The 47,508-nt window shown below is 73.3% G+C and carries 43 protein-coding genes, 2 tRNA genes, 1 other RNA gene and 1 pseudogene; 19 read left to right on the forward strand and 28 right to left on the reverse strand.

Annotated elements, in window-relative coordinates:
* Positions 1 to 137 precede the first annotated feature (137 nt).
* Positions 138 to 881, forward strand: a complete 744-nt coding sequence (locus ACYVID_RS16400; protein ID WP_460738873.1) for a hypothetical protein — start codon at positions 138 to 140, stop codon at positions 879 to 881.
* 76 nt (positions 882 to 957) lie between these two features.
* On the opposite strand, the gene ACYVID_RS16405 is transcribed toward ACYVID_RS16400, so the two are convergent.
* The 7 genes from ACYVID_RS16405 to ACYVID_RS16435 form a co-directional block, all read right to left on the reverse strand.
* Entirely contained in the window at positions 958 to 1,677 is a 720-nt protein-coding gene (locus ACYVID_RS16405) for a sirohydrochlorin chelatase (protein ID WP_460738875.1), read from the reverse strand.
* Complete coding sequence (locus ACYVID_RS16410) at positions 1,674 to 2,798, reverse strand: uroporphyrinogen-III synthase (RefSeq protein ID WP_460738877.1); 1,125 nt, start codon at positions 2,796 to 2,798, stop codon at positions 1,674 to 1,676. The genes ACYVID_RS16405 and ACYVID_RS16410 overlap by 4 nt, the downstream gene beginning before the upstream one ends.
* A gap of 22 nt (positions 2,799 to 2,820) precedes the next feature.
* Positions 2,821 to 3,150 (reverse strand): nitrite reductase small subunit NirD, encoded by a 330-nt coding sequence (gene nirD / locus ACYVID_RS16415; protein ID WP_460738879.1) that lies wholly within the window; start codon positions 3,148 to 3,150, stop codon positions 2,821 to 2,823.
* Between the two features lie 23 nt (positions 3,151 to 3,173).
* Positions 3,174 to 5,741: a nitrite reductase large subunit NirB gene (gene nirB / locus ACYVID_RS16420; protein ID WP_460738881.1), complete on the reverse strand. Its 2,568-nt coding sequence runs from the start codon at positions 5,739 to 5,741 to the stop codon at positions 3,174 to 3,176.
* 267 nt (positions 5,742 to 6,008) lie between these two features.
* Positions 6,009 to 7,445: an FAD-dependent oxidoreductase gene (locus ACYVID_RS16425; protein ID WP_460738883.1), complete on the reverse strand. Its 1,437-nt coding sequence runs from the start codon at positions 7,443 to 7,445 to the stop codon at positions 6,009 to 6,011.
* Positions 7,442 to 9,529, reverse strand: a complete 2,088-nt coding sequence (locus ACYVID_RS16430) for a molybdopterin oxidoreductase family protein (protein ID WP_460738885.1) — start codon at positions 9,527 to 9,529, stop codon at positions 7,442 to 7,444. Before ACYVID_RS16430 ends, ACYVID_RS16425 begins: the two co-directional genes overlap by 4 nt.
* Entirely contained in the window at positions 9,526 to 11,088 is a 1,563-nt protein-coding gene (locus ACYVID_RS16435; RefSeq protein ID WP_460738887.1) for an MFS transporter, read from the reverse strand. The genes ACYVID_RS16430 and ACYVID_RS16435 overlap by 4 nt, the downstream gene beginning before the upstream one ends.
* 347 nt (positions 11,089 to 11,435) lie before the next feature.
* On the opposite strand from ACYVID_RS16435, the gene ACYVID_RS16440 reads away from it, so the two are divergent.
* The 4 genes from ACYVID_RS16440 (at position 11,436) to nhaA (ending at position 17,213) form a co-directional block, all read left to right on the forward strand.
* Positions 11,436 to 11,810, forward strand: coding sequence for a DUF485 domain-containing protein (locus ACYVID_RS16440; protein ID WP_460738888.1), 375 nt, complete (start codon positions 11,436 to 11,438; stop codon positions 11,808 to 11,810).
* Between the two features lies 1 nt (position 11,811).
* Positions 11,812 to 13,404 carry a solute symporter family protein gene (locus ACYVID_RS16445; RefSeq protein ID WP_460738890.1) on the forward strand — a complete coding sequence of 531 codons (1,593 nt, stop codon included), beginning with the start codon at positions 11,812 to 11,814 and terminating at the stop codon, positions 13,402 to 13,404.
* A 175-nt stretch (positions 13,405 to 13,579) separates the two neighbouring features.
* Positions 13,580 to 15,571, forward strand: a complete 1,992-nt coding sequence (gene acs, locus ACYVID_RS16450) for an acetate--CoA ligase (RefSeq protein ID WP_460738892.1) — start codon at positions 13,580 to 13,582, stop codon at positions 15,569 to 15,571.
* Between the two features lie 373 nt (positions 15,572 to 15,944).
* A complete protein-coding gene (gene nhaA / locus ACYVID_RS16455) occupies positions 15,945 to 17,213 on the forward strand; it encodes a Na+/H+ antiporter NhaA (RefSeq protein ID WP_460738947.1) in 1,269 nt (422 codons plus the stop codon).
* Positions 17,214 to 17,382: 169 nt separating this feature from the next.
* Here nhaA and ACYVID_RS16460 read toward each other — a convergent pair whose 3' ends face one another.
* The 5 genes from ACYVID_RS16460 to nth form a co-directional block, all read right to left on the reverse strand.
* Entirely contained in the window at positions 17,383 to 17,787 is a 405-nt protein-coding gene (locus ACYVID_RS16460) for a phage holin family protein (protein WP_460738894.1), read from the reverse strand.
* 264 nt (positions 17,788 to 18,051) lie between these two features.
* A complete protein-coding gene (locus tag ACYVID_RS16465; RefSeq protein ID WP_460738896.1) occupies positions 18,052 to 19,224 on the reverse strand; it encodes a MarP family serine protease in 1,173 nt (390 codons plus the stop codon).
* Complete coding sequence (locus tag ACYVID_RS16470; protein ID WP_460738898.1) at positions 19,224 to 19,931, reverse strand: NUDIX hydrolase; 708 nt, start codon at positions 19,929 to 19,931, stop codon at positions 19,224 to 19,226. The genes ACYVID_RS16465 and ACYVID_RS16470 overlap by 1 nt, the downstream gene beginning before the upstream one ends.
* On the reverse strand, positions 19,928 to 20,539 hold the full coding sequence (locus ACYVID_RS16475; RefSeq protein WP_460738900.1) for a TlpA disulfide reductase family protein: 612 nt from the start codon (positions 20,537 to 20,539) through the stop codon (positions 19,928 to 19,930). Before ACYVID_RS16475 ends, ACYVID_RS16470 begins: the two co-directional genes overlap by 4 nt.
* Positions 20,536 to 21,240: an endonuclease III gene (gene nth, locus ACYVID_RS16480; protein ID WP_460738902.1), complete on the reverse strand. Its 705-nt coding sequence runs from the start codon at positions 21,238 to 21,240 to the stop codon at positions 20,536 to 20,538. The genes ACYVID_RS16475 and nth overlap by 4 nt, the downstream gene beginning before the upstream one ends.
* Before the next feature lie 230 nt (positions 21,241 to 21,470).
* Here nth and ACYVID_RS16485 point away from each other — a divergent pair, with 230 nt between their 5' ends.
* The 7 genes from ACYVID_RS16485 (at position 21,471) to ACYVID_RS16515 (ending at position 26,699) form a co-directional block, all read left to right on the forward strand.
* Positions 21,471 to 22,148, forward strand: coding sequence for a Crp/Fnr family transcriptional regulator (locus ACYVID_RS16485; protein ID WP_300645476.1), 678 nt, complete (start codon positions 21,471 to 21,473; stop codon positions 22,146 to 22,148).
* A 17-nt stretch (positions 22,149 to 22,165) separates the two neighbouring features.
* Positions 22,166 to 22,483: an SAV_915 family protein gene (locus ACYVID_RS16490; RefSeq protein WP_460738904.1), complete on the forward strand. Its 318-nt coding sequence runs from the start codon at positions 22,166 to 22,168 to the stop codon at positions 22,481 to 22,483.
* Positions 22,480 to 22,800: a hypothetical protein gene (locus ACYVID_RS16495; protein ID WP_460738906.1), complete on the forward strand. Its 321-nt coding sequence runs from the start codon at positions 22,480 to 22,482 to the stop codon at positions 22,798 to 22,800. The genes ACYVID_RS16490 and ACYVID_RS16495 overlap by 4 nt, the downstream gene beginning before the upstream one ends.
* Positions 22,797 to 24,008, forward strand: coding sequence for a hypothetical protein (locus tag ACYVID_RS16500; protein WP_460738908.1), 1,212 nt, complete (start codon positions 22,797 to 22,799; stop codon positions 24,006 to 24,008). The genes ACYVID_RS16495 and ACYVID_RS16500 overlap by 4 nt, the downstream gene beginning before the upstream one ends.
* A 112-nt stretch (positions 24,009 to 24,120) precedes the next feature.
* Positions 24,121 to 24,768: a hypothetical protein gene (locus ACYVID_RS16505; protein ID WP_460738910.1), complete on the forward strand. Its 648-nt coding sequence runs from the start codon at positions 24,121 to 24,123 to the stop codon at positions 24,766 to 24,768.
* A 48-nt stretch (positions 24,769 to 24,816) separates the two neighbouring features.
* A complete protein-coding gene (locus ACYVID_RS16510) occupies positions 24,817 to 25,314 on the forward strand; it encodes a SigE family RNA polymerase sigma factor (protein WP_460738912.1) in 498 nt (165 codons plus the stop codon).
* Positions 25,311 to 26,699 (forward strand): hypothetical protein, encoded by a 1,389-nt coding sequence (locus tag ACYVID_RS16515; protein WP_460738914.1) that lies wholly within the window; start codon positions 25,311 to 25,313, stop codon positions 26,697 to 26,699. The genes ACYVID_RS16510 and ACYVID_RS16515 overlap by 4 nt, the downstream gene beginning before the upstream one ends.
* Before the next feature lie 92 nt (positions 26,700 to 26,791).
* On the opposite strand, the gene ACYVID_RS16520 is transcribed toward ACYVID_RS16515, so the two are convergent.
* The 5 genes from ACYVID_RS16520 to ACYVID_RS16540 form a co-directional block, all read right to left on the reverse strand.
* Positions 26,792 to 27,604 carry an MBL fold metallo-hydrolase gene (locus ACYVID_RS16520; protein ID WP_460738916.1) on the reverse strand — a complete coding sequence of 271 codons (813 nt, stop codon included), beginning with the start codon at positions 27,602 to 27,604 and terminating at the stop codon, positions 26,792 to 26,794.
* Between the two features lie 7 nt (positions 27,605 to 27,611).
* Positions 27,612 to 28,481: an NUDIX hydrolase gene (locus tag ACYVID_RS16525; protein ID WP_460738918.1), complete on the reverse strand. Its 870-nt coding sequence runs from the start codon at positions 28,479 to 28,481 to the stop codon at positions 27,612 to 27,614.
* The gene (locus tag ACYVID_RS16530; RefSeq protein WP_460738949.1) at positions 28,478 to 28,948 is read right to left on the reverse strand and encodes a RidA family protein; all 471 of its coding nucleotides are present in this window, start codon (positions 28,946 to 28,948) and stop codon (positions 28,478 to 28,480) included. Before ACYVID_RS16530 ends, ACYVID_RS16525 begins: the two co-directional genes overlap by 4 nt.
* A gap of 8 nt (positions 28,949 to 28,956) precedes the next feature.
* A complete protein-coding gene (locus tag ACYVID_RS16535) occupies positions 28,957 to 29,145 on the reverse strand; it encodes a DUF4177 domain-containing protein (RefSeq protein WP_460738920.1) in 189 nt (62 codons plus the stop codon).
* Between the two features lie 88 nt (positions 29,146 to 29,233).
* A complete protein-coding gene (locus tag ACYVID_RS16540; RefSeq protein ID WP_460738922.1) occupies positions 29,234 to 30,925 on the reverse strand; it encodes a BCCT family transporter in 1,692 nt (563 codons plus the stop codon).
* Positions 30,926 to 31,033: 108 nt separating this feature from the next.
* On the opposite strand from ACYVID_RS16540, the gene ACYVID_RS16545 reads away from it, so the two are divergent.
* Both ACYVID_RS16545 and ACYVID_RS16550 read left to right on the forward strand, forming a co-directional pair.
* Positions 31,034 to 32,038, forward strand: coding sequence for an ArsA-related P-loop ATPase (locus ACYVID_RS16545; RefSeq protein WP_460738924.1), 1,005 nt, complete (start codon positions 31,034 to 31,036; stop codon positions 32,036 to 32,038).
* Positions 32,035 to 33,288 (forward strand): ArsA family ATPase, encoded by a 1,254-nt coding sequence (locus tag ACYVID_RS16550; RefSeq protein WP_460738926.1) that lies wholly within the window; start codon positions 32,035 to 32,037, stop codon positions 33,286 to 33,288. Before ACYVID_RS16545 ends, ACYVID_RS16550 begins: the two co-directional genes overlap by 4 nt.
* Before the next feature lie 94 nt (positions 33,289 to 33,382).
* On the opposite strand, the gene ACYVID_RS16555 is transcribed toward ACYVID_RS16550, so the two are convergent.
* Positions 33,383 to 33,688, reverse strand: coding sequence for a WhiB family transcriptional regulator (locus ACYVID_RS16555; RefSeq protein WP_460738951.1), 306 nt, complete (start codon positions 33,686 to 33,688; stop codon positions 33,383 to 33,385).
* A 194-nt stretch (positions 33,689 to 33,882) separates the two neighbouring features.
* On the opposite strand from ACYVID_RS16555, the gene ACYVID_RS16560 reads away from it, so the two are divergent.
* The gene (locus ACYVID_RS16560) at positions 33,883 to 36,261 is read left to right on the forward strand and encodes a penicillin-binding protein (protein WP_460738928.1); all 2,379 of its coding nucleotides are present in this window, start codon (positions 33,883 to 33,885) and stop codon (positions 36,259 to 36,261) included.
* Between the two features lie 120 nt (positions 36,262 to 36,381).
* On the opposite strand, the gene ACYVID_RS16565 is transcribed toward ACYVID_RS16560, so the two are convergent.
* The gene (locus ACYVID_RS16565) at positions 36,382 to 36,849 is read right to left on the reverse strand and encodes a GatB/YqeY domain-containing protein (RefSeq protein WP_460738930.1); all 468 of its coding nucleotides are present in this window, start codon (positions 36,847 to 36,849) and stop codon (positions 36,382 to 36,384) included.
* Positions 36,850 to 36,866: 17 nt separating this feature from the next.
* Here ACYVID_RS16565 and ACYVID_RS16570 point away from each other — a divergent pair, with 17 nt between their 5' ends.
* The 3 genes from ACYVID_RS16570 (at position 36,867) to ACYVID_RS16580 (ending at position 39,063) form a co-directional block, all read left to right on the forward strand.
* Positions 36,867 to 37,820: a metallophosphoesterase gene (locus ACYVID_RS16570; RefSeq protein WP_460738932.1), complete on the forward strand. Its 954-nt coding sequence runs from the start codon at positions 36,867 to 36,869 to the stop codon at positions 37,818 to 37,820.
* A gap of 62 nt (positions 37,821 to 37,882) precedes the next feature.
* Positions 37,883 to 37,956: transfer RNA gene (locus ACYVID_RS16575), tRNA-Pro, on the forward strand.
* A 126-nt stretch (positions 37,957 to 38,082) separates the two neighbouring features.
* A complete protein-coding gene (locus ACYVID_RS16580; protein ID WP_460738934.1) occupies positions 38,083 to 39,063 on the forward strand; it encodes a hypothetical protein in 981 nt (326 codons plus the stop codon).
* 83 nt (positions 39,064 to 39,146) lie between these two features.
* On the opposite strand, the gene ACYVID_RS16585 is transcribed toward ACYVID_RS16580, so the two are convergent.
* The 7 genes from ACYVID_RS16585 to ffs all read right to left on the reverse strand — a co-directional run bounded on the left by ACYVID_RS16585 (position 39,147) and on the right by ffs (position 45,788).
* On the reverse strand, positions 39,147 to 40,211 hold the full coding sequence (locus ACYVID_RS16585; RefSeq protein ID WP_460738935.1) for an aspartate-semialdehyde dehydrogenase: 1,065 nt from the start codon (positions 40,209 to 40,211) through the stop codon (positions 39,147 to 39,149).
* Positions 40,208 to 41,482 carry an aspartate kinase gene (locus ACYVID_RS16590; RefSeq protein ID WP_300645501.1) on the reverse strand — a complete coding sequence of 425 codons (1,275 nt, stop codon included), beginning with the start codon at positions 41,480 to 41,482 and terminating at the stop codon, positions 40,208 to 40,210. Before ACYVID_RS16590 ends, ACYVID_RS16585 begins: the two co-directional genes overlap by 4 nt.
* A 138-nt stretch (positions 41,483 to 41,620) precedes the next feature.
* Positions 41,621 to 42,238 carry a DUF5063 domain-containing protein gene (locus ACYVID_RS16595; protein WP_460738937.1) on the reverse strand — a complete coding sequence of 206 codons (618 nt, stop codon included), beginning with the start codon at positions 42,236 to 42,238 and terminating at the stop codon, positions 41,621 to 41,623.
* A complete protein-coding gene (recR, locus tag ACYVID_RS16600) occupies positions 42,235 to 42,831 on the reverse strand; it encodes a recombination mediator RecR (RefSeq protein ID WP_460738939.1) in 597 nt (198 codons plus the stop codon). Before recR ends, ACYVID_RS16595 begins: the two co-directional genes overlap by 4 nt.
* Before the next feature lie 9 nt (positions 42,832 to 42,840).
* Complete coding sequence (locus ACYVID_RS16605) at positions 42,841 to 43,275, reverse strand: YbaB/EbfC family nucleoid-associated protein (protein WP_460738941.1); 435 nt, start codon at positions 43,273 to 43,275, stop codon at positions 42,841 to 42,843.
* Positions 43,276 to 43,344: 69 nt separating this feature from the next.
* The gene (locus ACYVID_RS16610) at positions 43,345 to 45,582 is read right to left on the reverse strand and encodes a DNA polymerase III subunit gamma and tau (RefSeq protein ID WP_460738943.1); all 2,238 of its coding nucleotides are present in this window, start codon (positions 45,580 to 45,582) and stop codon (positions 43,345 to 43,347) included.
* 115 nt (positions 45,583 to 45,697) lie between these two features.
* Positions 45,698 to 45,788: signal recognition particle sRNA small type (gene ffs, locus ACYVID_RS16615), an RNA gene on the reverse strand.
* Between the two features lie 167 nt (positions 45,789 to 45,955).
* Here ffs and ACYVID_RS16620 point away from each other — a divergent pair.
* Positions 45,956 to 46,044, forward strand: a tRNA-Ser gene (locus ACYVID_RS16620).
* A gap of 115 nt (positions 46,045 to 46,159) precedes the next feature.
* Here ACYVID_RS16620 and ACYVID_RS16625 read toward each other — a convergent pair.
* Both ACYVID_RS16625 and ACYVID_RS16630 read right to left on the reverse strand, forming a co-directional pair.
* The gene (locus ACYVID_RS16625) at positions 46,160 to 47,362 is read right to left on the reverse strand and encodes a S8 family serine peptidase (protein ID WP_460738945.1); all 1,203 of its coding nucleotides are present in this window, start codon (positions 47,360 to 47,362) and stop codon (positions 46,160 to 46,162) included.
* 14 nt (positions 47,363 to 47,376) lie between these two features.
* Positions 47,377 to 47,508, reverse strand: a pseudogene (locus tag ACYVID_RS16630) (IS481 family transposase); the annotation flags it as partial.

A 47,508-nucleotide genomic window follows, 5' to 3' on the forward strand; every position in this document is an offset into this window, starting at 1 on the left:
CAACGGACGGCTCGAGCACCTACGCGGATCAGCGCTCGGGTTCCGCAACCTGACCAACTACATCGCCAGGAGCCTGCTTGAGACCGGCGGCTTCAGACCCCTACTACACCCCGGTCTGTGAAGAGCCCCTTTCTCTCGTGCTCGGACCCCTCGGAACCGCCCTGACCGCCGCCGTCGTCTCCCTGCTGGGGGCCGGCCTGCTGGTCCCGGCCTCGGCGGCCACCACCGAGGAGCCGGACACCACGCCCCCGCAGGTGCGGCTCGACCCGTGCCCGGAGGTCCCGCTCGGCGAGGCCTGCTCCCAGCGGGACGCGGTCTGGGTGGCCGAGTCCCGCGTGGACCCCGTGGAGGGGCTGGCCGTCGCCGGCGTCCGGTCCGGAGACGTCGTCCTGAGCGAGCGCGTGTATGACGACGGGACGGGATTCAGCCCCTACGGTCTGTGGGGGCAGCCGTACAACGACGTGGTCAGCGACTACGACTACGTCACCGAGACCTGGCTGGACGGACCGGGTCTGCACGAGCTCACGTTCTACGCCCGCGACCTCGCCGGCAACGAGGCATCGGTGACCCGCACCGTCATCGGGCCCGACGTGCCCCGCCGCCCCTGGAGGTTCTCGGTCGAGCACAGCGGCCCCAGGACCACTGTCGGCTGGTATGCCCACGGTCGAGGCTCCGGCATCACCGACTTCGTGCTCCGGTTCAAGGGCGAGGAGCCCTTCCGGATCGACGGCGGCGGCATCGTGGCCAACCCGGGGCTGGGCTACCGGCAGATCTCCCTCGCGCTGGACCGCGGCCGCCACGTGCTGCGCGTCCGCGCGGTGAACCTCGTGGGCGAGAGCACCCTCGGAAAGGTCGTCTTCCGCGTCCCGCGAACCCGCTGACCCGGCGCCCTCACTCCCGGGACGTCATGCGGACAGGACGTCCACCGGTGCGCGGCGCATGACGTCCCCCCGCACCTCAGGCGGTCGCGGCCACCCCGGCGACCAGCGAGCGGTAGCGGTCGGCGACCAGGTCGATCACCAGCGGGTGCGGGCCGATGACGTCGGCGTACGGGTGGCCGAGCTCGTCGCACAGCTCGAAGAGCCGGCGGGAGAAGAGCCCCGGCGAGAGCAGGTACGGCGACACCGCGTCGCCCGGGCGCAGGACCGCCTCCGGGCGCGGACCGAGGCCGGTGAGCGTGGCGGTGCGGATCGGGGTGCCCCACTGGTCGGCGAGGAGGTGGGAGGCGGCGCGCAGGTCGCGCCAGGCCTTGGGGTCGGTGGAGCCGGTGGCGACGAGGACCAGCGGGGTGCCGGGCTCGATCCCGGCGGCCTCCAGCCGGGCGACCTGAGCGGCGGCGAGCAGCGGGTCGGGTCCCAGCGGGCGGCCGAGCACGACCGGCGCGTGGGCCGGGGCCCCCGCGCACGCGGCCGGCAGGTCGGTGCGCACGTGGTACCCGGTCGACAGCAGCAGCGGCACCACCGCGGCCGGTCGGTCCAGCCCGCGCACGACGTCCTCGAGGAGCGGCTCGCTCAGCTCGACGTACGCCGCCGTCGACTCGACCCCGAGGGCGATGCCGGCCCCGTGGGTGATCTGTCGGGCGATCTCGTTGCCGCCGGCACGGCGGGTGCCGTGCGCGACCGTGACGAGCGCGGCGGCGCTGCCCGCGGGCTGCCCGGGGTGTCTGGCGAGGCTCACGACTCCCACGATGCCACCGCCAGCCGATAGCCCCGCTTGACGACCGTCTGGACGGACCGGGTGCCGAGCGCCGCGCGCAGCCGCGCGACCGCCATCTCGACGGCGTGCTCGGAGGAGGCCGTGCCCGAGGGCAGCATCGCCAGCAGGGCCGGCCGCGGGATGACGTGCCCGGGAGCGGCGACCAGTGCCTGCAGCACCGACAGCGGTGCCGGCGACAGCTTGACCTCCACCCCGTCGAGGAGCACCTGGTCGCCGTGCAGGAGCAGCTGGTGCCCACCCACGAGGTCGACGCTCAGACCCGAGCGCCGCGAGGGCAGCTCGGTCTCCATCAGCCTGACCATCGCCCCGAGCCGGGAGCGGTCGGGCGGGTAGATCGTGGGCACGCCCCACATCTCGAAGGCGGCCGCCGTCACGGGCCCGACGCACACCGCGACGACGTCGGCCTGGAACGCCGAGACCAGGTCGTCGCGCCGGCCGACCGCGGCCGCGCAGTCCATCATCGTGGCGACCGCCGGCGCGGAGGTGAAGGTGACGGCATCGACCAGGCCGTCGGCGACGCGCTCGACCATCGCGAACATCGGCGCGGGGTCCTCGGCGGAGATCACCCGGTAGACGGTGACGTTCTCGACCTCGGCCCCCTGCCGGCGCAGCGCGTGGGCCACCATCGACAACGACTGGCCGTGCTCCTGCACCACGATCCGGCGCCCGGTGAGGTCACGGCCCCGCAGGTGGTCGAGGACGTCCTCGAAGAGCTCGGACTCCGGCGCCCACAGCTCGCGCAGCCCCGCCCGCCGCAGCGCACCGACCGACTTCGGTCCGCGGGCCAGGATCTCGGCGCCGGACAGGGCCTGCACCAGCGCGTCACGCAGCCCCCAGCCCTCGGCGGCCTCCAACCACGCCCGCATCCCGATGCCGGTCGTGGCGAGGAACATGTCCGGCGGTGCGGCGACGACCCGTTCGGTGGCCGCGTGCAGGGCCTCCTCGTCGACCCGGTGGGGGTCCAGCGTCAGCGCGGGGGCGTGCTCGACGACCGCGCCGCGCCGCTCGAGCAGGGCGATCTGCTCCTCCGCCTTGCGGGCGGCGGTCACCGCGACCCGGAAGCCGGCGAGCGTCGCGGTCACGGGGGTCTCCTCCTGCAAGGCGTCAGGTCCTGCGGGGGCCGACCTGCACCACGCCGTCGACGAGGCGCACGGCGTACGTCGGCACCCGCACCGCCTCGTCGTCGAGGCACACGCCGTCGCTGAGCCGGTAGGGCTGCTTGTGCAGCGGCGATGCGACAAAGGGTACGCCGCCGCGGGTCCCCACGATGCCGCGCGCCAGGACCGAGACGCCGGTGGCGGGGTCGAGGTTGGAGAGGGCGTGCACCTGGTCGAGGTGGTCGCGGAAGACCGCCACCGCCTCCCCGTGCACCCACGCGGCCACGCCGGACTCCCGCGCGATCGCCTCCAGCGGGCACACCGCCACCCAGGTCACTTGGTCCTGCTCCACCGCGGCGGTCACCGGCCCGCCACCGGGGCCGGGGCGTTCGGGGCGCCGACGGGGATGCTCGCGCCCAGGGGCACGGGTGCGGCCGGCACGATCTGCTCGCGCTCGACCTCGAAGGAGATGTGCGGGTCCGGCAGGTCCGGGGCGTTGACGAAGGAGACGAACCGGGCCAGCTTGTCGGGGTCCTCCAGCGTGGCGGCCCACTCGTCGACGTACGTCGCCACGTGCCGCGCCATCGCGGCCTCGAGCTCCGAGCCAAGCCCGAGCACGTCGTCGACGACGACCTCGCGCAGCCGGTCCAGGCCGCCCTCGAGCGAGTCCACCCAGGGGGCGGTGCGCTGCAGCCGGTCCGCGGTGCGGATGTAGTACATGAGGTAGCGGTCGAGGTAGCGCACGAGCGTCTCGTCGTCGAGGTCGCCGGCGAGCAGCCGCGCGTGCACGGGGGTCGCGCCGCCGTTGCCGCCGACGTAGAGGTTCCAGCCCTTCTCGGTGGCGATGATCCCGAAGTCCTTCGAGCGGGCCTCCGCGCACTCCCGGGCACAGCCGGAGACGCCGCCCTTGAGCTTGTGGGGGGACCTGAGCCCGCGGTAGCGCAGCTCCAGGGCGATCGCCATCCCGACCGAGTCCTGCACGCCGTACCGGCACCAGGTCGAGCCCACGCACGACTTCACCGTGCGCAGGGACTTGCCGTAGGCGTGGCCGGACTCGAAGCCGGCGTCGACCAGCCGCTTCCAGATCTCGGGCAGCTGCTCCATCCGGGCACCGAACAGGTCGATCCGCTGGCCGCCGGTGATCTTGGTGTAGAGGCCGAAGTCGCGCGCGACCTCACCGATGACGATGAGCTTCTCCGGGGTGATCTCGCCGCCGGGGATGCGCGGGACGACGGAGTAGGTGCCGTTGCGCTGGATGTTGGCGAGGTAGGCGTCGTTGGTGTCCTGCAGCGTGCGGTTCTCCGGCGCGAGCACGTGCCCGTTGAGCTGGCTGGCCAGGATCGAGGCGACCGCCGGCTTGCAGACGTCGCACCCGCGGCCGGTGCCGTGGGCCTCGACGATCTCGTCGAAGGTGCGGTGCCCGTGGATCGCGACGACCTCGAAGAGCTCGCTGCGCGAGAGGCCGAAGTGCTCGCACAGCGCGCGGCTGACCTCCTTGCCCGCCTTCGCGAAGTGGTCCTCGACGATCGCCTTGATCGTGCCGACGCAGGAGCCGCACGTGGTGCCGGCGCCGGTGCACTTCTTGACCGCCGCGACGTCCTCGCAGTCGTGCTCGTCCAGCGCGCTCGTGATGTCGCCCTTGCTGACGTTGTTGCACGAGCAGACCTGCGCCTCGTCGGGCAGCGCCGCGACGCCGGTCGCCCCACCGCCGCGCCCCGCGGGCAGGATCAGCTCCTCGGGGTTGTCGGGCAGCGCGATGCCGCTGCTCACCATCGGGCGCAGGATGCCGTACGCCGAGGCGTCGCCGACCAGGATCCCGCCGAGCAGCCGGGTGCCGTCGTCGCTGACGACCAGCTTCTTGTAGACCCCCGCGACGGCGTCGGAGTAGACGAGCTCGAGGGCACCGTCGGTCGTGGCGAAGGCGTCGCCGAAGGACGCGACGTCGACGCCGAGGAGCTTGAGCTTGGTCGACATGTCGGCGCCCGTGAAGGTGCCTGCGCCGTCGAGCAGCGCGTCGACGACCACCTCGGCCATGTCGTAGCCCGGCGCCACGAGGCCGTACATCCGACCGCCCGGCGCCGCGCACTCGCCGATGGCGTGGATGCGCTCGTCGCTGGTGCGGCACTGCTCGTCCACGAGCACGCCGCCGCGCTCCGCGACCGCCAGCCCCGCCTCGCGGGCCAGGGCGTCGCGGGGCCGGATGCCCGCCGAGAAGACCACGACCTGGGCGTCGACGCGCTCCCCGTCCTTGAAGGCCAGCCCGTCCACGCGGTCGGTGCCGGTGATCACCTCGGTCGCGACCCCGGTGTGCACGGTGACGCCCAGCTTCTCGATGTGCCGCACCAGCGTCGCGCCCGCGGCCTCGTCGAGCTGCACCGGCATCAGCCGGGGCGCCATCTCCACGACGTGGGTCTCCAGCCCCAGCTGCACCAGGGCGTTGGCGGCCTCGAGCCCGAGCAGGCCGCCGCCGATGACGACGCCCGAGGTCGCCGTCGCCGCCGCGTCGCGGATCGCCTCCAGGTCCTCGATCGTGCGGTAGGTGAAGCAGCCGTCGAGCTCGCGGCCCGGCACCGGCGGCACGAACGGTGCGGCGCCCGTGGCGAGCACCAGCCGGTCGTAGGCCAGGACCTCGCCCCCGGCCAGGGTGAGCGTCCGCGCCTCCGGCCGGATCGCCTGCACGGCGGTCCCGGTGCGCAAGGAGACCCGCGGGTCGTCGTACTCCCCCGACGGGAGGAGGGAGAGGGCGTCCGCGCCGGAGCCGAACCAGGAGGTGAGCGCGACCCGGTCGTACGCCGGCCGCGGCTCCTCCCCCAGCACGATCACGTCGTGGGTCTCGGTGAGGCCGCGCTCGATCGCGGCCTGGACGAATCGGTGGCCGACCATGCCGTGGCCGACCACGACGAGGCGCTGGCGGTGCGTGGGACTCATGGCTCCAGCCTCGGCGGCCCCGGTTGCCCGGTCGTCACGCCTCGTGACGACCTGTGTTGCAGCTGCCTCACGACCTCACGAGGCCGCGAGGCCGCAGCCGACCCGACGGAGGAGGGGCGGCGTCGCGGCCGAAGGTCGAGCGAGCCCGCGCCTGAGGGACGAAGGCGCGACAGGCGTGTCGAGACCGCGTGAGCTGCCTGTGGTCGGCGACCACGAGCAGGTGCCGCGGTCTCGACGACGGCTCGCTGGCGCTCGCCTGCTCGACCATCAGGGGACGACGGCTCGCTGAAGCTCGCCTGCTCGACCGACCAGTGACGCGCAGACCGACGCGCACCCGCCGCAGCCGGTGGTGGCCCGGGTGGTCTCGCGGGCCTCGGCGAGCGAGGCACAGGCGCGCACCGCGCCGGCGGTGACGCCGGCGCAGGCACAGACCTCCGCGTCGTCGGGCAGCACGGGCGGGGCGGCGACCGGGTCCGGCAGCAGCAGGTCGCCGGGCTCGGTGGGGCCGAGGACGGTGCCGCGGTCGTAGTGCTGGGTGATGAGCCCGACCCGACCGAGGTCACCCACGAGCGCGGCCGCGACGACCACGCCGTCGCGGACGACCAGCCGCGCGTGGCGGCCGGCGAGCGGGTTGGCGACCTCGACGACCTCCCCGGGCTCGTGCACCGGGTCGCCCAGCACCGCCACGTCCAGGTCGGTCGCCCGCAGCCGCGCCACCGACCGCGAGCCCTCGTGGGCGACGTCGGCCCCGCACAGCCGGGCCGCCAGCAGCTGCGCCTGCTCCCAGGCGGGCGGCACGAAGCCGGTCGTCACGCCGCGGTGCTCGGCGCAGTCGCCGATCGCGTGGACCCGCGGGTCGGTCGGCGACGTGAGGTGGTCGTCGACGACCACCCCGCGGCGTACCTCCAGGCCCGCGGCGCGGGCCAGCGCGGTGCTCGGGCGCCCGCCGGCGGTGAGGACGACCAGGTCGGTGTCGAGGACCGGCCCGGTGTCGAGGCGTACGCCGACGGACCCGCCGTGGTCGTGCAGCCGGACCGCCCGGGCGCCGGTGTAGACCGTCGTTCCGAGCCGGGCCAGGCTGCGCCGCAGCACCGCACCCGCGGGCGGCGGCACCTGCCGGTGCAGCAGGTGCTCCCCGCCCTCGACGACCTCCACGTCGAGCCCGGCCCGCACCGACAGGGCCCGCGCGACCTGCAGGCCGAGCAGCCCGCCACCGACCACCACCGCGCGACGCGCGCCGGGGACCGCCTCGAGCAGTCCGTCGCAGTCGGCCAGGCTGCGGAAGGCGTGCACCCGCGGGTGCAGCGAGCCGTCCGCGCGCACCAGACCGCGGATCGGCGGCAGCGTGGGGATCGCTCCGGTCGCCAGGACCAGCCGGTCGAAGGGCACCAGGGTCCCGTCGACGAGCATCACGTCGCCGTGGTCGCGGTCCACCGCGAGCACCCGCGCGCCGGTGCGCAGGGTGATCCCGTGCTCGGCGTACCACTGCGGCGAGCGGAGGGTCAGCGCGTCGGCCGCGTGGGTGCCCTCGAGCACGGCCGAGAGCAGGATCCGGTTGTACGCCGGCACCGGCTCGTCGCCGAGTACGGTCACCTCACCGGCGTACCCGCCCGCCACCAGGCCCTCGACCAGCCGGGTCGCGGCCATGCCGTTCCCGACGACGACCAGGCGCTCGCGGGCGTCGAGACCACTCTCCCCGCTCACCCCGCCTCCACCCGGGCCGCGCACACCTTGAACTCCGGCATCCGGCTGGCCGGGTCGAGGGCGTCGTTGACCAACCGGTTGACCCCGAGCCAGTGGAACGGCACGAAGACGGTGTCGGGCCGGATCGTGGTCACCACCCGGGCAGGCACGCGCAGCGTCCCGCGCCGGGTGGCGACCCGCACCGCCATGCCGTCCGCGACCCCGATCCGCGCGGCCAGCAGGGGGTGGAGCTCGGCGAAGGCGCCGTCGTCGGGGAGGTCGCGCACCCGGCGGGTCTGGGCGCCGGACTGGTACTGCGCGAGCACCCGACCGGTCGTGAGGTGCAGCGGGTAGTCCCCGCAGGGCGCCTCGGCCGGGCCGCGGTGCTCGACCGCGTGGAAGCGGGCCCGCCCGTCGGGGGTCGGGAAGGAGTCGGCGAAGAGCCGCGGGGTGCCCGGGTGGTCGGCCGCCGGGCAGGGCCAGAAGACCCCGTGCTCGGCACGGATCCGGTCGTAGGTGATGCCGGCGTAGTCGGCCCTCCCACCCGCCGACGCCCGGCCGAGCTCGTCGAACACCTCCTCCGGGTCCGCGCTGAACGGCACCGGTGAGCCCAGCCGCTCGGCGAGACCGGCGATGACCTCCAGGTCCGAGCGCACGCCGTCCGGGGCCGGCCGGTGCGCCTGCCGCAGCACGACCCGGCCCTCGAGGTTGGTCATCGTGCCGGTCTCCTCCGCCCACTGGGTCACCGGCAGCACGACGTCGGCCAGCGCGGCGGTCTCGCTCATCACCAGGTCGCAGACGACCAGCAGGTCCAGCGACTCCAGCCGCTCCTGCACGCGGGTGGCGTGGGGCGCGGAGACCACGATGTTCGACCCGTGCACGAGCAGCGCGCGCGGTCCGTCCTCCGTGCCCAGCGCCTCGAGCAGCTCGTACGCCGACCGGCCCCGTCCCGGCAGCGAGTCGGGTTCCACGCCCCAGACCGCGGCGACGTGGGCGCGTGCGGCCGGGTCGTCGATGAGCCGGTAGCCGGGGAGCTGGTCGGCCTTCTGGCCGTGCTCGCGCCCGCCCTGGCCGTTGCCCTGGCCGGTGAGGCAGCCGTAGCCGGCGTGCGGCTTCCCCGGCATGCCGAGGGCGAGCGCGACGTCGATCCAAGCCAGCACCGTGTCGGATCCCTGGGCGTGCTGCTCGGCACCGCGGGCCGTCAGCACGACGACCCGCTCGCCCCCGGCCAGGAGCGCCGCCAGGGCACGGACCTCGTCAGCGGCGACGCCGGTGACCCGCTCGACCCGCTCGGGCCACCACGCCGCGACCGCCTCGCGCACGGCCTCCCACCCGACGGTCCGGGTGGCGACGTACTCCTCGTCGACGTGGCCGCCGGCGACCAGCAGGTGCAGCACACCCAGCGCCAGGGCGAGGTCGCCGCCGGGGACCGGCTGCACCAGCAGGTCGGCGCGGTCCGCGGTGGGGGTGCGCCGCGGGTCGACGACCACGACGCGGCCGCCGTTCTCGCGGCAGCGGTCGAGGTGGCGGGCAGCCGGGGGCATGGTCTCGGCGAGGTTGGAGCCGACCAGCACCACGACGTCGGCGTGCTCGACGTCGGCCAGGGGGAAGGGCAGGCCGCGGTCGATCCCGAAGGCCCGGGTCGAGGCCGAGGCGGCCGAGCTCATGCACCAGCGGCCGTTGTAGTCGATCTGGCTGGTGCCGAGCGCGACCCGCGCGAGCTTGCCGAGACTGTAGGCCTTCTCGTTGGTCAGCCCGCCCCCGCCGAAGACCGCGACGCCGTCGGGCCCGTACGCGGCCTGGACGGCACGCAGCCGCTCCGCGACCAGGTCGAGGACCTGGTCCCAGGAAACGGCCGACCAGGCCCCGGTGGCGCGGTCGCGCACCAGCGGGGTGGTCAGCCGCTCCCGGTGGCCGAGCAGGCCGGTCGCGGTCCAGCCCTTGCGGCACAGCCCGCCCTCGTTGACCGGGAAGTCAACCCACGGCTGCACGGTCGTCGTGCGCCGCCCCTCCAGCCGCATCCCGCACTGCAGCGAGCAGTAGGGGCAGTGGGTGTCGGTGGTGGCGGGGGTGGGCGAGGGCCGGCCGGTGGTCGCCGCGGTCATGCGCCGGCCGCTGCCAGCCTGGACCCGCGTCGGAGGTAGACCGCCCAGGTCAGCGCCCCACAGGCGACGTAGTAGCCGATGAACAGGGCGAACGCGGTGCGCACCGAGGACAGCGGGTCCTCCACCCACGGGGCGCCGAACATCATCGGGATGAGGAAGCCGCCCAGGGCACCCACGGCGCCGATGATGCCGACGGCCGCCGAGGACTCCTTGGTCGCCCGCAGCACGGCCTCGCGCCACGCGGGGGCGGTCGGGTCGGGCGCCCCACCGTCGGCGAGCCGCTCGGTGGCCTCGAAACGCCAGATGGTGGGGATCATCCGGTAGGTCGAACCGTTGCCGATGCCGGTCGCGGCGAAGACGAGCAGGAAGCAGCCGAGGAACACCGGGAACCACTCGCGGTTGGCGGCCGCGGCAGCAGCGGGGTCGCTGGCGGCGGCGATCGGGGTCAGCTGGTTGAGCGTCCACAGCACGCCGGCGGTGGAGAGGACCAGGCCGACGAAGGCGCCGACCGTGACCCGCGCACCGCCGAGGCGGTCCGAGAGCCACCCGCCGAAGGGCCGCGTGATGGAGCCGACCAGCGCGCCGAGGAAGGCGAAGAAGGCGAAGTTGATGCCGCCCACGACGGCGCCGCTCGTGGCGTCGACGAGGGAGAAGTGCATCTTGATCAGCAGCGGCATGGCCGCGGAGTAGCCGATGAAGGACCCGAAGGTGCCGATGTAGAGCAGGCTCATCACCCACGTCTGGCGGCGCCGCACGACGGCAGCGGTCTCGCGGGTGGAGCCCGAGGCCGTGCCGAGGTTGTCCATGAACAGGTAGGCGGCCGCGGCCGCCACGAGCGCAAGCCCGACGTAGACCCAGCCGGCGCGCTCGAGGTGGATGCCGCCCTCGGAGGCCTGCACCAGGCCGAAGATGCCGGCGGCGCCGACCATGACCGGCAAGAAGAGCTGGATCACGGCCACGCCGATGTTGCCGCCGGCGGCGTTCAGCCCGAGTGCCGCGCCCTTCTTGTCGGCCGGGTAGAAGGCGTTGATGTTGGCCATCGAGGAGGCGAAGTTGCCGCCTCCCAGGCCGGCGGTCGCGGCGATCACCACCATCACCCAGTACGGCGTCGAGGTGTCCTGCACCGCCACCACGAAGAGCAGCGTCGGCACGAGGAGCAGCAGCGCGCTCACGACCGTCCAGTTGCGGCCACCGAAGACCGGCACCGCGAAGGTGTAGGGCACCCGGATGAGCGCGCCGACCAGATTGGGGGCGGCGACCAGGAAGAACAGCTGCTGCGGGCTGTAGCCGAACTGCGAGCCCAGCATCGCCGCCGAGACCGACCAGATCAGCCAGACCGAGAAGCCCAGGTGCTCGGCGAAGATCGACCAGACCAGGTTGCGGCGGGCCACCCTCCGGCCCCCGCCCTCCCAGAACGCCGGGTCCTCGGGGGTCCACTCGTCGATCCACCGGCCGGTACGCCGGCGCCGGGGCGTCCCGGCCGGCACCGCCGTTCCGGGGGCGCTCGCGACGGCGGAGTCGGCAGTGGTGTCCGAGGCCGTGCTTGTGGTCGGTGTCATGGTGCGGCTCCTGCGGGTGTCGGTGCGTCCGGGTGACCTCAGGGCGCCCGAGCGGCGCCGTGGTCACCACCCTGGGCGGCACAGGTTCCGCCGCCGTGGCCCCTGCGCAACGACGCCGTCAACTCCACCTCACGACCTCACGCCGGCCTCGGGCTCACGCCCACGCCACCCCCGGGCCGCGCTCGTGCGGCCGGGCGCACCGCTCGTCGTACGAGGACGACCGTTCGGCGCGCGCGGGCGCCACTGGGCGACGAGCGGCTCCCGGGGCATCCACAACCGGCATGCCCGCTCCCTAGCGTGATCGCGGTCACACGTCCGTGCGACCCGCGCGACACCAGGAGGTTGCAGTGCCTACCACACACGAGCCGGCCGGGAGCCACGGCCACGACCAGGCCGCCCGCCACGACCCGGTCTACGACCACCTGCACGCCAGCGACGAGTTCGCCGCCCTGCGCAAGGCCTACCGCGGCTTCGTGCTGCCGGCCACCGTGGCGTTCCTGAGCTGGTATTTGCTCTACGTGCTCATGTCGAACTACGCCACCGACTTCATGGCGATCAAGGTCGTGGGCAACATCAACGTCGCGCTGGTCTTCGGCCTGCTCCAGTTCGCGACGACCTTCCTCATCGCGTGGCTCTACAGCCGCTACTCGAACAAGCACCTCGACCCGAGCGCCCGCGCCCTGGACGAGCGCTACCGCGCCGAGCAGGCGGAGGTGCGCTGAGATGAGCAGCCAGGTCCTCACCACGATCCTGTTCCTCGCCGTCGTCGCCCTGACCGTCGGCATCACCTTCTGGGCCAGCCGTCAGTCCTCCGGCACCAACGACTTCTACGCCGGGGGCCGGTCGTTCTCCGGCTTCCAGAACGGGCTCGCGATCGGCGGCGACTACATGTCGGCCGCGTCCTTCCTCGGCATCTCCGGCGCGATCGCGCTCTACGGGTACGACGGGTTCCTCTACTCCATCGGCTTCCTGGTCGCCTGGCTGGTCGCCCTGCTGCTGGTGGCGGAGATGCTGCGCAACTCCGGCCGCTACACGATGGCCGACCAGCTGGCCTTCCGGATGCGCCAGCGCCCGGTCCGCACCGCGGCCGCGACCTCGACCGTCGTCGTGTCGATCTTCTACCTGCTGGCCCAGATGGTCGGTGCGGGTGCGCTCGTGGCCCTGCTGCTCGGCGTCGACAGCCAGACCACCAAGAACCTCACGATCTTCGCCGTCGGCGCGCTGATGATCTTCTACGTCACCGTCGGCGGGATGAAGGGCACCACCTGGGTCCAGATCGTCAAGGCGGTCCTGCTGATGACCGGCTCGGCGCTCATCGTCGTGCTGGTGCTGGCGAAGTTCGACTTCAACATCTCCGACATGCTCGGCGCGGCCGCCTCCAACTCCGGTGCCGGCCAGGCGTTCCTCGAGCCGGGCCTGCGGTACGGCGCGACGGCGACGTCCAAGATCGACTTCATCTCCCTCGGCCTGGCCCTGGTGCTCGGCACCGCCGGCCTGCCGCACATCCTGATCCGCTTCTACACCGTCCCGACCTCGCGCGACGCCCGGAAGTCGGTGCTGTGGGCGATCGGCCTGATCGGGGTCTTCTACCTCTTCACGCTGGTGCTCGGCTTCGGCGCCGCGGCCCTGCTCGACACCTCCACCCTCGACTCGGCCGGCAACCTGGCCTCGCCGAAGCTGGCCGAGGCCGTCGGCGGCGGTGCCGGCTCGACCGGCGGCGCCATCCTGCTGGCCCTCATCGCGGCGGTCGCCTTCGCCACGATCCTCGCGGTGGTCGCCGGGCTGGTGCTCACCTCGTCCGCCTCGGTCGCGCACGACATCTACAACAGCGTGATCAAGAAGGGCACCGCGAGCGAGCAGGACGAGATCCGCGTGACCCGGTACGCCGCCGCCGGCATCGGCCTGGTCGCGATCGTCCTGGCCATCCCGGCCCAGAACCTCAACATCGCCTTCCTGGTGGCGCTGGCCTTCGCCGTCGCGGCCTCGGCCAACCTGCCGGCGATCGTCTACAACATGTTCTGGCGCGGCTTCAACACCCGCGGTGCCGTGTGGAGCATCTACGGCGGTCTGATCAGCGCCGTCGGCCTGGTGTTCTTCTCCCCGGTGGTCTCCGGCTCGGAGACGGCGCTGTTCACCAGCGGCGACTGGTCCTGGTTCCCGCTCAGCAACCCCGGCATCGTCTCCATCCCGCTGGGCTTCTTCCTGGGCTGGCTGGGCAGCGTCACCAGCAAGGAGCCGGCCGCCGCCGACCGCTACACCGAGCTCGAGGTCCGCGCGCTCACCGGCGCCGGCGCCGAGGAGGCCGTCATCCACTGACGGTCACGTGTCGACCGGGGTCGTCGGGGTGCTCCCCCGACGGCCCCGGTGTCGCGCACAGACTGCTTCGCAACCGGCTTGCAACCAGCCCACCCGCACCGTGGGTGACCTCCCCTTCCCGCCCGGCCTAGTGTGAGCCGGGCCACCCCTTCGATCCCGCGCAGGAGATGACGACGTGAGCAACACCGATGAGACCCTGGCCAACCTGCTCCAGGAGGACCGCCGCTTCGAGCCGCCCGCCGAGCTGGCGGCGCACGCCAACCTCACCGCCGAGGCCTACGACCGCGCCGCCGCGGACCGCGAGGGCTTCTGGGCCGAGCAGGCGCAGCGGATCACCTGGGCCGAGCCGTTCACGCAGGTCCTCGACTGGAGCAACCCGCCCTTCGCGAAGTGGTACGTCGGGGGGAAGCTGAACGCGGCGTACAACTGCGTCGACCGGCACGTCGAGGCCGGGCGCGGCGACAAGGTCGCGATCCACTTCGTCGGCGAGCCCGTCGGTGACACGCGCTCGATCACCTACGCCGAGCTGCAGGACCTGGTCTCCCAGGCCGCCAACGCCCTCACCGACCTCGGTGTCGAGGCCGGTGACCGGGTCGCGATCTACATGCCGATGATCCCCGAGGCCGTCGTCACGATGCTGGCCTGCGCGCGCATCGGCGCCCCGCACACGGTCGTCTTCGGCGGCTTCTCCTCCGACGCGCTCGCCTCGCGCCTGGAGGACTGCCAGGCCAAGGTCGTCGTCACCGCCGACGGCGGCTACCGCCGCGGTGCCGCCTCGGCCCTCAAGCCGGCCGTCGACGAGGCCCGCGCCAAGGCCGAGACGCTGGGCCACACCGTGGAGAAGGTCCTCGTCGTGCGCCGCACCGGCCAGGACCTCGGCGACAACGGGTGGGACGACGCGGTGGACGTGTGGTGGCACGACGCCGTGGACAGCGCCTCGACCCAGCACACCCCGGAGGCCTTCGACGCCGAGCACCCGCTCTACGTCATGTACACCTCCGGCACGACCGGCAAGCCCAAGGGCATCCTGCACACCACGGGCGGCTACCTCGTGGGCTGCTCCTACACGCACTGGGCGGTCTTCGACCTCAAGGACGACGACGTCTACTGGTGCACCGCCGACATCGGCTGGGTGACCGGCCACTCCTACATCGTCTACGGCCCGCTGGCCAACGGCGTGACGCAGGTGCTCTACGAGGGCACCCCCGACTCCCCCGAGCGCGGCCGCTGGTGGGACATCATCGAGCAGCACGGGGTGACGATCTTCTACACCGCCCCCACCGCGATCCGCTCGTTCATGAAGCAGGGTCGCGAGATCCCCGACGCGCGCGACCTGTCCTCGCTGCGGCTCCTCGGCTCCGTCGGTGAGCCGATCAACCCCGAGGCCTACGTCTGGTACCGCCACGTCATCGGCGGCGACCGCACCCCGGTCGTCGACACCTGGTGGCAGACCGAGACCGGCTCGATCATGATCAGCCCCCTGCCCGGCGTCACCGCGGGCAAGCCGGGCTCGGCGATGATCCCGATCCCCGGCGTCGCGGCCGACGTCGTGGACGAGGAGGGCACGCCCGTCCCGAACGGCTCCGGCGGCTACCTGGTGCTCACCGAGCCGTGGCCCTCGATGCTGCGCACCATCTGGGGCGACGACGAGCGGTTCAAGGACACCTACTGGTCCCGCTTCGCCAAGCAGGGCTACTACTTCGCCGGCGACGGCGCCAAGAAGGACTCCGACGGCGACCTGTGGGTGCTGGGCCGGGTCGACGACGTGATGAACGTGTCGGGCCACCGCCTGTCCACCACCGAGATCGAGTCGGCCCTGGTCTCCCACCCGAAGGTCGCCGAGGCCGCGGTCGTGGGCGCCAAGGACGAGGACACCGGCCAGGCGGTCTGTGCGTTCGTCATCCTCCGCGAGGAGGCCGGCGACGGGGGCGACGACATCGTCGCCGAGCTGCGCAATCACGTCCGCAAGGAGATCGGCCCGATCGCGACCCCGCGGCAGATCATGGTCGTCCCCGAGCTGCCCAAGACCCGCTCGGGCAAGATCATGCGCCGCCTGCTGCGCGACGTCGCGGAGAACCGCGAGGTCGGGGACGTCACCACGCTGGCCGACTCCTCGGTGATGGACCTCATCTCCTCCGGCCTCTCGGGCGGCAAGGGCGACGAGTGAGCCCCGCCCGGCCGCCCAGTGGTGGCCGGGCAGCCGCCTGCGGGCCGGACCAGGAGCGACGCGGCGTACCGGTGAGCACCACCGGTACGCCGCGTCCCACCGCAGGGGGTGAACACCCGGACCGGTAGCGTGGTCTCTCGGTGCGCCGGGAAGTCTGGTCGGCAGGAATGCCAGCGACCCCTGCGAGGAGCAGCCCGTGTCCGAGCCCGACGACCGTCCCCGGGACACCCCCCTGTCCGGCTCCGAGCCGCCCGCCGACCCCACCCCGGTCGAGCCCAAGCCCTCGGACCCGCCGACCTCGAGCCGGGACACGACCCGCGGCGGTGCCACCCCCGCCGACCGCAGCCCCCGGCTCTTCAGCCGCGGCAGCTTCCTGGAGAGCAGTCGGGTCTCGGAGGTGCTGCGCGGCGAGACGACCGGCGGCCTGCTGCTCATCGTGGGCGCCGCGATCGCGATCATCTGGGCCAACACCGCCTACGCCGGCGCCTACGAGGCGATCCGCGACTTCAAGCCGATCTCCGAGCCGGTCGACCTCGGCGCGTTCTCCCTCCACCTCGACCTGACCATCGGCACGTGGGCGGCCGACGGCCTGCTGGCGATCTTCTTCTTCGTGGTGGGCCTGGAGCTCAAGCGCGAGTTCGTCGCCGGTGACCTGCGCGACCCGCGGCGCGCGGCGCTGCCGATGGCTGCGGCGGTGGGCGGCATGATCGCGCCGGCGCTCATCTACGTCGCCTGGAACCTCGGTCCCGACGGCGCGCTGGAGGGTTGGGCCATCCCGACCGCCACCGACATCGCCTTCGCCGTGGCGATCCTCGCCGTCATCAGCACCCACCTGCCCTCGGGCCTGCGGACCTTCCTGCTGACCCTGGCCGTGGTCGACGACCTGCTGGCCATCACGATCATCGCGCTCTTCTACACCGCCGACCTCGACGTCGCCTTCCTGCTGCTCGGCCTGGTGCCCATCGCCGTCTTCGCGCTGCTGGTGCAGAAGCGCATCCGTTCCGGCTGGCTGCTCCTGCCGCTGGCACTCCTGGCATGGGTGCTGATCCACGAGTCCGGCGTGCACGCGACCGTCGCCGGCGTCCTGCTCGGCTTCACGGTGCCGGTGCTGCGGCGCGACGGCGCCGACGGCCCCGGCCTCGCCGAGCACCTGGAGCACCTGGTGCGCCCGATCAGCGCCGGCTTCGCCGTACCCGTCTTCGCCTTCTTCGCCGCCGGGGTGACCGTCGGCGGCCTCTCCGGGCTCGCCGAGTCCATCACCGACCCGGTCGCGCTGGGCGTCGTCACCGGCCTGGTCGTCGGCAAGACCGTCGGCATCACCGGCGCGACCTGGCTGCTGTCGAAGTTCACCCGTGCCGAGCTCGACGACGAGCTCTCGTGGGTCGACGTCATCGGCCTGTCGATGCTCGCGGGCATCGGCTTCACGGTCTCCCTGCTCATCGGCGAGCTGGCCTTCGGCACCGGCTCCGAGCGTGACGAGCACGTGAAGGTCGGCGTCCTCGTGGGCTCGCTGACCTCGGTCGCGCTGGCGAGCATCGTGCTCAAGGCGCGGGACCGGGTCTACCAGCGGCTCAACGAGCTCGAGACCGTCGACGAGGACCTCGACGGCATCCCCGACGTGTTCCAGGGCGACCGCCGCTAGGTGTTCTGTCCACGCAGGTTGGGCACAAGGTCGGCCGGTGCCGGGCCGACCCGTGGGAGATCCAGCGGCGCCCCGCTGAACCTCACGCCCCGACGCTGAACCTGCACCGGTACCCCGTCAGCCCCAGCGGCGCCCCGCTGAACCTCACCGCGCCGAGGCACCCCTCGGGTCAGGCCTGGCCCTTCAGCGCCCGGGGGATCTCCTTGCCCTGCTTGATCGCGCGCTCGGGCGCCTTGACCTTCTTCACGCTGCGGACGCCGGCGAAGACCATCCCGCCCGCAAGCAGCAGGTAGAGGCCGAAGACGATGAGGAACGCCCAGTGCAGGTCCAGGCCCGAGCCGTTCCAGTGGATGAAGTAGGCCAGCGCGACCGACAGCATGATGATGGCCAGCACCGCGATGAAGGCGGCGGCCGCGAAGAGCCCGACACCCACACCACCGAACTTCGCGCTGATCTTGAGCTCGGACTTCGCGAGCTCGATCTCCTTGCTGATGAGCGTGGAGATGTCACGGCTGGCGTCGGCCACCAGACGCCCGATGGTCGGGTCGGTCTCCTTGACCTCTTCGATGGCCACTGCAACTCCTGGGACTCGGCTCGGGCTGACTGCCCGACCCTAGCGAACACCGGCCCCCTCCCACCCGGCCCTCCCGGGTGACCCGCGCCGGGTGGGTTCCCCGCCGCCGGCCCGAGGGTGCGCGGGGGCGTGGCCGGACGGGGACGCCCGCCGAGGAGCGTGGTTGGGTCTGGCGGCCTCCTCGTGAGGCACGAGCGAGGAGGCCGGTAGCGACGAGGCGGGCGTCCCCGGGAGGCCGCGACCCCGCGCGCCCACCCGCGGACCCTAGGACGCGCAGGCCCCCGTGGAGACCGGCTCCGTGCCCGCCCGACCCTGCTCGGCCGCGGTCTGCACCTGGTCGCGCGTCAGGGCGTAGCCGGTCTCGGCGTCGGTGACCGAGGCCGCGAACACCACGCCGACGACGTCGCCGCGCGGGTTGACGATCGGGCCGCCGGAGTTCCCGGGACGGACGAGGCCACGCAGCGAGAAGACCTCGCGGATCACCGTGCCGGTGCCGTAGATGTTGGGCGAGCGCAGCCGCTGCTCGGCGCGGATGCGGCCGGCGCGCACGTCGTACGGGCCGTCCTCGGGGTAGCCGACGATGACGATCGCGTCCTCGGGGGCGGCGTCGGCGAACTCCAGGACCGGCGCGGTGCCGGTGTCGACCTCGACCACCGCGACGTCGACGTCGGGGTTGTAGTAGACGACCTCGCCCTGCACGGTCTCCTCGCCGACCTGCACCTGCGGGGCGTCGACACCGGCCACCACGTGGGCGTTGGTCATGACCCGGTCGGGCGCGTAGACGAAGCCGCTGCCCTCGATGCCGGAGCCGCAGCGGTTGGTGCCGCGGATCTTCAGCACGCTGGGCCGGACCGCCTCCACGGCCGGACGGCGCAGCACCCGCTCGTTGCCGGGGGCCACCTGGACGATCCGCTCGGGGGCGAACGGCTCGAGGTAGCGGGGGAAGAAGCCGGTGCCGACGACGCCGTTGAAGGCCTGCAGGAGGCTGTCCGCGGAGGTCGGGAGTGCCTGGTCGACCTGGGCGAGCACGGTGGAGGAGCGCACCAGCGGGGTGATGCCGGCGATCCGGGAGCCGGAGACCGCCACGCCCAGGGCCCAGGCGACCAGCAGGACCGCCGCGGCGCTCAGCGCGGCACCACCGACCGCGTCGAGGGCGCGCACGGGCTGCCAGGTGATGCGCGCGCGCAGCCTGGCCCCGACGTACTGGAAGAGGGCCTGGCCCAGCGAGGCCGCGACGATCACGATGAACAGCGCGCCCAGCGAGACCAGCAGGGAGGGGTCGGCGTCGCCGAGCGCGATCGGTGCCAGCCAGATGCCGAGCAGTCCGCCGAGCAGCAGGCCGGCGGTGGCGGCGGCACCGGTGATGAAGCCCTGCCAGTAGCCCGACAGCGCGTAGGCCAGCACCAGCAGCAGGAGCAGCCAGTCGAGCAGGTTCATCAGAGGTCCTCCTCGATGTCGAGCATCTTGGCGGCCTCGGAGACCCGGTGGTCGGCGGAGAGCATGTAGTCGGGCAGGTCCTGGATGCGGGTCTCGTCCCACGGCCGGGTCCAGCCGAGGTAGTCGAAGAGGCGGGCGATGATGCCGCCGGTGAAGCCCCAGAGGATGACGTCCTTGTCCGGGCCGATGAGGAAGCCGGGGCTCTGGTAGCCCTTCGGGTGCCGCACGGTCACGCGGTGCTCGGGGTCGAGCAGCTCGGCGATCGGCGCGTGGTGGATGGCGTGCACCTCCGCCCGCGACGCGATGTGCACCCCCGACCGTTCGGCCCACCAGCCCAGGACCGGGGTGACGGCGAAGTTCGAGGGCGGCAGCCACAGCTCCGGCAGCCGGCCGAAGATCGTCACCTCGGCCGGGTCGAGCCCGACCTCCTCCTCGGCCTCGCGCAGCGCCGCCTCCTCGACGCTCTCGCCCGGGTCCAGCGAGCCGCCCGGGAAGGAGACCTGGCCGGGGTGGCTGCGCATGTCGTGGGCGCGCTCGGTGAGCAGCAGCTCGCCGCCGTGCTCCCCCTCACCGAAGAGCATGAGGACCGCGCCAGGGCGGGCCGAACCGTCCTCGGGCGGGGTGAACCGCGTCAGGTCGAGGGCGTCGATCGCCTCGGCGCCCTCCTTGACCGGCAGCAGCCAGTCAGGGAGTCGTACGTCGCTCACAGGCTCACTCCCAGGTGCGTCTCGACCAGGTCCTCGAGCTCCTCGACCGACTCCAGCTCGACGGGCAGCACGCGCGCGATCGTGCCGTCCTCGGCCACCAGGACCGTGGAGGGCAGCGCGGTCACGCGGAGCGGGTCCGCCTGCACGACGCCCTCGGGGTCGGCGACCGACGGGTAGGTGACGCCGCGCTCGGCGAGCTGCTCCATCGCCAGGCCGGTGTTGGGGTCCTGGAAGTCGATCCCGAGGACCGGCACGGTCTCGCCGTGCTCCTCGTGGAAGGCCTGCAGCACCGGCATCTCGCGGCGGCACGGGCCGCACCAGGACGCCCACACGTTGACCACCATCGGCCCGCGCAGGCTCGACAGGTCGATGTCCGGGCCGCCGCCGAAGCACGGCAGCACAACCTCGGGCAGGCCACCCTCGACGGGATCGCCCGTCCCGGGCACGCAGTCCTCGATGCCGGCCGCCTCCTTGGCCTCGCGCAGCTCGGCGGTGTCGACGTCGATGGCGGGCGGATTGGGCACGAACGACGCCTCGCCGTCGGAGCAGCCCGCGAGCACGAGGGCCGCGCCCGCGACGGCGAGCGCCCGGGCCACCCGGCGCCTCACGCGCGCCCCTCGGTGCGCACGAGCTTCGCCGCGGCCACGGGGTCCGTCGGCCCCGCGCCGTACGCCGGGCAGAGGCGGGCGACCGGGCAGGCACCACACGCGGGCTTCTGCGCGTGGCATCGTCGCCGGCCGTGCCAGATGAGCCGGTGGCTGAGCATCGTCCAGTCCTTGCGGGGGAACAGCGCCCCCACCGCGTGCTCGACCTTGACCGGGTCGGTCTCCTCGGTCCAGCCGAACCGACGCGCGAGCCGGCCGAAGTGGGTGTCGACGGTGATGCCCGGGACGTCGAAGGCGTTGCCGAGCACGACGTTGGCGGTCTTGCGGCCCACGCCTGGCAGCTTCACGAGCTCGGCCAGCCTCGGCGGCACCTGGCCCTCGTGGTGCTCGACGAGGTGGGCGGAGAGCTTGAGCAGCGACTCGGTCTTGGCCCGGAAGAAGCCGAGCGGGCCGACGATCCCCTCGAGGGTCTCGCGGTCCGCGGCGGCCATGGCCCGGGCGTCGGGGTAGGCCGCGAAGAGGGTGGGACGCACGGCGTTGACGCGCTTGTCTGTCGTCTGGGCGCTCAGCACGGTGACGACGAGCAGCTGGAACGGGTCGTCGAAGTCGAGCTCGCAGTGCGCGTCGGGGTAGGTCTCGGCCAGCACGCGGTGGATGCGACGGGCCCGCCGGGTCAGGGCGAGGGGGGACTCCGGCGCGGGCACAGCGCAACCCTACGAGACGGGTGCGACAGCCGGCTCGTGCGCCGTGACCGACCGCTGCTCACCGCGCTCCGGACCCCGGAACCCCTACGCGAGCAGGAACTTTGCCGGAAGGACCGCCACGCGGGTGGCGCCCCCGATGGTGCTTGTGATGAATTGCACTCGATAGGATCGTCACACGCAGACGTGCGTCGCGGGCCGCCCTGGTCCTCGCCGCTCCCCAAGGAGGTCCCGTGGACAACGACGTGCTCCGCCAGGCACCGCTCTTCAGCGCGCTCGACGACGAGGCGGCCTCGGCGCTGCGCGGCTCGATGAGCGAGAACCGGCTGCGCCGCGGCGACGTGCTCTTCCACGAGGGCGACTCCGGCGACAAGCTCTACGTCGTCCTCGACGGCAAGGTGAAGCTCGGCCGCACCTCCTCCGACGGTCGCGAGAACCTCCTGGCGATCCTCGGCCCCGGGCAGATGTTCGGCGAGCTCTCGCTCTTCGACCCGGGCCCGCGCTCGGCCACGGTCACCGCGGTCACCGATTGCTCCTTCGCCTCGCTGTCCCACGAGGACCTCCTGCGCTGGCTCGAGGGCCGCCCGGTCGTCGCCCGCGGCCTGCTCGCCCAGCTCGCCGGCCGGCTGCGCAAGGCCAACGACGTCGTGGCCGATCTGGTCTTCTCCGACGTCCCCGGCCGCGTCGCCAAGGCCTTGCTCGACCTGGCCGACCGCTTCGGCCGCACCGCCGACGACGGCGTCCACGTGCACCACGACCTCACGCAGGAGGAGCTCGCCCAGCTGGTCGGCGCCTCCCGCGAGACCGTCAACAAGGCGCTCGCCGACTTCGCCTCGCGCGGCTGGCTGCGCCTGGAGCCCCGCTCGGTCGTGATCATGGACGTCGAGCGGCTCAGCCGCCGCGCCCGCTGAGCCGGAGGACGCACCCGGTGGACTCGGACACCACTGCTCGTCGCATCCCGCGCGACTACCCGCCGTTCCTCTACATCCCCTGTCTCGCGCACGTGCGCGAGGCCGCGGGAGCCGAGGCGGTTTACCGCACGACGAAGGACGGCCGCACCGCCCTGCTCGTCTACTCAGCGCTCGACAGGCTGCACGCTTGCTGCGGCGAGGACCAGCCGTGGTTCGGACTGCCGACCCATGAGCTCCAACGTCTCTACGACGTCCGACCGTTCGACGTCGTCTACACCGATGTCTACGTCCCCGAGGAGCGGCGCGAGCCCGGTCCTCAGAGGCAGCCGCGGTGATCGCCGCCGAGGGTGGGGGCGGCACGGCCCCGTCGAGCCTGGTCGTCGATCCCGCCACGCTGACGCGGGTCGCGACCGGCCTGGGCACCGGCGCGGGCGAGCTCGACGCCTGCGGGAGCACGCGCCCCACCGCGAGTGGCACCGGACAGGCCGAGCCGCTGCTGCTGATGATCCTGGCAGCCGCGAGCGAGGCCGGGGCGAGGCTCTCCTACGAGTCCCGGGTCCTGGCCGCAGCGGTCGAGGACTGCAACGTCGCGGTGCAGGACACCGACGCCGTCGCCGCGGCCTCCTTCCTCGTCCAGGGGCTCAGGTCGTGAGCGATCTCGACACCGAGATCGAGGGCAGCAGCGCGGCGATCCGCTCCGTTGCCACCTGGCTCCGCTCCGACCTCGGCACCGGCTTCTCCGACCTCGGCGACACCGTGGCCGCCCAGCGCTCGGCTGCGCGGGGAGACTGGGAGGGCGAGGCCGCCACGGCGTTCGCTTCCCGTGCGGCCACTCTCGCCACCGCAGCCGATGAGGGCGCGCAGATCAGCGCTGCCGTCGCAGTCGACCTCGAGGCGCTTGCCACCGCGATGGAGAAAGCACAGGAGGAGATGGCCACTGTCCGCTCCCTCGCCATGAGCGCCGAACTGACAGTCGACGGCTTCTTCGTCCGACATCCGGGCCCGGGGCCGTCCGGGTCGAGACCCGGACCCGACGCCACACCTGCCCAAGCGGACGCTTGGGATGAGAGCGTGCGCCAGCACGAGCAGCGGGTGCGAACCTGGAACCGCTGTGTCGAGGACGCGAATGGCACGTGGAACAGGTGGCAGGCCGCGCTCGACGCGGCTGGCGCGGCTTGGGCACGTCATGACACGAGGTACGTCAACATCGCGGCCGCGCTCCTGTCAGCTGGCGTCCAGCTCGAGCTCATCCGACGTACGACGCCCATCCTCGTCGCCGAGGTCGACTCCATGCTCACGCGGGCGGCCGAGCTGCGCGTGCACGCCGATGCCCTCTACACCCCTGACGGCCGAGTACTCGACCGGAACCACTTCTACGACCTGCTCGACGAAGCGGACCGTCTCGACGACGCCCACCCCGCCGCCCGTGCGGGACTCCCCAACTGGGAGCTGCCGCGCGGACTCACTCGGGGGCTGTGGGTGCTCGACGTCGCGGCAGCCGGGTTCGGCATCTACTCGGACTGGGACGAGGAGGGGCCGACGCAGGCCATCGTCTCCAACGCCGTCCCCGCGACGGCCTCGATCGCCTCGGGTGTGCTAGCCGGCGCAGCAGCAGGCGCGGCTATCGGCACCCTCGTTCCGTTACCGGGAGTCGGGACGGCCGCTGGGGTCGTCGTCGGTGCTGGTGTAGGGCTCGTGGTCGGCTCGTTCACGTCCGGAGCCGTCGACAGCCTTTTCGAGTCCGGCGCCGACAGTCTGGGCGACTGGGGAGGCGCCGTCTCCGACGGGTTGGGCGAGCTCGGCGACACTGTCGGCAGCGTCGGAGATGGGGTAGGCGAGGTCTTTGACGCGATCTTCTGAAGGCCTTTCCACCCCTCGAACGGCGGGCGTTCTCTTCACGGCCGCGATCACGGGGGTGATCTGCGCAGGAGCCCTCTGGGCTGCCGCCACCGGGCAGCAGGACCGGACAGGCATGCTCGTCCTGGCGCTCTTCACCGGGTCGGTGTCACTCATGATGCTGGCCAGCCTCCGGGGCTACATGGACCCCTGGTCGGTCGCTGAGCTCGACGGCCACCCGGCCTGGCGACTGCGACTAGGGCCCACGCGCTTCCTCACGGTCGCTGTCGCCCTCGTCCTGGTCGCGACAGCCCTGGGTATCGGGCTCGGCGCCCTGAGCATCGCGGAGCAGTCCGCCGTCGGCGGCGTCATCGTGGGCGCCCTGGCGCTGGGCTTCCTGCTGCTCGCCGAGGAGATGGGGCGGGTCGCCGCGCGGGCACCGGCCCTGCTCATCGGGATCGACCGGCTGCGTCACGAAGGCGCCGGCATCGAGGTCGAGCTGGCCTGGGACGACGTGTCCTTCATCGACTACGTCCACCGGCGCTCCCGCTGGGCCAGTGTGCGCATCGGCGCCGCTCGCGACGCCACCACCCACCGCGCCCGCAAGAGGTTCTCCCTGCTCCCGCTCGACCACGTGCCCGAGGAGCCGGGGATCGAGGTCCGTCTCACGCTGCTCCAGGACCCCGCCGCCATCATGCGGCTGCTCCGGGACCTGCACATCGGCGACCGACCCACCCGCGAGGCGCTCATCCCCCGCGGCACTCCTGACCTCCCGATCAGGTGACCCCATTCCGACCCCCGTCTGCGTCTGACGGGGCGTGAGGGTGGGGCGGTGAGCAACGACCGGGCGGGCTTCGAGGCGTTCGTGGGCGCCCGCACGCCCGCGCTGACGCGCACGGCGTACCTCCTCACCGCGGACGCTCACCTCGCCGAGGACCTCGTGCAGTCCGCGCTGCTCAAGGCCGCCGAGCACTGGGGCCGCATCCACACCTCGGCGGAGGCCTACGTCCGCCGCACGATGTACCACCGCCAGGTCTCCTGGTGGCGACGTCGTGGCGACGTGCGCGAGCACAGCATCGAGGGGTACGACGCGGCGCACCGTGCCCCCGACCCCGACGTCGCCCTCAGCGTCCGCGAGGCGCTGGCGCTGCTGACCACGCGCCAGCGCACCGTGCTGGTGCTGCGCTTCTTCGAGGACCTCACCGAGCAGCAGGTCGCCGACGAGCTCGGCATCAGCCGCGGCTCGGTGAAGTCCACCACCCGTCAGGCGCTGGAGCGCCTGCGTCGTACGTCGCCGCACCTGGCCGAGCTCGTGGAGGACCCAGCATGAGCCCCGAGAACTCCCTGCGTGACCTGCTCGAGCGCGAGGCCGCTGCCGCCCCGCACGTCGTCGTCGCACCGGACACCTGGCGGCGCGGCCGTCGCCGCCGCGGGCTCAAGGCCGGTGCCGCGGTGGCCGCCACGGCGGCCGTCGTCGTCGGGATCTCCGTCGGTCCGGGTCTCCTCTCCGACCCGAACGTCCAGCTGCGGCCGGCCGGCCCGACCAGCGACCTGGGCCTCCCCGACCATCTCCATGCGCCTCCAGAGCGGATGTCGGACGTCGACACCGAGTTCGGTGGCTGGGTCCGCGACGAGGTGCTGCGCGGCGCCGAGCTGGCCGTCGGCCCTGCTGCGGCGGCCTGGGTGACCCCCGGCGGGTTGCCCGTCGTCGTCGACGCGGAGACCGGAGAGCACCACCTCCTGGACCTACCGGACGTGGTGTCGGCCGACCTGGAGGCGCGGTCGTTCGCCGGTGCCGACTGGCTGCCGCTGGCGCTCTCGCCCGACGGCGCCCGGCTCGCCTACGGCACGGCACGGTTCGGTCGGGACGGGGTGATCACCGGCATCCGGGTCCTCGACCTGACCACCGGCGAGGGCGAGTGGCGCCGTGAGCTGGCGGGTGGCGCCGGGATCGTCGTGACCGAGCTGTCCTGGTCCCCATCCGGCACGTGGGTCGGCTGGCAGGGGCGGCAGACGCGGGAGTGGACCGGGTCGTCGATCGGAGGCTCGCTGCCGGTGGCCGGGGTCGTCGAGGCAGACGTCGACGGACCCGTCATCGGCGTGGGCGGGGGTGGCGCGGTCCTCGCCCGGAACGACGCGTCGGCGTACGTCGTCGAACCCGGCTCGATCGAGACCCTGACGGCCTGTCCGCCGAACAACCGCGCAGGTGCGATCTGCGCCCCTGCGGCGCGGGGCTGGACCTCAGTGGGCGTGGACCTCTCGCCCGGCGCAGTGCTCTCGCCCGACGGATCGACCGCAGCCCTCAGCGTCTACGACGGCTACGACCTCGTCACGCTCGACCTGCGCACTCGCGAGGTGACGGTCGGCGCCGAGGGGATGCCCGACCCCGGACCGTGGCACGTCGATGCCCTCGGATGGATCGACGACGAGCACGTGCTGGTGCTCCGCGACGACGACGAGGGCTCGGACGGGACGCTGTCGGTCGTTCCCGTCGACCCCGAGGCCGGCGCGAGCGTCGACGTCGGGACCGTCGACTCCGCCGTCGGACGACCCAGCGTCGCGATCGACCTGGTCACCCTCGACCGGCCGACGGTCGAGCGCCCCGACCCCGACTGGCCTTGGAGCGAGGAGCGGTGGGTGGCGACGCTCGGTGGCGGAGCACTGCTCGTGCTCCTGCTGCTGGGTCTCGGGCTGCTGCTCCGACGACGCGCGTAGCCAGACGGTCACAACAGGCCTGTCCCCCGCTCGGCCAGGCGTGGAGGACCCGGCCGTGGTCCCGCTGTGACCGTCTGGGTACGACGGTTCGCTCAGCGACCCCGCAAGTAGGCCAGCTGCGCGCGGACGGAGAGCTCGGCGGCGCCCCACAGGACGGGGTCGACGTCGGCGTACACGACCTCGACGACGCGGCGTGGGAGGTCCTCCTCCGACAACGCCTCGTCCTCGAGCTGGCCCAGGGCGGCCTGGACCTGGTCGAGCCGGGCCTGGCGATGGTCGCGGTAGTAGGTGAGCGCCGTCAGGGCGTCGCTGATCACCGGGCCGTGGCCGGGCCAGACCGCGGTGGCCTCCTCGCGCTCGGCGAGGGCGTGCAGCCGGTCGAGGGAGTCGAGGTAGGCGCCGAGCTGGCCGTCGGGGTGCGCGACCACGGTGGTGCCGCGGCCCAGGACCGTGTCACCGGTCAGCACGACCCGGTCGGCGGGCAGCACGAAAGACAGCGAGTCGGCGGTGTGGCCGGGCGTGCCGACGACGTGCACCTCGAGGCCGTCGACCTCGACCACGTCGCCGTCGGCGAGGCCCTCGGAGCCCAGGCGGTACCCCGGGTCCAGGGCGCGTACGCCGCAGCCGACCGCCTCCGCGAACTCCCGGGCGGCCTCGGAGTGGTCTGCGTGGTGGTGCGTGAGGAGCACGGCACCGACGTTGCCCCGGCCCCCGGCCGCCTCGGCGAGGGCGGCGAGGTGCCCGGGGTCCGAGGGCCCCGGGTCGACGACGACCGAGCGCCGCCCGCCGGGCTCGCGCAGCACCCAGGAGTTGGTGCCGTCCAGCGTCATGATGTTCGGGTTCGGGGCGAGCACGCAGCGGCCCCGCTCCCCGAAGGACCCGCCGGCCCAGGCGCCCTCGCTCATCCGCGACTCACGACCGCCGCGCGGCCAGCACCGGCCGCAACCGGTCGGGCATCGACAGCGTCCAGCCGTCGTCGAGCGGCTCGACCGAGGGGCAGAACATCTCCAACCGTCGGTCCGTGGCGGCCGCGAGGACCGCGTCGGTGTCGGCGTACGTGCCGACCTCCATGGAGACCAGGTAGGTCGGCGGCATCATCGCCAGGCCGCCGGAGTCGGCCTCGTCGGCGGCCACCGCCGCGGGCAGCCACGTGACCGAGGACGACTCCGAGGACACGTCGCGGGTCAGCTGCCCCTCGGGCAGCCGGGCGACGAAGAACCACGTGCGGTAGCGCTTGGGCTCGAAGACCGGCGTCAGCCAGGCGTCCCAGGCGCCGAGCAGGTCGGTGCGCAGCACCAGCCCGCGGCGGTCCAGGACCTCGGTCAGCGAGATCTCGCGGCCCTCGAGGGCGACCCGGTCGGCCTCCCAGTCCTCGCCGCTGGTGTCGGCGACGACGTCGTCGGGCGAGGTGCCGGCCAGCAGGACACCGGACTCCTCGAAGGTCTCGCGCACGGCGGCACAGACCAGGGCCCGCGCCTCCGACTCCGAGCACCCCAGGCGCTCGGCCCAGACGGCCGCCGGCGGTCCGGCCCAGTGCTCGTCCTCGAGCTCCACGTCGCGCGGGTCCACCCCGCCGCCGGGGAAGACCGCCATGCCGCCGGCGAAGTCCATGGAGAGCTGGCGACGCAGGTAGTAGGCCTCGGGACCGGCCGGGGAGTCGCGCAGCAGGATCACGGTCGCCGCGTCGCGCGGCTCGACCGCGGTGCGGGTGCCGTCGTCGTACTCCCGGGCCACGTCCACGACCGCCTCCGGCAGCGGGACGGGCGGCAGCGGGATCCTCACGCCGAGCCGTCCGCGACCTCGACCAGCAGCTCGACCTCGACGGGCGCGTCGAGCGGCAGGACCGGCACGCCGACGGCCGAGCGCGCGTGCACGCCCGCCTCGCCGAAGACCTGGCCGAGCAGCTCCGAGGCACCGTTGGCGACACCGGGCTGGCCGGTGAAGTCGGGGGTGGAGGCCACGAACGCCACGACCTTCACGACCCGGCGGACCCGGGACAGCTCGCCGACCTCGGCCTTGATCGCCGCGATCGCGTTGAGCACGCACTGCTGGGCGCAGGCGTAGGCCTCCTCGGCGGTGACCTCGCCACCGACCTTGCCGCTGATGATCAGCTCACCGGAGCGCACCGGCAACTGGCCGGAGGTGTAGACGTGGTTGCCCGAGCGGACCGCCGGGACGTACGCCGCGACCGGCTTCGCCACCTCGGGGACGGCCAGCCCCAGCTCGGCCAGCCGCTCCTCCGGGGTCATCGCCCCGGTCACGCTCCGCCCGATCCCTGGGAAGGCCGCTTCAAGAAAGCGATCAGCCCGCCCTGGGCGTTGGTCTGGATGGTCACCAGCTCCCAGCCGTCCTGGCCGAAGTTGTTGAGCATCAGTGCCTCGTTGTGGAGCGGAATCGGCGCCACCTGGTACTCCCACGTCGTCATGGTGGTGACCCTACTCACCACGGCGACCGCCTCGACAGGGCCCGGACCCACGACGGCCGGCACCGGGGACCGGTGCCGGCCGTCGTACGCCGAGGTGTGCTGCGCCGGGTCAGCGCTGCGTGGGGACCGTCGGGTCCTTGCGCAGCTCCTCGGTGACCTCGTCTGCCACCTGCTGGGCGAACCACTGGCGACGGCGCTTCTGGTACCACCGGTGCTCGGCGAGCAGCGCCTTCGTGGTGGCCACGACCATCAGCACCATCACGATGCTGAACGGCAGCGCCACCAGGATCGACATGGTCTGCAGCGCCGCGAGCCCGCCGGCCCCGACGACGAGGAGCACGATCGCGACCGCGCCCTCCATCACAGCCCAGAAGGCACGGCTCCACCGCGGCGGGTCCAGGTCGCCGCCCTCGGCCAGCATGTCGACCACGAACGAGCCCGAGTCGGAGCTGGTCACGAAGAAGACCACGATGAGCACCAGCGCGGCGACGCTGAGGATGGTGCCGAAGGGCAGGCCGGAGAGCAGCTCGAAGAGCGCGGTGTCGGTGTTGACCGCGCCGTCGACGACCAGCCCGCCCTCGCCGAACATCTCGCGGTACAGCGCGGAACCGCCGAGGACCGAGAACCACAGGAAGGTCACCAGGGTCGGCACGAGCATCACGCCGAGCACGAACTGGCGCACCGTGCGACCGCGGGAGATGCGGGCGATGAAGACCCCGACGAACGGCGCCCAGCTCATCCACCAGCCCCAGTAGTAGGTGGTCCAGCCCGACAGCCACGAGGCCCCGTCCTCGCCCTGGAAGGGCCGCACGTTGAAGGACATCCGCAGGAAGTTCTGCAGGTAGGACCCGATCTGGGTGACGAAGTCGCTCAGCAGGAAGACCGTGGGCCCGAGCACGAGCACGAGGAGCAGGAAGACGCCGGCCAGTCCCATGTTGAGGTTGGACAGCAGCTTGATGCCCTTGTCGACGCCGGAGAGGACCGAGGCCAGGGCGATGGCGGTGATGGCGACGACCAGCACGACCAGGAGCGGCGTGCCGGCCTCGTCGACGACGCCCAGGAAGGACAGGCCGGACCCGAGCTGGGTCACGCCGAAGCCGAGCGAGGTGGCGACGCCGAAGAGCGTGCCGAGGATGGCGATGATGTCGACGACGTCGCCCCAGAAGCCGAGGATGCGCTTGCCGAAGAGCGGCTCCAGCGCGTAGCGGATCGAGATCGGCCGACCCTTGCGGTGCACGGCGTACGCGATGGCCAGGCCGACCACGACGTAGATCGCCCAGGCGTGCAGGCCCCAGTGCAGGAAGGTCGTGTCCAGCGCGGTGCGCGCCGTGGTGGCGGCGTCACCGGCGGCCGAGCCCGGTGGCGGGGCGGCGTAGTGGTTCAGCGGCTCGGCGACGCCCCAGTAGACGAGGCCGATGCCCATGCCGGCGGCGAAGAGCATCGCGAACCACGAGCCGAGCCCGAACTCCGGGTCCTCGTCGTCCTTGCCGAGCACGATGTCGCCCATCGGGGACAACGCCGCCCAGAGGGCGAAGCCGACGAAGCCGGTCACGACGGCGACGTAGAACCAGCCGAGGTCCTGCACCACGGTCTCGTTGGCCTTCGTCAGCAGCTCCGACATGCCCGTGGGGAAGGTCGCGGCCAGGGCCACGAACAACAGCAGCAGCACCGCGGAGGGGATGAACACCCGCGGCGCCGCCATCCGGAACCGGCCGGGACCACCACCTGGGCCCGAGCCGGGCGGCGCGTCGGGGCCGTCCGGGCTGTCGCTGGAGCGGGGGGATGGTGCGGTGGTGGTCATGACGTCTCCTGTGGGGGTGTCGTACAGGCCGTCGGGGATCGTGCCCGCTGTCGCGCGGCGCACACGTGGGCTGCACCACCCCTCCAGGTGGGTGGCTAGGGTTCGCTCGTGAGCAGCGACTGGCCGCGCGTGCGGCTGCACGTGGTCACGGGCAAGGGCGGCACGGGCAAGACGACCGTGGCCGCGTCCCTCGCCCTGGCCCTGGCCTCCCACGGCAAGAACGTCCTGGTCTGCGAGGTCGAGGGCCGCCAGGGCCTGGCGCGGATGTTCGACGTCGACCCCCTGCCGTACGCCGAGACGCGGATCGCCACGGGCCTCCGGGGCCCCGACGGGAAGCCGCCGGGCACCGTCCACGCGCTGCACATCGACCCGGAGTCCGCGCTGCTGGAGTACCTCGCGATGTACTACCGCCTCGGCCGCGCCGGGAAGGCGCTGGACCGCTTCGGGGTCGTCGAGTTCGCCACGACCATCGCCCCCGGCGTCCGCGACGTGCTGCTCACCGGCAAGGTCTTCGAGGCGGTGCAGCGCAACAGCCGCAACAAGGGCGCCATCGAGTACGACGCGGTCGTGCTCGACGCGCCGCCGACCGGCCGGATCGTGCAGTTCCTCAACGTCAGCGACGAGCTCGCCGGGCTGGCCAAGGTCGGCCCGATCAAGTCGCAGGCCGACACGATGATGACGCTCTTCCGCTCCCCCCGCACCGCCGTGCACCTGGTGACCGTGCTGGAGGAGATGCCCGTGCAGGAGACCGCCGACGGCATCGCCGAGCTGCGCGCCGCCGGGCTGCCCGTGGGCGGGGTGGTGGTCAACCTGGTCCGCCCCCGCGCGCTCCCGGACGAGACCCTCGCGCTCGCGGGTGCGGGGAAGCTGGACAAGGAGGCCGTCCGGGCCGACCTGGAGCGGGTCGGCTTGAGCACGACCAAGGCGCTGGTCGACGGTCTGGCCGCAGAGGCGCGCGACCACGCCGAGCGACGGGCGCTCGAGGAGTCCCAGCGGGCCCTCGTGCAGCAGATGGGCGTGCCGACGTACGAGCTGGAGCGGCTGGCGGGCGGCATCGACATGGGTGCGCTCTACGACCTCGCCGCGACGATGCGCGACCAGGGGCTGGCATGAGCACGACGCAGGGAGCCGGCCGCGCGACGACCCGCGCGACGACCCGCGCGACGACCCGGGGCAAGGGCCGGGTGGGCCCCCTGGCCGCCCACCCCGGCACGACCACCCGCCTGGACGTGGACGCCCTCATCGACGACCCCGCCACCGGCATCATCGTGTGCTGCGGCTCCGGCGGCGTCGGCAAGACCACGACCTCCGCGGCGCTGGCGCTGCGCGCGGCCGAGCGCGGCCGCAAGGTCGTCGTCCTCACCATCGACCCCGCCCGCCGGCTGGCGCAGTCGATGGGCATCGAGGCCCTCGACAACACCCCGCGCCCGGTGGCCGGGATCGACCCGGCCGCCGGCGGCAGCCTGGACGCGATGATGCTGGACATGAAGTCGACCTTCGACGAGGTCGTCCTCAGCCAGGCCTCGCCCGAGAAGGCCAAGCAGATCCTCGAGAACCCCTTCTACATCGTGCTCTCGACCTCCTTCGCCGGGACGCAGGAGTACATGGCGATGGAGAAGCTGGGGCAGATCCACGCCGACGCCCAGGAGCGCGGCACCTACGACCTGATCGTCGTCGACACCCCGCCCTCGCGCTCGGCGCTGGACTTCCTCGATGCACCCGAGCGGCTCTCCAGCTTCCTCGACGGCCGCTTCATCCGACTGATGCTCGCGCCCGCCAAGGGTCCGGCCCGGCTGATGACCGCCGGCCTCGGCCTCGTCACCGGGGCGCTGACCAAGGTGCTCGGGGCCCAGGTGCTGACCGACCTGCAGACCTTCGTCGCGGCGATCGACACCGTCTTCGGCGGGTTCCGCGTGCGCGCGCAGAAGACCTACGCGCTGCTGCAGGACCCGTCCACGGCGTTCGTCGTCGTGGCCGCGCCCGAGCCGGACGCGCTGCGCGAGGCGGCGTACTTCGTCGAGCGGCTCGAGGGCGACCGGATGCCCCTGGCCGGGCTCGTGGTCAACCGCGCCAGCCCGCAGCCGCGCGGGAAGCTGTCGGCCGAGGAGGCCAGCGCCGCCGTGCAGCGGCTCGAGGCCGCCGGGGACGCGCCCGCGGACGGGCCGGGTGACCCCACGCTGACGGCCGGGCTGCTGCGACTGCACGCGGACCGGATGACGACGCTGGCGCGCGAGGCGCAGCTGCGGGCGCGCTTCGAGGCCGGGCACCCCGGTGTCCCCACCGCGGTGGTGCCCGCGCTGGCCAGCGACGTGCACGACCTCGGCGGGCTGCGCCGGGTCGGCGAGCTGCTCGCCGACGGCTGAGCGACGCCCGCGGACCGGCCGCTGGTCACGGACGCACTGCACCCGCACCCGCTCCACGGCGTACGCCGGTGGGCGGGTCGGGCAGGGACCCGGCTCAGGCCGGGTGCGAGACCTTCTCGGTCGCGGCGGTCGTCTGCGTCCCGGTGCGGGCGCTCTCCAGGACCTGGCGCCACGAGGCGGTCGGCCGACGACGCAGCAGCGCGCGGCGCTCCCGCTCGGTCATGCCGCCCCAGACGCCCCACTCGATCTGGTTGTCGAGCGCCTCGGCGAGGCACTCGGTGCGCACCGGGCAGCCCTGGCAGACCTGCTTGGCCTTGTTCTGCTCCGCTCCCCGGACGAACAGCTGATCCGGCGACGCCGACTTGCACGCGGCGCGCGGAGTCCAGTCCTCAACCCACATGATGTCCCCACATCTGTCGAGGAGCAGGTAACGCGTCCCCATGACGCCTGCCCCCATGTCCCTGCCACAAAGTTAAGGGCCACGGCTGTGTGGGGGCAGACACGTTCAGCCCAATGCGCATGGTCCGAAATGACTAGTCCGGGGTGCCCCGCACCGATCCGGGGTGTAAAGGGCCCTCCCGTACGCTGGGGGCCATGTCGGACCCTCGCACGACCTCCCGCGTCCTCTCCCACCTCGGGGTGATGGTCGTGGTCTCGGCGGTCCTGGGCGTCCTCGTCGCCGGCCTGGCCATCCCCTTCGCCGGCGTGGTCGGCGTGGGGGCGCGCAACGTGGCCGCGACGATGGACAACCTGCCCGAGGAGCTCGAGACCGAGCAGCTGGCCCAGCGCACGACCATCCTCGACGCCGACGGCAACGTCCTGGCGACGCTCTTCGACCAGAACCGGGTCGAGGTGCCGCTCACGCAGGTGTCGCGCAAGATGGTCAAGGCGATCGTGGCCGTGGAGGACGCGCGGTTCTACGAGCACGGCGCCCTGGACATCCAGGGCACGCTGCGGGCCTTCATCACCAACGCCGCCAACTCCGGCACCGTGCAGGGTGGCTCCTCGATCACCCAACAGCTGGTCAAGCAGACCCTCGTCCTCCAGGCCTCCAGCGACGAGGAGCGGGCCGCCGCGCTCGACGACACCTACGCCCGCAAGCTGCGCGAGCTGCGCTACGCGATCGCCCTGGAGAAGGAGCACTCCAAGGACTGGATCCTCGAGCGCTACCTCAACACCGTCTACTTCGGTGACGGCGCCTACGGCATCCAGTCCGCTGCCAAGCACTTCTTCAACACCAACGCCAGCAAGCTCAACCTGCTCCAGTCGGCCACCCTGGCCGGTCTGGTGCGCAACCCCGAGGGCTACGACCCGACCGACAACCCCGACCGCGCCCTGACCCGACGCAACGTCGTCCTCCAGCGTCTGGGCGACGTCGGGATCCTCAACGCCAAGCGGGTCGAGCGGCTCCAGGACAAGCCGCTGGGTCTGGACGTGCAGCGCTTCTCCAACGGCTGTGTCTTCTCCGCGGCCCCGTTCTTCTGTGACTACGTCATCCAGTACCTGCTCAAGGACGACGCGCTCGGGCCCAACAAGAAGTCGCGCCGCCAGCTGCTCAACACCGGCGGCCTGACCATCCGCACCACCCTGGACCTGGACTACCAGCGCGCGGCCGACGCCTCGGTCCGCGAGCGGGTCTACCCCCGCGACACCGCCATCGGTGCGCTCGCGATGGTCGAGCCCGGCACCGGCGAGGTCCGCGCCCTGGCCCAGTCCCGCCCGATGGGCGCGGACCGCGAGGCCGGCCAGACCTACCTCAACTACACCGTGCCGCGGAAGTACGGCGACTCCGGCGGCTTCCAGCCCGGCTCGACGTTCAAGGCGTTCGTCCTGGCGGCGGCGGTGGAGCAGGGCATCCCGCTCAGCACCTCCATCGCCTCGCCCCAGGCCCGGACCTTCCAGCAGAACGAGTTCCCGGTCTGCGACGGGCAGAACTACGCCTCGACGCAGGACTACCCGGTCACCAACTCCACCGGCGAGGGCACCTTCAACCTCTACACCGGCACCCAGCAGTCGGTGAACACCTTCTACATCGCCCTGTCGCAGCAGACCGGTCTGTGCGAGCCCTACAAGCTCGCCAAGCAGATGGGCGTCGTCGGTCTCGACGACCGCGACAAGTGGATGGTGCCCTCCTTCGCCCTCGGCGTCGCGAGCGTGAGCCCGCTGGAGATGGCCGAGGCCTACGCGACCTTCGCCGCGCGCGGCCTGCACTGCACCTCGCGCCCGGTCACCGCGATCGAGGACATGGCGGGCAACACGCTCAAGGAGTACCCCGCCAAGTGCCGCCAGGTGATGCAGAACTCCACCGCTGACGCCGTCAACGACGTGCTCCGCGGCGTCATCGAGGGCGGCTTCGCCAGCGCCTGGGCGCTCGAGCAGCCCTCGGCGGGCAAGACCGGCACCACCCAGGACGGCAAGTCGGTGTGGTTCGTGGGCTACACCCCCAACATGGCCGCGGCCGCGATGATCGCCGGCGCCAACCAGTCCGGCACCCCGGTCAGCCTCACCGGCCAGACGGTCGGACCGAGCTTCATCTCCTCGGCCTCGGGCTCCGGCTTCGCGGCCCCGATCTGGGGCACCGCGATGCGCGCGATCCAGGGCCAGCTGCCCGACACCGCCTTCGTGGCCCCCAGCGCCTCCGACATCGCCGGCGTGCCGACCACCGTCCCGGGGGTCTCCGGGGTGTCCGTGGAGTCGGCCACCCAGCAGCTCGAGGCAGCCGGCTTCACCGTCTCCTACGGCGGCTACGTCGACAGCGCCGTCGCGGAGGGCCTGGTCGCCTACTCCAGCCCGGGCACCGGCGCGATCGTGCCCTCCGGCTCGACCGTGACGATCTACCAGTCCACCGGCCGGGCCCCGCGACCGCAGGGTGGCGGCGGCGGTGGCGGCGGCGGCGACCGTGGTGACGACAGCAGTGGCAACGGCAACGGCAACAACGGCCGGGGCAACGGGAACGGCATCGGCCGGCGCTGACCCCGGCGTCCACTCGGCGCCCGTTCGAGCGTGCGACCGCTGGTCGAGGCGCGAGGAGCGTCAGCGACGAGGCACGAGACCCGGCGCCCCAGCGAGTCGCCCGGGACCGGGCAGGTGCGCTCAGGCGCCGAGCTGGCGGCGTACCTCCGCCGCGACGGCGCCACCGTCGGCGCGACCCTTGACCTGGGGCGTGACCACGCCCATCACCTTGCCCATGGCCTTCATGCCCTCGGCGGCCGCACCCGTCGACTCGATGGCCGCGGCGACGATGTCGGCCACCTCGGCCTCCGTGAGCTGCTCGGGCAGGTAGTCGGCGATGACCGCGGCCTCGGCGCGCTCCTTCTCAGCGCTCTCGGCACGGCCTCCCTCGGCGAAGGCGACCGCGGCCTCGCGACGCTTCTTGGCCTCGGTGGTGAGCACCGCGACGACCTCGTCGTCGGTGAGGACCTTGGCGCTCTTGCCGGCGACCTCGGCGTTGGTCACGGCGGAGAGCACCATGCGCAGCGTCGAGGAGCGCAGCTCGTCGCGCGCCTTCATGGCGGTGGTCAGGTCGGCGCGCAGACGGTCCTTGAGGCTCATGGGCGCCATTGTGGCAGCCTGGCCGGGTGCCGCTCACCCAGGATTCCCCGCTCCCCCGCGCCCTCGCCGGGGTCGCGGTCGGCGGACTCGCCGCGGGCCTGGCGACGACGGCGTACGCCGGGTGGGAGGCGCGGCGCTACGTGCTGCGCGAGCGGACGCTGCCGGTGCTCCCGGTGGGCGCTCGCCCGCTGCGGGTGCTGCACCTGACCGACCTGCACCTCACCCCGGGCCAGCGCGCCAAGCGGGAGTGGCTGGCCGGCCTCGGGACGCTCGCCCCGACGCTCGACCTGGTGGTCGACACCGGGGACAACCTGGCGCATCGCGACGCGGTCCCGGTGGTGCGGGACGCGCTCGGGCCGTTGCTGGACGTCCCGGGCGTCTTCGTCCACGGCAGCAACGACTACTTCGAGCCCAGCTTCCGCAACCCCTTCCGGTACCTGCTGCCCGACGACGGGAAGCGGCACACCGACGTGCCTGCGCTGCCGTGGCGCGAGCTGTCGCGCACCTTCACCGACGCCGGCTGGCTGGACCTCACCAACACCCGCGACCGGCTGCGGGTGGGCGACCTCGACGTCGCGCTCGCCGGGGTCGACGACCCGCACCTGGGCTACGACCGGCTCGAGGACGTCGCCGGACCGGCCGACCGCGGCGCCGACCTGCGCCTGGCGGTCACGCACGCGCCGTACCTGCGGGTGCTCGACGCCTTCGCGCGCGACGGCTACGACGCCGTGCTGGCCGGCCACACCCACGGCGGGCAGGTCTGCCTCCCGGGCGGTCGGGCGCTCACGACCAACTGCGACCTCGAGCCCGCCCGGGCTCGCGGCGTGCACCGCCACCCGGCGGACTCCCGCCCCGGGGACCCCGGCTCGACGTGGATGCACGTCGGTGCCGGGCTGGGCACCTCGCCGTACGCGCGGGTCCGGATCGCCTGCCGCCCCGAGGCCGTCCTGCTGACCCTGGTCCCGATTGGGGAGGGCTGAGCCCGCTCGGCTATGCTCCGACGCGGACCTGCCCCTGAGGCATCTCACCGGGGCGGTCCGATCGGGCTGTGGCGCAGCTTGGTAGCGCGCCTCGTTCGGGACGAGGAGGCCGCAGGTTCAAATCCTGTCAGCCCGACAGCGGGGCCCGGATCCGTCGAGGATCCGGGCCCTCCCTGCTTCCTGCTCCCTTCTCGGGCATCGCACGTCCAGCGCACCCGGAAGCCGCGTCGGCGCGGCCGAGGTGCGTGACATGATCGGGCGCATGGCAGATGACCAGCGTCCTGACGCGCCCTCGCTGGAGGCACCCAGCCTCGGGAAGCTGCTCAAGCGGCGCAAGGGCCGTACGCCGGCCGCGGACCCCGCCCCGCAGCAGCAGACACCCGCGGCCGACCGGGCCGCCGACCCTGCCCCTGACCGGGCCCCTGACCGGGCCCCTGACCGGGCCCCTGACCGGGCCGCTGGCCCTGCCGCGCCGGTCGAGGCGGCCCCTGCCGAGGCCGAGCCCGCGACGCCGCGTGCCGACAGCGCGCCGCCCGCCCCGCCGACTGCCCCGCCGACCCCGCCATCCGCCCAGTCGACTGCCCCGCCCTCTGCCCGGCCGTCTGCTGAGCCGTCCGCCCAGCCGCCCGCGGCAGCCGCGTCCTCGCCCGACGAGGACACCACGGCGCTGCCCCCCGCGGCAGCCGCTCCCCCGGCAGCGGCCGGACCGGTCGTCCCGCCGGCGGCCGCGGTCCCGACTCCCGCCCCTGCCCCGACGCCCGCTCCCGCACCGGCCCCGACGCCGGTCGCTGCCGAGTCGGCCCCCGAGCCCGTGGCCGCCGAGCAGGCCTCCGCACCGACCCGGGCACCCCGGGCCACGCTGACCGTCGACGGACGGGTCGCCACCGGCGTCACCGGGCTCGTGGTCGGTCTGCTCGTCGTCGTCCTGACGGCCGGCTCGCTGGCCCTGTGCGAGAGCGTCCGCGGCGTCTCCAGCTGCGGCGGTGGCCCCGGCTTCCTGCTGCTGGTCCTGGTGATGGCCGGCATGGTCGTCCTGGGCGGCGTCATGCTGCGCCTGGCCCGGGTCCCCGACCCGACCAGCACCAGCTTCCTCGCGGTCGGCCTGCTGGCGGTGCTCTCGCTGCTCTTCCTCGTCGACGTGCTGGAGGAGTGGTGGATGATCATCGTCATCCCGCTGCTCTCGGCCGCGATGTTCCTGCTCTCGCACTGGGTGACCACCCAGGTCGTCGACTCCGACGCCTGACCGAGCGGCCGAACGGGCAGGTCCTTCGTGCAGCGTGCACGAGAGACCTGCCCGTTCGGCGTCCCGGGGTCGGGCACATCGGGTCAGGCCCGGGCGGCCGCCACGAGCTCGGCGATCTGCACCGTGTTGAGGGCGGCGCCCTTGCGCAGGTTGTCGTTGCTGATGAACAGCGCGAGCCCACGACCACCGTCGACGCCCTCGTCGGCACGGATGCGACCGACGTACGACGGGTCCTTGCCGGCGGCCTGGAGCGGGGTCGGGATCTCGCTGAGCTCGACACCGGGAGCCGCGGCGAGCAGCTCGGTGGCGCGCTCGGGGCTGATCGGGCGCTCGAACTCGGCGTTGATCGCCAGCGAGTGGCCGGTGAAGACCGGGACCCGCACGCAGATGCCGGACACCTTGAGGTCCGGCAGGCCGAGGATCTTGCGCGACTCGTTGCGGAGCTTCTGCTCCTCGTCGGTCTCGTTCAGCCCGTCGTCGACCAGGTTGCCCGCGAAGGGCAGCACGTTGTGGGCGATGGTCCGCTTGTAGACGCCGGGCTCGGGGAAGGCCACGGCCTCCCCGTCGTAGGCGAGCTCACGGGCCTTGTCGCCGGCCGCGGCGATGCCGGTGGCGAGCTCCTCGACGCCGGCGATGCCGGAGCCGGAGACGGCCTGGTACGTCGAGGCGATCAACCGGACCAGCCCGGCCTCCTCGTGCAGCGGCTTGAGGACCGGCATCGCGGCCATGGTCGTGCAGTTGGGGTTGGCGATGATGCCGCGCCCGGCCGCGATCACCTCGGCCGCGGCCTCCGGGTTGACCTCGGAGACGACGAGCGGGATCGCGGGGTCCTTGCGGAAGGCCGAGGAGTTGTCGACGACGATGACGCCGGCCTCGACGAAGCGGGGCACGAGGGCGCGCGAGGCGGTGGCGCCGGCGGAGAACAGCGCGATGTCGAGCCCCGTCGGGTCGGCGGTCTCGGCGTCCTCGACGACGACCTCGGTGCCGCGGTAGTCCAGGACCTTCCCGGCCGAGCGCGCCGAGGAGAAGAAGCGGATCTCGGCGACCGGGAAGTCCCGCTCGGCGAGGATCTGGCGCATGGCGACACCGACCTGGCCGGTGGCGCCGACGACGCCGATCCGCAGGCCGGCGTCCGCGGCCGCGCTCATCGGCCGGTCCCGCCGTACACGACCGCCTCGACCTCGTCGGCGTCGAGGTCGAAGGCGGTGTGCGTCGCGCGCACCGCGGTGTCGATCTGGCCCTCGTCGACGATGACGGAGATGCGGATCTCGGAGGTGGAGATCATCTCGATGTTGACGCCCGCGGCGGCGAGGGCGGCGAAGAACTTCGCGGTGATGCCCGGGTGGCTGCGCATGCCGGCGCCGATGAGGGAGACCTTGCCGACGCGGTCGTCGAAGAGCAGCTTGTCGTAGCCGACCTCGTCCTGGATCTTCGCCAGGGCCGCCATCGCGACCTGGCCGTCCTCGCGGGGCAGGGTGAAGGAGATGTCGGTGCGGGCGGTGGCCGCGGCGGAGACGTTCTGCACGACCATGTCGATGTTGACCTCGGACGCGGCCAGCACCTCGAAGATGCGGGCGGCCTCGCCGACCTTGTCGGGCACCCCGACGACGGTGATCTTGGCCTCGGACCGGTCGTGGGCCACGCCCGCGATGATCGCCTGCTCCACGGTGTCTCCTTCTTCAGCGGTGTCGGGGAGGACCCAGGTGCCCTCGATGGTGTCGAACGAGGTGCGCACGTGGATCGGCACGTCGTAGCGGCGCGCGTACTCGACGCAGCGCAGATGCAGGATCTTGGCGCCGGAGGCGGCCATCTCGAGCATCTCCTCGTGGGAGACGCGGTCGAGCTTGCGCGCGGCCGGCACGATCCGCGGATCGGCGGTGAAGACGCCGGCGACGTCGGTGTAGATCTCGCAGACCTCCGCGCCGAGGGCGGCGGCGAGCGCGACCGCAGTGGTGTCGGAGGCGCCGCGGCCGAGCGTCGTGACGTCCTTGGTGTCCTGGGAGACGCCCTGGAAGCCCGCGACGATCGCCACGTGGCCCTCGTCGATGGCGCTCTGGATCCGGCCCGGGGTGATGTCGATGATCTTGGCCTTGCCGTGCACCGAGTCGGTGATCACGCCGGCCTGGGAGCCGGTGAAGGACTGCGCCTCGTGGCCCAGGGAGCTGACGGCCATGGCGAGCAGGGCCATGGAGATCCGCTCGCCCGCGGTGAGCAGCATGTCCAGCTCGCGCGGCGGCGGCAGCGGGGTGACCTGCTCGGCGAGGTCGCGCAGGTCGTCGGTGGTGTCGCCCATCGCCGACACGACCACGACCACCTCGTGGCCCTGCTTCTTGGTGTTGACGATGCGCTGGGCCACCCGCTTGATGCCGTCGGCGTCCGCCACCGACGACCCGCCGTACTTCTGCACGACAATGCCCACTGCTCTGGTCCCCTCGTCCCGTGTGCGGCGCGGTCACCCGTCGCGGGCGCGCCTGGTCGAAGCCCCGAGTCTACCGGCGGGGCCTGGGACGACCCGTCGGACTTTCCTGCCGTGGACGGGGGCGTCCCGGGGCCGGGCTCAGCCCTCGTCGGCGAGCATCTGCTCGGCCGCGACCACCTGGTCGGCGTCGAGGTCGACGTCCACGTCGAGGCGGTCGTGGCTGACCACGGAGAGCAGCGCGTTGAGGGCGGCGCCGGCGAGGTTGCCCCAGCTGGAGACGTAGGAGAACTGCCACCACCACAGCGCCTCGCTGACGTGCCCGGCGCGGTAGTGGCGCAGGCCGGTGTCGAGGTCGGTGGCGATCGCGGTGAGGTCGTCGGAGAGCTGGCTCTCGACCACCTCGGGCACGTAGGGGTCGAAGACGAAGCTGTAGGTGTCGACGTTGTCGAGCATCGAGGCCAGCCGCAGGCGCATCCGGTCCAGGTCGGGCTCGGGACCGACGTCGGGCTGGTACTCGTCGCGAGGCACGAAGTCCTGCTGCGCGCCCAGCCGGGCACCGGCGAGCAGCACCTGGCTGATCTCGAGCAGCAGCAGGGAGATCGCCCGGCCGCCGTCCTCCTCCTCGGCGATCGCGCGCAGGGCCAGCAGGAAGCTGGCGACCTGGTCGGCGATCTGCTGGGCGAACTCCAGCGTGTCGTCGTCGAGGACCGCACCGGGCGCGGCGCCTCCGGCGGTGGTGCTGCTCTCGATGCTCATTCTGCTGCTCGCCTCCCCGCGAACGCGCGGCCCAGGGTCACCTCGTCGGCGTACTCCAGGTCGCCGCCTACGGGCAGTCCACTCGCCAACCGCGTGACGCGCAAGTCCAGCACCTTGAGCATCCGGGTGAGGTACGTCGCCGTGGCCTCGCCCTCGAGATTGGGATCCGTGGCCAGGATGACCTCGGTCACGGCGCCGTCGGCCAGCCGCGTCATGAGCTCGCGCACCCGCAGCTGGTCGGGACCGATGCCGTCGATCGGGCTGATCGCGCCGCCCAGGACGTGGTAGCGACCGCGGTACTCCCGGGTGCGCTCGATCGCCACGACGTCCTTGTACTCCTCGACCACGCACAGCACGCTCGGGTCGCGGCGCGGGTCGCGGCAGATGCGGCACTGCTCGTCCTCGCTGACGTTGCCGCAGATGGTGCAGAACTGCACCTTGGCCTTGACCTGGATGAGCACGTCGGCCAGGCGGCGTACGTCGACGGGGTCGGCCTGCAGCAGGTGGAACGCGATGCGCTGGGCACTCTTGGGACCCACGCCGGGGAGCCGACCGAGCTCGTCGATCAGGTCCTGGACGACACCTTCGTACACGCGGGCCCGCTAGAAGCCGAGGCGGGGCGCCTGGCCCGGCTCCCCACCGCCCGGCTGTCCACCACCCAGCGCGCCACCGAGCATGTCGCCGAGCCCGCCGCCCCCACCGCCGAGACCGCCGGCCAGCGGGCCCAGGGCCTCCCCGGCAGCCGCGTCGGCCTGGGACTTGGCGTCGCGGTAGGCCGCCACGACCATGTCGCCGAGGTCGGCGAGGTCGTCGGCGTCGTTGCCGTCGAAGCCGCCGGCGCGGATGTCGACGCCCACGAGCTCACCGGTGCCGTTGACCCGCACGGTCACGGCGCCACCGGCCACGGTGCCCTCGAGGACCGTCTCGGCCAGGCGCTGCTGGGCCTGGGTCAGCTGCTCCTGCATCTGCTGCGCCTGCTGGAGCAGGGCGTTCATGTCGAGTCCGCCGCCCAGGGCGTCGAAGGGGTTCTGGCTCATCTGGTCACCTCGGGTGGCTGGCGGGTCGGGCTCGGTGGTCGGGGTCCACTCAACACGATGGGTGGGGGCTCACGAGTGGGTGATCTCCTCGATCACCCTGGCGCCGAGCTCGCGGGCCAGCAGCTCCGCCCCGGCGGTGTCGTCGTGGTCGAGGACCTCGTCGTCGGGGTGGGCGTCGGCGTCGGCCGCACGGAGGTCGGGACCCTGCTCGGTGCCGGGCGCGCCCGCGGGTCGGGTCTGCTGGATCGCGCCGCGGGCGGCTGCGATCGAGGAGGCGCCGGCCGGCGGTGCCGCGGGCGCCGCGGGCGTCGCCGGCGTGCCGGGCTCCGGCCCGTCGTCGAGGTCGGCCGGGGGCTCGACCGCCCAGGGCGGCGGCGGCTCGTCGGAGACCGCGGACGAGCCGGGGGCGGCCGGAGCGGCGTCGGGCGCGGGGGGTGCCGGTCGGTCGCTGCCGGCCGCGGAACGCGGGTCGACCGCGGGGGCGGCGGGCGGCGGGGACGGCGGGGGTCCGGCGTCGGGCGAGGCTCCCGGGTCGACGATCGTCTCGATCCGCCAGTCGGTGCCGACCACGTCGATCGCCGCCTGGCGCACGACCTCGGCGCTGCCGTTGCCGTCGAAGGAGTCGCGGGCGCCGGCGTTGGCGAAGCCGAGGGTCAGGGTGCGCTCGTCGACGGCGACGACCTGGGCGTTCTGCGTGAGGTGGATCCAGGTGACCCGGCGACGGAGCTTGGTGGCGTCGACGATGTCGGGCCACAGCCGACGCACCTCCACCAGCGACAGCGCACCGGGGGCGGCCGGCTCCGCGGGGGCAGCTGCGGCCGGGGCGGCCGTGGGCTGCGCGGGCGCGGCACCGGCGAGCGGCGGCACGCCGGTGGCGTCGACCCGCGGGGGCTGTGCGGCGGGGTGCTGGGCCGGCTGCCGGGCCGGGTGGGGCGGGACCGGCTCGGGCTCGGGCGTGGTGGGCCAGCCCTGCGCGGGCGCCGGGGTGGGCGCCGGGGTCGGCACCGGCTCGGGCGCCTGGGCCGCGGGAGCGGGTCGGTCCTGCGCGGGCACGTCCTCGGGGACCTGGGCGGGTCGGACCGGGCGGGCCGGGGCCGAGGGCGCCGCCGCGGCGGGGGCGGCCGGTGCCGGCGTACCGGTGACCGCCATGCGGCGCTCCAGCCGGTCGAGGCGGGCGGCGAGGCCCTCCGTGCCGTGGTCGGCGCCCGGGAGCAGGACCCGGGCGCAGATGAGCTCCAGGAGCAGCCGGGGCGCGGTGGCGCCCCGCATCTCGGTGAGGCCGGCGGCCACGAGGTCGGCGGCGCGGGTGAGGTCGGCCGGGCCGAACCGGGCGGCCTGCGCCACCAGCCGCTCGCCGGCGTCCTCGGAGACGTCGATCAGCCCGGTCGCGGGAGCGTCGGGCACGGCGGCGACGATCACCAGGTCGCGCAGGCGGCGCAGGAGGTCCTCGGTGAAGCGGCGCGGGTCCTGCCCGGTCTCGACGACCTTGTCGACCACGCCGAAGACCGCCGCCCCGTCACCGGCGGCGAAGGCGTCGACGACCTCGTCGAGCAGGCTGTCGGGGGTGTAGCCCAGCAGGCCGGTGGCCAGCGCGTGCGTGACGCCTTCCGGGCCGGCACCACCGAGCAGCTGGTCGAGGACCGAGAGCGTGTCGCGGGCCGAGCCACCGCCGGCGCGCACGACCAGCGGGATCGCGGCCGGCTCGATGGCCACCCCCTCGCGCGCGCAGAGCTCGGAGAGGTAGGACGACAGCAGCCGCGGCGGGATCAGCCGGAACGGGTAGTGGTGGGTGCGGGAGCGGATCGTCCCGATCACCTTGTCGGGCTCGGTCGTGGCGAAGATGAAGCGCAGGTGCGGCGGCGGCTCCTCCACCAGCTTCAGCAGGGCGTTGAAGCCCTGCGGGGAGACCATGTGGGCCTCGTCGATGATGTAGATCTTGTAGCGGCTGCGCACCGGCGCGAAGAACGCCTTCTCCCGCAGGTCGCGCGCGTCGTCGACGCCACCGTGCGAGGCGGCGTCGATCTCGATCACGTCGATCGACCCGGGGCCGCCGCGCGCGAGGTCGCGGCAGGAGTCGCACTCCCCGCACGGGTCGGCCACCGGCGCCTGCTCGCAGTTGAGCGCGCGCGCCAGGATGCGGGCGCTGGTGGTCTTGCCACAGCCGCGGGGGCCGGAGAAGAGGTAGGCGTGGTTGACCCGGTTGTTGGCCAGGGCCGCGCGCAGGGGAGCCGTCACGTGGTCCTGCCCGATGACCTCGTTGAAGGTCTCGGGCCGGTAGCGGCGGTACAGGGCGAGCGGCGACTCCACGTGCAGACCCTAACCACGGCCGCCGACAACGCACCACGGCGGCGGGAGCGGCCTGAGGGACGGCCCGCGGACCGCACCGACCCGGGGCAGCGCGAGCGTCCGGCCCCAGGGACACGAAGGCCCCCCGCGCACCCGACAGAGCTCACTTACCCTTGCTGCCTCTCGGCCCTGGGGGAGTTGGGCGAGGTGCCGCCACGCGGGGGGTTGCCCCGGAGTCTAGGTGAGCGCGCGGAGGGCGGCCAACCCGGCCCGATCGGCCCCACCTCGTACGCCGTCGCGCACCGTCGCGCGCGCTCGACCGCTGCCCGGAGCGCCGTCCGGGCGTGCGGCAGGCGATTTCGTGCGGCGCAGGCCCACCGGTACCCTCCTCGGCGGAGGTATCGCCTAGTGGCCTATGGCGCTCGCTTGGAAAGCGGGTTGGGTTAACAGCCCTCGGGGGTTCGAATCCCCCTACCTCCGCCACACACAGGACGGCGTCGACCGCTAGGTCGGCGCCGTCCTGTGCTTTCCAGAGCATCCACCACTCACGTCAGCGCCGAGTCACCCTCGAACCAGCGCCGAGTCACCGGAACGAGGGTCAGCGGCGGCGGGCCAGGAGCGGGCGGGCGAGGACGGCGAGCAGCAGCGCCCCGCCGCCGAGCAGCCCCCACCACACGGCGCTGCCGCGGGTGGTGGCCAGGAGGTCCTCGGGCTCCTCGGGGGCGGCGGCCGCGATGGAGGGGCGGGGGACGTCGGTGTCCCCGGCGTACCCGCCCGCGCGCAGCTCACCCGCGGTCGCGGTGAGGGCGGCGAGGGCCTGCACCTGGCCGGCGCCGGTGAGGGGCGAGCGCACGTCCGGGCGGCCGTCGGCGGTGGCGACGAGGCGTGCGACGAGCTCCTCGGGCTCGGCCTGGGGGTAGGCGGAGCGCAGCATGGCCAGGACGCCGGCGACGAGCCCGGTGGACCATGCGCTGGAGCCGTTGTCGTCCAGGACGCAGTGGCCGCCCTCCAGCGAGACCGAGACGGCGTCGTCGGCAGGGGCGACGACGTCGAGGGCGCTGCTGCGCAGCGGGTCGTTGACCTGCTCGGGCAACGGCCCGACCGCGACGACGCCCGGGAGCGCCGCGGGGTGCACCAGCGGACCGGCGTCCTCGTCGGGACGAGGGGTGGCGAGCGCGGTGAGCGAACCGGACCCGGCGTCGGCAGCCACCTCGCCGACCAGGTCCACCGGGCGGTCACCGCCCTGGGCCACGACCAGCACGCCCGCCTCGACCAGGTCGGACACCAGGTCGGCGACCCGGTCGTCCTGCGGCACCTGCAGGGGCACGACGACGATGTCGACCGACGGCACCCGGTCCCGCACGTGGGCCAGGCCGTCGGCCAGTGCCGCCGCGTCCGGGGCCTCCTGGCCCTCCTGGGTCGGGGTCGCGGTGTCGTAGACGCGCACGTCGACCAGCTCGACCCCGGGCGCCACGCCGACCGGGAGGTCGTCGTCACGCGCGGGCCCGGCGACCAGGCCGGCCACGACGGTGCCGGTGGGGTCGACGACCGGGCCCGGGCCGACGACCGAGGTCCCGCCGGGGCCCAGCGGGAGGTCCGCCGCGCCGGAGATACCCGAGGACAGCACGGCGACGGTCGTGCCGGCACCCGCCTGGCCGCGGCCGCTGCGCTCGAGGCGGTCCTGGGCGGCGAGCACCCCCGTCCGCCGCAGGGCCTCGCTGGCGGTCTCGGTGGTGGGACGCGGGTCGCCCGGGGCGACCTCGAGGCAGGAGACGTCGATCGCGTGGGCGGGTGCGGCCACGCCGACGGGAAGGCCTAGGTGTTCTGTCCACGCAGGTTGGGTACGAGGTCGGCCGGTGACTTGCCACCGAGTGCGGTGTGACCGCGGTGGTGATTGTAGGTGTGGAGCCAGTCGGTGAAGCTGGCTGCTCGTTCTGACTCGGAGCC

The organism is Nocardioides ginkgobilobae, assembly GCF_054781275.1.

Coding starts and splice junctions, on each gene's coding strand:
- ACYVID_RS16580 (WP_460738934.1), top strand. CDS start 38,083: ATGGCAGATGACCAGCGTCCTGACGCGCCCTCGCTGGAGGCACCCAGC.
- ACYVID_RS16520 (WP_460738916.1), bottom strand. CDS start 27,604: ATGAGCGAGGGCGCCTGGGCCGGCGGGTCCTTCGGGGAGCGGGGCCGC.
- ACYVID_RS16595 (WP_460738937.1), bottom strand. CDS start 42,238: ATGAGCATCGAGAGCAGCACCACCGCCGGAGGCGCCGCGCCCGGTGCG.
- ACYVID_RS16430 (WP_460738885.1), bottom strand. CDS start 9,529: ATGACCGCGGCGACCACCGGCCGGCCCTCGCCCACCCCCGCCACCACC.
- ACYVID_RS16555 (WP_460738951.1), bottom strand. CDS start 33,688: ATGTGGGTTGAGGACTGGACTCCGCGCGCCGCGTGCAAGTCGGCGTCG.
- ACYVID_RS16565 (WP_460738930.1), bottom strand. CDS start 36,849: ATGGCGCCCATGAGCCTCAAGGACCGTCTGCGCGCCGACCTGACCACC.
- ACYVID_RS16560 (WP_460738928.1), top strand. CDS start 33,883: ATGTCGGACCCTCGCACGACCTCCCGCGTCCTCTCCCACCTCGGGGTG.
- ACYVID_RS16435 (WP_460738887.1), bottom strand. CDS start 11,088: ATGACACCGACCACAAGCACGGCCTCGGACACCACTGCCGACTCCGCC.
- ACYVID_RS16605 (WP_460738941.1), bottom strand. CDS start 43,275: ATGAGCCAGAACCCCTTCGACGCCCTGGGCGGCGGACTCGACATGAAC.
- ACYVID_RS16530 (WP_460738949.1), bottom strand. CDS start 28,948: ATGACCCCGGAGGAGCGGCTGGCCGAGCTGGGGCTGGCCGTCCCCGAG.
- ACYVID_RS16540 (WP_460738922.1), bottom strand. CDS start 30,925: ATGACCACCACCGCACCATCCCCCCGCTCCAGCGACAGCCCGGACGGC.
- ACYVID_RS16585 (WP_460738935.1), bottom strand. CDS start 40,211: ATGAGCGCGGCCGCGGACGCCGGCCTGCGGATCGGCGTCGTCGGCGCC.
- ACYVID_RS16505 (WP_460738910.1), top strand. CDS start 24,121: ATGCTCGTCCTGGCGCTCTTCACCGGGTCGGTGTCACTCATGATGCTG.
- ACYVID_RS16445 (WP_460738890.1), top strand. CDS start 11,812: ATGAGCAGCCAGGTCCTCACCACGATCCTGTTCCTCGCCGTCGTCGCC.
- ACYVID_RS16515 (WP_460738914.1), top strand. CDS start 25,311: ATGAGCCCCGAGAACTCCCTGCGTGACCTGCTCGAGCGCGAGGCCGCT.
- ACYVID_RS16465 (WP_460738896.1), bottom strand. CDS start 19,224: ATGAACCTGCTCGACTGGCTGCTCCTGCTGCTGGTGCTGGCCTACGCG.
- nirB (WP_460738881.1), bottom strand. CDS start 5,741: ATGAGTCCCACGCACCGCCAGCGCCTCGTCGTGGTCGGCCACGGCATG.
- ACYVID_RS16550 (WP_460738926.1), top strand. CDS start 32,035: ATGAGCACGACGCAGGGAGCCGGCCGCGCGACGACCCGCGCGACGACC.